Consider the following 57,671-nt stretch of genomic DNA (forward strand, 5'->3'; position numbering starts at 1 on the left):
TTCCCGAAAAAATAATTTCCCTAACTGTTATAAACAACTGATTATCATGGGTGCTTTTTTATGAGCGGAATTACTGAAATAGCTCGAGTTGTTGCGGAGCAGTTTCGGAAGCCATAATTTGTGCACCCCACACATTTACCATTCCTCCGTACTGCTTATCTGTTATTCGTAAGATAGATATTTGGCCTTTGTCGGGAAGGAAGTTCAATACTCTTTTTTCATGTACATCTGCGCTTTCACGGCTGGCGCAATGGCGGGTATACACACTCCATTGCATCATGGTAAAGCCATCTTTTATTAGGTCTTTACGAAAGCGCGTAGCTAATTTTCGCTGTTTTTTTGTGCCTACCGGTAAATCAAAAAATACAAAGAGCCACATAATTTTATAGGCGTTTAGTCGGGTGTGTTGCATGATTGTAAGGATGTAACCTTTTCCAAAGTTCAAAACTTTGGAAAAGGTATCAGAAATTGGGATAGGAGATTTTCTTTTCTTCACCATTAAAGCAGCGCGCCATCGAGGCGGTGGTAATGGATAAGGCAACCATTAGTGGACGCTTAAGTTTTCCAATTTGTACATCGCAGCTGAGCGTTTTTAGCAGCTGGGCTTTTGTTTGTTTTTCGAGAATCAATTCCTGTGTGCCCGACCGCCATAACCCATACACTACATCATCTACATAAGGGCGGTAGGGCTCCATGATATCATCGGCCAGGCAGTAGGCATTATAACGGTTGTGATGGTGGATGCCCAAGGTGGGAAGTAATCCGGAGCCAACCAAAGCGCGTGCTACAGCGGATCGCAATACGATGTAGCCGTAATTTAAGAAGGCATTAGGAGCATCGCCATAACGATCGCGAATAAAATCAGATCCAAACAAACGGCTCCAATATTCCCGGGCAGCTATACCCTCGCGCATGGTGCTATCGTTGCTTTTAACTGAACTTGCCAGGGAGGCCAGAGGACCGCTATCAATGCCCTTTGATTTTAGTAAGGAGGCCTGGTTTCTTATTTTGGCAATAACGGTTTGTTGCCATAGTTGTTTTTTAAGTGGTAGCGTACTATTGATCTGATTACGGAAAAGTTCGTTCTGCAGGTGGTGGCTATCGAGGTTGAGAAGCATAGCTGATGGTAGGTGTTTTTCGTCGCAACATACAACCGCTACATTATGGGCATTAAGTTGTTGAAGGGCAGGCATAGTTATCGTTATCTGCGGATGCTCTAAAATAACCATTCCAATATCTTCGATGGGCACCGTGCGTGTAGTCTCCTTATCAGTAAGGTTAACCACAAGCTGATTGTGTTGTATCGACAGGTAGGCAGGGTTGGAAAAGAATAGGGTTCGTTTGAGCATGATAGAAAGTTTTTGGTCCTACCTCCTTATGCGATCCATGTATCTGATAGGTTGCTTTGTTTTGATAAAATACTGAAAAACAGCGATAAAAGGTAGATGGAGGGTGTTCAACCTTTTCCAAAGTTTTAAACTTTAGAAAAGATGAAAAGCCGTGCTCGTTAATAATCGAATGAAAAGTCCATGGGGTGTTGATGCATATATCTGAAATTATTAATGTCATCAAACAGTTCAATTACCAGTGCGCAGTTGATGGCGGTATTATGCTGTTTTAATATGGCATTGTATGATGAGTATTTCCATTGGCCGGGAGCATTTGTAAAACCATGGATTACCGGATTAAAATGAATGTAGTTAATAAGTTTCTTCAAGTATAATTCAGAGTCGACTCGTTTTCTTTTAAAGTTTTTCTGAAAAAGGCTGCCTGTGCGTTTATAAACTTTATTGTACGATTGGGTGTAGGCACTAAACATATTCGAAAATGATTTCGATAAACCTTGGGCTTGTTTATGATCACCGGTTGAAATCAATAAATGGAAATGATTTGGCATTAGACAATAGGCGAGGGTACTGACTTGGGGGTGAATGTGTTGTTTGTATTTCTGCATGAAAAAATAGAAGTTTCGCTCTTCTTTAAAGAGTATTTCGGAGCCATTGGCACGGTTGTATATGTGGTAAAAACGATGGGCTTCAAAAGGTATCATGGCATTTTTTACTGTCTTAGTTGCCGATACCTTTTCCAAAGTTCTGAACTTTGGAAAAGGTAAAAATGAGTTGCTATAGGTTAGTATTTGTTAGGTAATTACCTCAGTATATCACTTTTGCTGTGGGGGTTAGGTGGGTATCCTGCATCAATCGCTGTATGAGGCGATGGTGGCGTATCCGGGTTCATGTTAATCCATATTTGGTTTAAAAATGGAGTTGTATACGCTTGGTATAGAGCCGTGTCCAAATGAAAACCTTTTCCAAAGTTAAAAAAACTTTGGAAAAGGTGGAAGAGGTTATTTTAGACGTTCTAGTTTGCCAAGAGGGGACAATTTTACCTTAATAGGATTTGCTTCCTCCCAGGCTTTGAAACTTTGTATTCGCCATTCTTCATCATTATTTGCAATGGTTGATGCCAAATGATGTCTAAAAGTGTAGTCCATTGATGAAATTTTTTGAACGCGGTACAGGTTTTTACTTAGAAAGCTATAGGTGTCTCTGTTTGAATGGAATTCATCATCACTCAGGCCCAGAAGAAATATATCATTTGTTTCTATGGTTGTGACAATTTTAGCGCCATCCTCGGGTAACATGTAGTTTGGCATATTTTGCCGTTTACGCTCAACAACTGTCCAGAATTGCACTGCTTCTTCCTTGAGATTACCTTTGGTATCTTTATAAAGCAATACATGGTGATTGTTCCGGGGATTTACGTGTTGATTTAAATGGCCTTTTAAGTGGTTAGTATTTCCGAGAATTTCGCGAATTCTAACTTTTTTTATGGGTACGTTGTCTCCACCTTTTTTATTGGGTAGCAACAATTGCCACTGACCGTTACTGACAAATGCATCTTTTGGTATTGAATATCCTTTGGGATTATCGGTATTGATACCGTGTTTTGCTTTTAAAAAGTTCTCGATGATATTCTTAATGGTAGTATCTGCAATTTTAGCAACATGTTTGTTGTTTTTTAATTCGGTAACTTTTGTCCTGCGATGGAAAGCTTTTTCTTTATTAGGGCTTTGTCTCAAACCAAATATATTTTCCTTGTGTAACTGCCCTCGTACGCTAAAGCCTTTCTTATTTTTAGTGAGTGTTTTATTATTTTGCTTTATTGAAACAAGTATGCCAGCAGCTTTTTCTTGCCCATCTTTATTAAAACCTACCCATGGCTCTGGGAATTTTTCAGTACTGTTTTCCTTGCCTCGTTGTTTATCCTTACGTTTCGCATTTTCTGTACTTAAGCGTTGTAGATAGCTTTGTTCTGTTAAGGCGATGGTAATGGCATCGATTGCATGATGACGGTGATCATCACGATTTTTCTTCGGATCGAATTTTATTTCACCCGTATACTTATCTACCCAAATAGATCCTTCTATCAGTTTTTGGCCTTTCTCTATTTTGGGTAATTCTTTTTCAATGGGATGCAATTCATCTGGTTTTGATTCAATGCTTAAAGTAGCATAGTATTTTCCGGGTTGCTTCTCTGTTTTGTGTTTGTATTGAGGATCGCAATCGGCTACCATAAAGCCAGATTCATCTACAGTGGCAGAGATACACACTTCATTGTTGTGTGCTTGAGGTCGCGGATTGATTGCTTTAATAAACTCTATGTTGTCAGGCGAAACATCAACAATTAACCAGTACTTTCCGTCGGGCAAATTGGTTTGGCAATTGTAAATGTAGCAACTGAACTGGCAGTTGTGAACAGTACCAAACAACATTAGCTGGTTACGCTTGGCTTTGGGTAGTTTGTTCTTTTCGGGTGCTTTAAAATATGTGTTTGTTATCTCAAACTTAGCCCAATAGGTTCCGTCTTCTATCTCCGGTGTTTTATAATTACCTGAAGTGTCGTTTTTAAACACCCCTTTCTCCACTTTGCCTCGCAGCACAATGTTTTGCTCATTGCTTTCTGGTTTATCGGTAAATTGTGGCATTAGCTTGAGCGAACTGTTTACCTGTAGCTTTGCCCAATAATGTCCGTCTTTAATATTCAGGTCTTTAAAATCAATTTTGAAAGATTTCGAGTCAAATTTGTTTTTAGTTACGTAGCCTGATAGAAGTAATTCGTCATCGTTTGTATGAGGCCGGTCATTGAATTTTTTATGTATGGCAACAGTTTCTCCTGCCTCGTTGGTAACTGCTAAATAAGGAACTGGTTTATCATCGTCTAACTCGAACGTGTGATTGCCGATGTTTTGTGTGGGTTGTAATATGGAATTTAATCCCCAAAGATGACGGAGTTCAGCTGTTAACTGACCTGGCATTACACGCACATCATGACAAATATGAGATAATAGCTCCACTGCTTTTTTTGCGATGTAGCGGCTGTCGTTTAATTGACGTTCAATAAAGGTTTCTTTCTCAAATTTCTTTTTCGATGTGAAACGTTTGGCCTTAGGGTATGGTAAAGTTCGAAATGCCCTAGCGGCAATTTCATCCCAGCTATTGGCTCCCCATATTTTTGGGTCCGGATTCTCCGTGTAATATTCATAAGGCGTTTTTTCTCCTTTATCATTATTAAAATGTGCTTCGCAAAGTGTTTTATTTCCAAAACTATCCTCCAGCGAAATGCTGTATGGAATGATGTGTTCAATTTGAATGGTGTTTGCTCTGCCCAGAAGGTCATTCATGGAGATAGTTTTGCCGGTATATGGACAACTGCATTTACCGCTTCTGTCTACAATCTCTTTATACATTAGGTATTTCTGAATGTTGTTTCTGGAAGGTCGTAATCCATATTCGGCTAAACGCTCACGGGCTTCGTTGTTTTTAGCTTCGTTGGTGGATATGTTCTTTGTGATTTTTTCACGTTGTGATTTGTTATTTCTTAAATCCCTGCCCATTTCAATTTTAATCTGAGCAAATTCAAAATCTTCACCAAGTTCTTTCCTGTATTTTACTAAAAGTGCATTTACCAGGCGTCGCGTCTCGTGCAGAGCTTGTTGAACTATAGGATTACGAAGGTTTTCAAGCTCCGGTACCCATAAAACCAGTTCATCCTTAACTTCAACCTCCTGGCTGTGATGATAGAGGTGGAAAAAGTGCGGGTCGTCTTTTACGAAACCATAGTGATTATCAGGGTTTGATAAGTAATCTTTTATTTTTGCAATGGCTTCACCTTCCTTGTTTTCTTCCTTGAGGATATTTAGAATGTCTCTTTTAAGTTCTTGTTCCGATTCTTCAAAATGGGCATAACGTTGTCCAAAGGCATTTTTTACGCCACCCAAAATTACGGCGCGATCAAACTGCAAGCCCATATTCAGAAAATGTTGAATGTTTCTAATGGCTTTTAAGGAGATATTGCTGTACCCATCTTTAAGCTTTATTTTTTTTATTATATCAAGACTTTTGGCGCAGTTATAGTCTTTCTTAAGCTTTTGGTAAAGTTTATCGTTATCCTCGTAGAAATAGAAACAATGCCAAATATCAAGCATATGTTTCTCCCAAACCTCAGCTTTAAAGAGTGGTTTTAAGAATTTAAAAGTGGTGTTCCCAGCTACTTTAAAATCATCTTCGTAGTTGAATTTTTCGTAGGTGAGTTTTAGGAGTTTCGGTATTTCGGAAAAATTGAAGTTTTTATCTTTCTTATTTATTAGTTGCAGTACCTGGTGTCTCTGCTCATCTGTTAGAGCCTGTTTTTTTCCGTAACGGATATTGTTTATAAATTGATAGGCGCGGAATAATTCAAATTCAGGGTGAGAAAGCGGGCAAGGCTTTTTGCTTCGCTTGATTTGCTTACCATTCTTGTCATGCACAAAATTACCTTCATTATTAATAACTGGTAGTTGATCTTCTAATCGGCAATTGGCTAGGAAACTTTTTTGCGAACGTAAAGGTCGTTGCCAGAAAAGCACACTTTCATTACTTTTAAACTGAAGTGTTTTTTCTCCGTCTTCCAAAGTAACTTCTTGTATGTTACCTGCCAGAAACGTTTTTAAGGGAATGTATGACTTGGTAGTTACCTTGGTTATATGCCCATCCTTCTCTGGACCGATAACGACACTGTCAGAACCATAAATTTCTTTAAGGTGTTTTAATTTGTTTTGGTTTCGCTTGCTAGATGGTGAACCTTTTAATTCCCTGGTTCTTTTAAATTCAGCATTACGTTTATCCAACTGGAGGTGTCCGGCTTGTTGGTTCCAGATGGCTTCAAATTCTGCAATATACATATCGCGTGTCGTGTATCTGCCTCTGGCTCGTATGCATTGTCCGTTGTCATCAGTTATCGACTTATATGGTGTGCCTTCTTGTGGGATTAAAGAATGTAGGTAATCACCTAGGCTGGATTTTTTGGCTTTTTCCTTTGTTGCATTAACCGGTAGGATGTTTTCATCAGGCTTGCCTTTTTCAAATAATGTTTTTGGATCATCACTTCCTTTTCTTGAACTCAGAAAGCCTCTTCGTTGAATAATGTGATAGAAGATCCTTCCTAGCTCGTGCAAGCTAATTGGTTCGGTAAGCGCTTTGCTACGAAGTTTATATGGATTGAGTCTTATCCATTCCTTAAATTCATCAGTATCAGGAAATTTTTTACTCTCTGATTTTAATTTACGATCCCAATTCTTCCAGGTGTTTAATTCCTCATGGCTCAACGGGCACATACCTTGATCAATTAGAACTTGTAGGAGTTTTATTTTACGAAGGCGTTTGCGATAAAAATGGCGGCGCTTCTGACGGTTTTCAGTTCGTGTAGCATTGTTGGATTTTTCGCTTTCACCTTTACCAATGTCGCTTACAGCGGCAGGGAAGATTCTAACACCACAATCATCAATTTGATTGTAATGTCTGACGCGATGTTTTCCTTTACTATTTTCGAATGTTGCGTCAATGATTGCCCAGCCAATGCTGTTGGTGCCTAGGTCAAGTCCTAATATCTTGCTCATAAGTTAGGGAATTATTCTGTTTCAGGGTTTATTTCTGCTTTTCATATATATGTTTTTAAAATTAGTTAAAATTTATCGTTGAGCAAATTATGTATTTGTAGTTTATAGGCTTACAGTAAGCTTTTTAATAAAGGGAGAGAGATTCTTCTATGTCACAATAAAAAGATGTGATAAATTTTGTATGTTAATTAACTATTCCTATATTTGAAACTAAGAATTTTAAAAATGCTTATTAGATTCTTATCACAATAAGGCTATATGCCGAAGGAAATTGATCCTATACTCCCGCCTCGGTGGGAGTTTCGTTTTTTGATATATCTAACTTTTCCAAAGTTTTAAACTTTGGAAAAGTTATCGCCAAGTTGTATGCCTTACCTATTCAATTCTGCCTCTGTGTTTAAGCAGTAGGTGTACGGTGGAACTTTTCAAACTGGCTACTAGTCGCCGGGTCAATGCGATGCCGTGTTTATAAAACAATTCATTCCCTTTATTTTTTATATAGCCACACATTAAGCGTTCTTACTATGGCTAAAACCTGCTACCATTGCGGCAGTCCCTCACAATCGTGGGTGCGGCACGACGATAGAGACTTTTGTTGCGAAGGCTGTGTGATGGTGTACGATATCCTGAAGGCCAATGATATGGGTACTTATTACGATATAGCTCAGGCACCCGGTATACGCGATAACAAAGCCAGTGCAGAGTACTACGACTACCTTGATCAGGAGGATATAAAACGTTCGGTGTTGGATTTCTATGATGGATCGCTGGCCCGTATTAAGCTTTATATACCGGCTATTCATTGCAGTTCCTGTATTTGGCTCATTGAGAATCTACATCGTTTACATAAGGGCGTTATCGCGTCATCGGTTAATTTTAACCGGCGCGAGGCGGCCATCACCTTTAATGAGACAGAACTGAAGCTGAGTGAGCTAATGGCTTTGCTGGCCTCCATCAATTACAAACCGCATATTAAGACTGAGGCGCAGAAGAAGAGTGTGGCCCGCAGCAAGCGCTTGGTGATTAAGTTGGGGGTAGCCGGTTTTATCTTTGGTAATGTCATGCTGCTGAGCTTTCCCGATTATTTGTCGGCCGATATTGCCCTTAATCCGGGTATCATCGCCTGGTTTAAGTGGATTAGTGTAATGTTGTCGGTGCCTTCCATGTTGTATTCGGGTAATGAATATTTTATTACGGCATGGAAAAATATAAGGCGGGGCATTGTATCCATTGACATGCCCATTGCGTTGGGCATCATCGCCATATTTACACGCAGTGTTTTCGAGATCATCACCAATAGTGGTTCGGGCTACCTTGATTCACTTACGGGACTGATCTTTTTCCTTCTGATCGGTAAGTGGTATCAGGCCAAGACGTATGAGGCCTTGAGCTTCGACAACGACTATAGTGCTTATTTTCCGCTGGGCATCACACGCATTGATGATAAGAGTGAATCCATTGTACCCATTGCCGATTTGGAGCCTGGTGATGTGATACAGGTGCGCAATGGGGAGATAATACCGGCCGATGCGCGATTGCTTTCGTCCGGGGCAGCCATCGACTACAGTTTCATCACTGGTGAGTCGGTGCCGGTGCGTAAAGAAAAGGAAGAGTTGATATATGCAGGAGGTCGTGTTATTGGTAACGCCCTGATGCTGGCCGTGGAGAAAAAGGTGGAGACCGGCTATCTGGCTGAACTGTGGAAGGAGCGTAGTGAAGCCGGCGAGAAGGAATCCATGATATCGCATACCCTCAATGTGGTAAGTAAGTATTTTACCTTGGCCATCCTCATTATTAGCACGCTAACGGGGCTTTACTGGGCCTGGCACGATGGCAGTAAGGCCGTACTGGCTTTTACGGCTGTGCTTATCATTGCCTGTCCTTGTGCATTGGCGCTTTCAGTGCCTTTTGCCTTTGGGCATGCGGGGCGCATTATGGGCAAAAATCATCTTTACCTGAAGCTAAGCTCCCTTATTGAACAGCTAACAAGGGTGGATACCATTGTGTTTGATAAGACGGGTACTTTGACCGATCCCGAGCATTTCGATGTGCTTTTTGAGGGGGATAAAACCGATCGTTATACCCGATCGCTCATTAAATCATTGGCACATCAGTCGCGTCACCCCTTGAGTCGTGCCCTGTACAGGCACTTGGAAGCTGATGATATTTTTGAGGTTTTTGACTTTGCGGAAGCAGAGGGTGATGGTGTTGAGGGGCATATCATGAACCGGCATGTCAAACTGGGTTCAGCAACTTATGTGGGAGCCGCTGAGGCTGACGATAAGCGTTCGGCACGCGTGTATGTGCGCATCGACGATGAACTGCCCGGTTATTACACTATCAAAAATTATTATCGTCCTGACTGGCAAAATATGTTAGCCAGCGTGCAGCAGCATAGCGATGTGCATATACTGTCGGGCGATAACGATGCGGAGATGATGGCTTTGAGCGAGATTGTCCGGTCCAGGGAGAATATCCGTTTCTTCCAGAGTCCGAAAGATAAGCAGGATTATGTGGCTGCATTAAAAAAGAATGGTAGGGTGGTGATGATGCTGGGGGATGGATTGAACGATGTGGGTGCCCTAAAAGAAGCTCAGGTAGGTATTGCTGTGGCCGATGATGTACATCAGTTTTCGCCATCCAGCGACGCGATAATTAGTGCTGATGCCTTAAAGGATTTGCCGCGTTTTATAAACTTCTCCAAAGCAGCCTTAAAGATTGTATACGCTTCTATTGTTATTTCCTTCCTTTATAATGTGGTGGGTTTGTCCTTTGCCGTTACAGGTCATTTAAGTCCGCTCTTTGCAGCTGTTCTTATGCCGCTCAGCAGTGTGTCGGTAGTGGTGTTTACCAGCGTAAGTGTTATGCTGGCCGGCAGGCGACGAAGACTCTAAGGTTTTCAAGAGTGTTAAAGGGAGATATCAGTCCTATATTAATAGTGTATGATCAAAATCTATTTATTAGGCAGATGATGATAAGAAATGCGCAACGAATACAAGTATTGACTAAAAAAACTAAAAAGTGTTAAACAATCATATTGCGCTGATTGTCTATAAGGCGACCGAACAAGGTAGAATCAAAATAACAAATAAGATCTTAAAATCTTAAATTGTTATTACATTTGTTCGTAAAGCATCTGTGGACATGGAGATAATCATATTACTTGTTGTAGCCAGCTTGTGTGTGGCCCTTATTTTTTTAGGCCTGTTTGTGTGGGCTGTTAAGTCGGGGCAGTACGATGATGATTACGCACCATCGGTTCGCATATTATTTGACCGGCAGGACGAGAAAAAAAAGACAGATAATAAAATTCACAATAACAGTAAGGTGGATGAGCAGACCAAGGCCTGACTAATGCTTTGCTGATGATTGTAAAATGTAGAACAGATGAAGCAAGAGACCTTCTACTACGACAACAGGATTGTCAAATATTTTATGTATGCCACCGTCACGTGGGGATTAATAGGCATGGCTGCCGGGGTGTTAGCCGCCCTGCAGATGGCCATGCCAATTTTTAACTTCGAGCTGGAGTACACCACATTTGGTAGGTTACGTCCGATACACACCAATGCCGCTATTTTTGCCTTTGTAGGTAATGGTATTTTTACGGCCGTTTATCATTCCATGCAGCGCCTGCTGAAAACACGAATGTACAGTGATTTACTCAGTTACGTACATTTCTGGCTGTGGCAACTTATAATAGTGTTAGGTGCCCTTAGCCTCGCCCTGGGCTTTACCACCGGTAAGGAATATGCAGAGCTGGAATGGCCCATTGATATACTTATTGCCGTGGTATGGCTCATGTTTGGATGGAACATGTTTGGCACCATTATCAAAAGGAGGGTGAAGCACTTGTATGTGGCCATTTGGTTTTACCTTGCTACTTTCATCACGGTTACATTATTGCATGTTGTTAATTCGGTGGAGCTGCCCGTTACTTTTATGAAGAGTTACTCGTGGTATGCCGGTGTGCAGGATGCTTTGGTGCAGTGGTGGTATGGCCACAATGCCGTGGCCTTCTTCCTCACCACGCCCTATTTGGGGCTTATGTACTACTACATCCCCAAGGCCTCCAACCGTCCGGTGTATTCCTACAGATTATCCATTGTTCACTTTTGGTCTTTCCTTTTTATCTATATCTGGGCAGGGCCTCATCACCTTCTGTATACGGCATTGCCCGAATGGGCGCAGTCGCTGGGTACGGTATTCTCGCTGATGCTGTTGGCACCCTCATGGGGGGGTATGCTCAACGGTCTCTTAACATTGAGAGGGGCCTGGGACAAGGTGCGCGAAAGTGCTACGCTGAAATTTTTGGTGGTGGCGGTTACGGCCTATGGAATGGCAACCTTTGAAGGACCCATGTTATCGCTTAAAAATGTGAATGCCATCAGTCACTTCACCGACTGGACCGTGGCTCATGTGCATGTGGGCACCTTGGGTTGGAATGGCTTCCTTACATTTGGAATGCTTTACTGGCTGGTACCCCAATTATTCAAAACCAAGCTTTACTCCGAGAAGCTGGCCAACGCACATTTCTGGATCGGAACGCTGGGTATTCTTTTCTATGCCATACCCATGTACTGGGCAGGCCTTACGCAGAGTCTGATGTGGAAAGAATTTACCGAGGAGGGCTTATTGGCATATCCTAACTTTTTGGAAACGGTAACTCAAATACGTCCCATGTATTATATGCGTGCCTTTGGTGGATTAATTTATCTGTTGGGTGCAGTGCTGATGGGTTTTAATCTTTGGAAGACAGCGGCGGGTGGCAAAATGGCAGCCAACGAAGAAGCAACGGCTGTTGTTGAAGATATTACCAAAGGGAGTAAAGGTGAGAAACCCCATGGATGGCTGGAGCGTAAACCGGTGCAATTCATTATAATTTCGCTTATTACAGTACTCATCGGTACCTTTGTAGAGCTGATACCAACCTTCTTGATTAAAACCAATGTGCCTACCATTAGTAGTGTTAAGCCCTACACACCTTTAGAGCTGGAGGGACGCGATATTTATGTGCGCGAGGGTTGCTATAATTGTCACTCGCAGATGGTAAGGCCATTCCGGTCTGAGACCGAGCGTTACGGAGAATACTCCAAAGCTGGCGAGTTTGTTTATGATCATCCTTTCCAGTGGGGTTCCAAACGAACAGGTCCCGATCTGGCGCGCGAAGGGGTGATGACGGGTAAGATCTATAAGCCTGATGCCTGGCATTATAATCATATGCTGGATCCGCAAAAGCTGAATGAAAATTCCATTATGCCTAAATATCCCTGGCTGATTGATGATGATATAGACCTTTCGGTACTGCCTGCCAAGATACGCGCCATGCAAACGCTGGGGGTACCTTATCCCGAAGGTTATGATGAAGAGGCTGTAGAGGCCTATTATCAGCAGGCTGATAAGATAGTGAACGGATTACAGGCTGCTGGCATCGAAACAACCCGTGATAAGGAAATCATTGCCTTAATTGCCTACCTGCAGCGCCTGGGTACCGACATATATAAAACGGCACCCGTAGAGAATGAACAATAATAGTATCTCTTATCCTGTTTTGGCGGGATATGGGGCGATTAAAAAACGATAGCGATGAAACTGGTAAGACATTATTTGGAGTCCATAGCGGGGGTGGAGATCTATCCCATCATCTCCTTCTTTATCTTCTTCACCTTTTTTATAGTGGTGACAGTGATGGTCATTCGTATGAAAAAGGAGTACATTGATGAGGTGGCCAATTATGCAACTGATAAGGCAGATGAGCTTCCGCCCTTAATTGATAATCATGAGGTATAACCCACAGACTTTCTTTTATGGATATAAATAAAAAACAGCAGGATACACCTGAAATAGATCCCTTAACCAACGATAAATTTGTGCCGCATCATGAGTTCGACGGGATTCGTGAGCTAGCCAATAATCCGCCTTGGTGGCTCACCTTCATTTTTATATTTTCAATATTGTTTGGTTATGTTTATCTGGCCAAGTACCATTTTTATGGGGATGGCGATTTGCAGATTGAAGAATACGAGAAGGAGATGCTGGCTGCCAATCCAGTTGAAGAAGAAGCTAGTGAAGGAGGCATCACAATTGCTATGGAGGACATTGACTTTACGGTGCCCCTGGCCGATGCTGCCGGACTGGATAAAGGAGCCAAGATTTATAAGACTAACTGCGCCGTGTGCCACCTGGCTGAGGGGCAAGGACTTGTAGGGCCTAATCTCACCGATGAGTACTGGATACATGGGGGCAGCTTTGAGGATATTGTACGAATTATTAACAACGGAGTGGTGGAAAAAGGTATGATAGCATGGAAAGGCCAGTTGTCAGATAAGCAGATTCATCAGGTAGCCAGTTACTTAACCACCTTGGTCGGCACTAATCCGCCCAACCCTAAGGATCCGGAAGGGGAGAAGTACATCCCCGAATGATAAATCGAAAAAGCGGTGAACTGAAAAACTGGTTAAAGGATAAACCTGCAAAAAAATGATGTATGTATACTTATGGTTTTGAGAAATTGGAGGTTTGGCAATTGGCACGGAGACTTGTTAAAGATATTTATGTCACTACGCATTCTTTTCCGGAGAGCGAAAGATATGGTTTAACAAATCAGTTGAGGCGAGCTTCTGTTTCTATCTCTTCAAATATTGCCGAAGGTAATAGCCGTTCATCATCGAAAGACAGAGCCAGATTCATCGAGATAAGTTATTCAAGTCTCACGGAAGTACTTAATCAGCTAATATTAGCAAATGATCTATCTTTTATCGCCGAACAGGAGATTCTTGATTATCGACGTAAAATTGACGAACTGGCTAATAAGATAAATTCGTTCCACAAATCAATAGTTGCTATTTAATCAGTTCATCGATTCTCCAGCTTACCAATTCATCAGTTTATCAATTAACCAATTTCTCAACTCTCCAACCCAAAATAAAATGACGAACCACCCAGATAAAGACTTTCGCGATCGCATTGTCACTATGAACCAGGAGGGGCGGCGCAATTGGGTGTACGCCAATCAGCCCAAGGGTAAGTACTATACGGCGCGTACGATTGTGGGGCTCGTATTGCTGGTTTTTCTGTTTGCTGCACCGCATATACGCGTGGCCAATGGTGAGCCTTTACTGCTCTTTAACATCCTGGAGCGTAAGTTTGTACTCTTCGGTGTGGTCTTCTGGCCGCAGGATTTTCACCTCTTTGTCATAGGGCTTATCACCATCATTATCTCCATCGTTACCTTTACGGTGGTGTATGGGCGTATCTGGTGCGGGTGGACCTGTCCGCAGACTGTTTTTATGGAGATCGTATTCCGGCGTATCGAATATTGGATAGAGGGTAGTGGTGATCAGCAACGCATACGTGCCAAAGGAGAAGATACTTTCGATCGGGTATGGCGCTCTTTCTTAAAGCATTTTATTTTTATTATTATATCGTGGGCCATAACACATACCATGCTGGCCTATATTGTAGGAGCCGATACAGTGCATGACTACATTATTGGTTCGCCCGGCGAAAACCTGAGTGTATTCATTGCCATCATGGTTTTTACGGGGGCTTTTTACTTCGTCTTCGCTTACTTTCGCGAGCAGGTATGTTCTTTGGTATGTCCTTACGGGCGTTTGCAGGGCGCTTTGCTGGATAACAACACCCTGATGGTAACCTACGATTTTAAACGCGGCGAGCAAAGGGCACCCATGCGTAAAGGTGAGGATCGACAGGCATCCGGAAAAGGTGATTGCGTAAACTGTCATAAGTGTGTGGCAGTGTGTCCTGCGGGTATTGATATACGCAATGGTATTCAGTTGGAGTGCATTAACTGCACCGCCTGCATGGATGCCTGTGACAGTACTATGCGGCGTTATCAACTGCCCGAGGGACTCATTCGTATCACCTCGCAGAATAATATTACCAATGGTACTTCCTTTAAATGGACGCCCCGTATTATCGCGTATACAAGCCTTACAGTGGCACTTATAGGGGTGCTGGTTGTGCTTTTTACCCTGCGTTCCAGCTACGAAACCACTATACTTCGCGTGCAGGGTTCCTTGTACCAGAAGCTCGATGAGGGGCATTATTCCAATATCTATAATTATAAGATTGTGAATAAAACTGATAACGAAGGAGACCTGAGTATTCGACTGATTTCACCCAAGGGTAGTGTAGAGTTGGCAGGCAACAATATGCAGGTTAAGAAACAGGAGAAAATACAGGGAGCCTTCCTGATTAAATTGCATGAAGAAGAACTGGAGGGTAGCAGTACCGGGGTGGTACTGGGGGTATACAATGGTAATGAGTTGATCGAAACCATTCATACCACCTTTGTGGGGCCCAATAGAATCAATAATAAGCGTAATTAAAAAGAACAGACCATGAAATTTAACTGGGGACATGGAATTGTAGTCGTTATTGTGGCTGGAGTGCTGGGGTTACTTAGCCTGATGTTTATCACGACACGCCAGCGCATTGATATGGTAACAGACGACTACTACCCGAAGGAGTTGAAATATGAAGATCAGATAAGCAAGATAAAAAATTACAAGGCCTTGGCGAAAAAGGTGACAGTAGAGCAGAAGGGTGGCGTGCTGATCACCTTTCCTGATAATATCGCCGATGCAGATGATATCAAAGGGAGTGTGCATTTATACCGTCCATCGGATAAGAGCCTGGACATTGAAATGCCTGTGAAGCTCAACGAGGCTTATCGCATGCTTTTGCCGCTTGAAGCCTTTAAAAAGGGTAAGTACGAAGTAATTATAGAATGGCAGGCCAATGGGCAGCCTTATCTCACCAGGCAAGTCTTATATATCGATTAAGCATTATGTACATATTGGAAGGTTTTATTTTCGGATTTTTGGGAAGCCTGCATTGTGTAGGTATGTGTGGCCCTTTAGCCCTGGCCTTGCCTTTGCCTGTCAACACGGCTCTGCGAAAGGTTGTAGGAGCGCTACTTTATAATGTTGGCCGTGCTTTCACCTACGGCCTTTTGGGACTTATCTTCGGCATTTTAGGGGCCGGACTTAAGCTTTCCGGTATTCAACAGTGGGTATCTATCGCCTGTGGTGTGATCATGATCCTGTCGGTGATATTGCCGGGGGTGATTAAGATGCCCAAATCAGGAAATAAGCTGTCGTCAACCATCTATACCAAGCTTAAAAACAAAATTGGCGCCTCCCTCAATCGCAAACGCTTAAGCAACCTGCTGGTAATTGGTGTATTAAATGGATTTCTACCCTGCGGACTGGTTTATGTGGCCATATCACGAGCCCTTACCTCGGCTTCGATAAGCGATAGTATATTATTTATGGTGGCCTTTGGGCTGGGTACACTGCCGCTGATGTTTGCCGTGGCGTATTTTGCCAATATTATCAAAAGTCGCTTTTTACACCGATTGCGGCGTACCATACCCGTTTTTATCATCCTGCTGGGCATCTTATTCATCCTGCGTGGCATGAATCTGGGTATTCCAAATATTAGCCCGGCTTTTAGTGATAAAACACAGGAAGTTGAGTGTTGTCACTAATCCAATATGTGGTTTTTGATATCTTTTTTTACCTAATATTGCTTTCTGCTTTAACAAATCACTTACCTTTGTTGCGATTTGGTTCATAAGGCACCTACCGGTGTTATATGATGAAAATGGGAATGCCGTGACCTGTCAGTAGACAGGAATTCGGCAACAGTTTCCGCTGCTGTGATTTCCGATGGGTAATAGTAAACCATCAACTGCAATCAACAAGGCCACTGTCAAAAAAAATGATGGGAAGGCGATTGCAGGGAATAAGTCAGAAGACCTGCCAAAGATTATTCAATTGTTCGTGCCATTCGGAATAAATGCAGGACGATACTACCTTGGTGTATTGCCGCTTCTTTTCCTTTTGTCAGAGCAGTGTTAACAAGCTGAATGTGTGAGATGAGGTGTCAACTGTTACTATGGTTTTTTGTTTGGTCGTTGCCGTTACTGGCCGATGACGAAGTGCGCGATTCGGTTAAAGTACAAGAGGTGGAAATTACAGCTTCGCGTTTAAAACATTTTGCCGTAACCGACAAAGTTGAGCAAGTGGATATCCTTGCTATTCAGCGATATGCTGCGCAAGATATCGGTGCGCTCTTGCAAAAAACTTCCTTAATTAATATTCAATCCAATGGTGGCGCTGGTGCTTTAACAACAGCTAGTATTCGCGGGGCAGCATCTAACCAAACATTGGTAACCTGGAATGGATTACCCTTGAATTCGCTTACGACAGGTGCCAGCGATTTATCAACGATATCGGCTGGCGGTTTTAACGATGTAAGGCTTACCTATGGCGCAGCAGGTTCACTTTATGGGAGTGGCACCATGGGGGGTGTTATTGAGCTTTCGAATCAGCCACGTTGGCAAGAAGGCCTAAAAATATCGGTTTCCAACGAGTTGGGAAGTTATTTAGACCATTCCTATGCTAGGGAGATGAATTCAAGTACCACCAGTAAGGGCGATTTTAAATGGTTATCTAGTTACAAAGGAAATCTTCGGGTACAAGCATCCAATCGTACATTATCCTATGCGGGGCAAGTCTTTTATCAGGATGCAAAGAACAACTTTAATTACATTGATGACTTCGATCATGGCCAACCTACAGAAACTTCACAGCATAACAGGAGTGAGGTGTTTGGTACGCTGCATAGCTTGTATTGGCAAGCCGGTAAAAACCTATTTGATTTTGGTGCCTGGTACCAGGTCAAAGAAAAAGAGTTACCAGGATTGATGGGTGTTGGGGCTCCCATTAGTCATCAAACTCAAAAAGATTCAACCCTTAAACTATATGTAGGTTGGAAAAGGTTAATACGTAATTTCCGACTAGAGGGCAAGGCTGCATATATTTACGATTTTATCCGTTATACCGATAAGGATAATGCCGATAGTGAGTCTTTCAAAATTTTCTCAGAAATAGCTGCCAAGTCTTGGTTTGCCGATCTAAGTACACGTTGGTATGTCAATGATAATTTGAGTGTTGATGTAAATGGTCGCTATAGTTATTTAAAGGCCATCACTGCTAATTATGCCAGCAATATTGTGGAACATGAAGGACGGCTGAATGCCGCAATCAAGTATTCGCCCGAGATTGGTGTCTTTATTGCGACCGTTGGTAAAGACTGGTGTAGCTCAGAATCTGATGAGGTTAAACAGCCAATTTATGAAAATGGAGAAATAGCAGAATATGAAATAATTGAGAACAGTCTACCCAATCCACCCCTCATGTTTTCACTAAGTGGTAAAATTATAATTTCTCCGCAATGGCTGGCTGCTCGAGGAAAGGTGGCAACCCATTTTCGTCGCCCTACCTTTAATGATCGTTATTGGAAGCCGGGGGGTAATCTGTCACTGAAACCGGAAGAAGGCTTTAATTATGAGGTGGGATTTGAAATGTTTGAGCAGAAGACCAACTGGGGTAGTATTGGTGCGGATTTAGCCTTTTATCGGGCAAGCAACAATGAATCAATCGCCTGGAAACCGAGCAGCAATGGTCTGTGGATGCCGATTAATACAAACGCTATCATTTCACAAGGTTTTGATGTCAGCGCAAGCCATCGTTTGCAGATCGGAAATCACCAAGTAAGGAATAGGATCATATACGGATACAACGACGCCTATGATAATAACTCAGAAAGTGCTGGCTATAAAGAAACGCTTGGTTATCGACCCAAGCACACTTTTAAGTTTATTTCTGATTTTATTGCTTCTCAATGGAATGTGGGTGCCATGTTGTATTCTCGTTCCCAATGTAATACGTGGGAAGGACGAGAAGTAGAAGCCTACGCGCTGGTTGATGTAAACACCGCTTATACCATAGACCGAGCCGTAATTGATATTGGGTTAATGGCTCGCGTCGAAAATATTTTCGATACGTCTTATCAATTGGTATGGGCTTACCCAATGCCGGGCAGGGCATATTATTTGACTGTAAATTTTATTTTCTAAATTTTATACATGATGAAAAAGGTTTTGAGACTTTTACCATTTTTCCTGATGGCAGTAATGTTTTTTTCTGCCTGTTCAGATGATGATGATGTAGTGACTCCGAAAGTAAGCAGTATTTATGTGCTTAACGAAGGAAATGACAATGGTTCCATCTCAATCATTGATGAGAACAATGAAGTAACCAACAACTATTTTGAAGAGGTGAATGGATTGCCCCTAGGGAAAATGCCGCAGTCAATGGCTGCCAATGATACGCATGTTTTCATCGTTGTAACTACCCAATCAGGGGCAGGATATGTGGAAGTTCTAGATAAGGAAACATTTAAACATGTTGCCCTTATAGAAGGCTTCTCTTATCCTCGTGAAATTGTTTTGATGGATGGAAAGGCTTATGTATCAAACGGAACAGGTGCTGATGGGAATTATGCCCGAAAAGCTAATGAAATCTATCCGATTAACCTGATGACTTTTGAAAAAGGTGAAAAGATTAACGTTGGTGCAGGACCAGAAAAAATGGTTGTTGTTAAAGGGAAATTGTATGTGGCCAACAGCGGAGGTTGGTCAAACGATGATAATACAGTAACCGTTGTAGATACATCCAATGATCAAGTCATCGAAACCCTAACAGTGAAGTCGTGCCCCAAGGATATGGTGGTGGATGCAAATGGTGATATTTGGGTTTATTGTGGTGGAGTACCTAATTATGCAAACTGGCCAGATGTAAGCTATACCAATGCGGGTGTTTCTAAAATTAATGTTGTATCCAGTGAAGTCACCTCATGGGATCTTGCTGCATCAAATGGTGCCGTTAAAACCATTGCCGCAAGTAAAAATGGAACAACTATCTACTATGTTTCCGATGCCCTCTATGCCATGGACATTACTGATACCGAGTTGCCAAGTGTTAAATTTATTGATGAAACATATTATGGCATTGACGTTCACCCCATAACGGATGACCTATGGCTGTGTAAAGAAGTTGATGCGACAACTCCCGGAACGGTGTTTGTCTATTCCAATTCAGGCGAAAAGAAAAATGAGTATGTAGTGGGGGCAATGCCTAACTCAACTTTATTTGCGTATTAAAACATTGATCTCACTCACGATGATTAGTGTGTAAGCAATTTTTCAAAGGTCGGCATTAGCCGGCCTTTTTCAATGCTGTTAATTTGTAAGTCTATGATTATAATACTGATATAGGGGAGAGGGCAAGTCTTCTTTGCCCTAAGTCTAAAAATCTAAGTGTCTATTGAATAATATTTAAAAAAGGAATAATATCTTTGGTAGCTTTAATTACACGTTAATATTTTGTAAGGCATAAAATAAATTAGATATATGAAGAATTTAATTGCAGCTGCAGGGCTGGCTCTTGGTTTGGGGCTAACAGGTTGTGGCGATGTGAATATTTACAAGCTGGAAGAGCATCAGGGTGCTTTTATTGTTAATGAAGGCAATGAAAAAAGTTCGATAAGCTATTATAATTACGAGCGCGAGGAGTGTAGCAATAATATTTATCAGGAGCGTAACAACGGTGCCGACATTGGCGCTGGTGCTACTCAGATTGCCATACGTCGAAATGCTGATTTCCCAGAAGGACTGGCTTTTGTGACCCTGCCGGCTGACAATAGTATTGCTAAAATTGATCTGAACGGTTATTTAAATGCTGGTAGTATTACTGATTTTACCGCGCCGCGAGATATTCTGGTAGTCAACGAATCACAAATGTTCGTGGCACACAATGCAGCAAGTGTAAGTCTTTACGACTACACCAACAATACGGTGGAGGGTACTTTTGACGTAGCTGCTCATCCGCAGAAGCTCATCTCAGCGGGTAAGTACCTATATGTTGCCTGTTCTGGCGACGAAACCGGTGCCAAAGTGGTAGTTATCGACATGAGTAATGCCATGGTCGTGTCTACCATTGACCTGAATTATAACAACCCCATTGATATGGTGGTGGACATCGATCGTAACGTGTGGGTGTATTGCTCAGGCGATGAGCAGGCGCTGGTTAAGTTGGAGCGTACCCTTATTAATGAGGAACCTTATGTAGCTCACGAAGCGCATGACTTTATGTTGGGTGTGAAGAAGAATGAGCTGGATAATCCTTTGACCATTTCGCGGGATGGACGCACGCTTTATTATGTATATGATTACCTTGTCTCCAAGTCAGTTTACATTGAAGCTGGTGAGGACATGACGCCCGAGAACTCAGCTGTAGTGGGTGATTACAGCGCTGAGGCTTTTAACGGCATTGACTGGGATTCGCGTACCGGACGCATTATGGCACTTACTGCTGATGGTCACTTGGTTATCTTAAAAAAGCAGGATGAAGGCTGGAATAACCAAGAGGAATATCCTGTGGGAGATCAACCGCGCATGAGTGCCTTTAATTTTTAATGGATAACTTATCAATTGTCGGGTGACAAGGGTAAATAATTGTTAATTTCATCCTCCTTCACTACGGGGTACTCCTCTTTTGAAAGGAAGAGAGTGTTATAAACCCTTCCCCTCCTGAATTTTAGGAGGGGTGCCGATAGGCGGGGAGGTTTTAAAAAAATGATCTAGCCTTTGTGTTTTTCTACAAATGATTTGTGGCAGACGATATAGCGCTCATGGGCTCCAATGCCTATGGATTCACCTTTCTTATTGAGCATGGCCACATCAAAAAATAGCTTTTTATCTTCCAGAAATTTAAGGTGAGCGCGACAAATAAGTGTCTCCCCGGCTTGTGCCGGATGTAAGTGCCGTACATTCATTTCAGTGCTTACCGTATCGTAACCAATGGGCAAGCTTGGATGAATAAGCTCAACGCAGCACTGCTCCATATACACAATTATGGCAGCCGTGGAAATAAAAGGCACCTGACCTGTTTTTAACGACGTGGCCAAATCACTCTTTTGTACTATAATATCTTTCTCTATCTGGCTACCTACGGATAAGTTATAATTAACAGGATGCCCTCCTTTATGTTTCTTGTCGCAGTCTGATTTCATGGCTTTTGGGTCTTTGCATTCAATTTACTTCATTTTTTAAAGTAAATAAAGGGGTGCTTTCAAAAAAAAGCGAACCCTCGTATCGAAGGTTCGCCAGCGTATCTTGTGGATTTTTTTTATTTAAAATTCAGAGGTGAAGTGAAACTTAATATTTTTAAAATTACTCTCCGCCATTTGCAGCATGTAGGCAGAATCGGCCATAAACACATCGCGTCCAAACTTATCCTTCGCCATGTATTGCAGCTTACGCTTCTTAAAATCATTCAGCTGCTCTTTGTCATCACTCTCCAGCCAACATGCTTTGTACAGATTAATGGGCTCGTAGCGACATTTGGCACCGTATTCGTGAAGCAAGCGGTATTCAATCACTTCAAACTGTAGTGCACCCACCGTTCCAATCACCTTGCGTCCGTTGAACTGACTGACAAAAAGCTGAGCCACACCTTCATCCATCAGTTGGTCGATGCCTTTTGCCAACTGTTTTGATTTCATGGGGTCGGCATTCTCAATGTATCGGAAGAGCTCAGGTGAGAAGCTGGGCAGTCCCTTATAATGAAGTTTCTCGCCGGAAGTGAGTGTATCGCCAATCTTGAAGTTACCACTGTCGGGAATACCCACAATATCACCCGGATAGGCTTCTTCAATAATGGATTTCTTCTCGGCCATAAAGGCGGTAGGGCTCGAGAATTTCATGTTCTTACCCTGTCGTACATGCAGATAGTTGGTGTTACGCATGAATTTTCCCGAGCATACTTTAAGGAAGGCCAAGCGGTTACGGTGGTTAGGATCCATGTTGGCATGTATCTTAAACACAAAACCGGTCATCTTTTCTTCACGCGACGCAACCATGCGCTCCTCGGCCTGTGAGGGCTGTGGTGAAGGGGCTATCTCCAGAAAACAGTGCAGTAGTTCGCGTACACCAAAGTTATTCAGGGCGCTACCAAAAAATACGGGTGCCACCTGGGCATTGAGGTAGGTTTCAGATTCAAATTCGGGATACACGCCGTTAACCAGCTCCAGCTCCTCACGAATTAAAGCGGCTGAGTCATCTCCAATTTGAGCCTCCAGAGCCGAATCGTTAAGGTCTTTTATGGCAATGCCTTCTTCCAGTACCTGCTTATTGGGCTCAAACAAGTAAAGACTCTCATCAAATAAGTTATACACACCTTTAAAGTCAGGGCCATTGCCGATGGGCCAGCTTAGGGGGCGCACCTTAATTTTTAACTCTTCCTCAACCTCGTCCAGCAGGTCGTAAGGATCTTTACTGGGACGATCCATTTTATTGATAAACACAATTACCGGTGTATTACGCATGCGACACACCTCCATTAGTTTACGTGTTTGGGCCTCAACACCTTTAGCCGCATCTACCACAATAATTACGCTGTCAACCGCCGTTAGTGTGCGAAAGGTATCTTCGGCAAAATCCTGGTGACCCGGCGTATCCAGGATGTTCACTTTGTAACCATTGTATTCAAAACCCATTACGGAGGTAGCCACCGAGATACCGCGCTGTTTTTCAATTTCCATAAAATCGGAGGTGGCTGTTTTCTTTATCTTGTTGGATTTGACGGCACCTGCCACGTGAATAGCGCCACCAAATAGCAGCAACTTCTCTGTTAAAGTAGTCTTACCGGCATCGGGGTGACTGATGATGGCAAAGGTACGTCGTCTGTTTACTTCTTCAATAAAACCCATTTGCTATATTTTTGCGAGCTGCAAAGTTAAACATTCGAGGCAAAAACGTGTTTACCCAATAAAAATTTGTGTAATTAAAATTAAAGGTCTTTTTTGCGTTAGTTTGATCGTTATTTTTATTTTTTACTTCCGGATCAATGTCGGAAAGCGACAGAATTATAAACACTTATAAGAAGAATACAGTATGGGATGGACGAATTATCATGGACATTGTGAATATTGCGACGGACAAGGCAAGATAGAGGACTATATTACCACGGCCATCGATCTAAAGATGCACGCCCTTGGCATATCGTCACACGCCCCGCTGCCCTTCCCAACGGATTGGAATATGCCGGGGTACCGCCTATCTTCTTACCTCAAAGAGGTAGATTACCTGCGGGAAAAGTACAGCGAAGAGATTACCGTTTATAAGTCGCTCGAGGTTGATTATATTCCCGGGTTAGCATCGCCCTCATCTAAAATGGTGCAGGACGCCAAACTCGATTACACAGTGGGATCGGTGCATTTTGTCGGTCAGCTGCACAATGGTGATTACTGGTCGGTGGATGCGCCGGTAAACGAATTTGAGCAGGGACTGGAGGAGACTTTTGTGGGCGATATTAAGGCGGCTGTCTGTCGTTATTATGCCTTACAGCGTGAGATGCTGCAGGAAGGAACGCCTGATATAATTGGCCATATGGATAAGGTGAAGATGCACAATAAGGCGCTGCATCTGTTTGATGAGCAAGCAGCCTGGTATATTGATGAAGTGCACAAAACGCTGGAGCTGGCCAAAGAGAAAAATGTTATTGTGGAGATTAATACTAAGGCCTATTACCGCGATGGTCAATTGTTTCCGGGTCCTGAACATTTTGCTGCCATTAAGGCGATGGATATTCCGATTACTATTAACAGTGATGCCCATCGAGCCAATAAGTTGGATAACGCTTTTGCTGATGTTGCCACTCTGCTGCTTGAGGCCGGTTTCACGCATTTGCGCGAACTTATCGACGGTCAGTGGTGCGATGTAGCTTTTAGTACCGAGGGTATTGAAATGCCCGTAAGCATACAGTAGGCTGAAACTGTATGCTTGAATAAAAGGGCTTTTATAAGTCATCAGATGGCTTAATAATGAATAAATTCATTTGGTCATCCGATGACTTGTGTTTATGATCTACTTGTGAGTGTTTGATGCTCAAACTCTTGAAATTCCTTTTCAAGCTGCTCCAGGAGATCTTTTTTTTCTGTTTCATCCAGGAAAGAATATCCAATGGTGTTAAATACTATTTCCTTTACTTGAGTATATTTTATATCTGGCACATAGCTTACCAGCATCATGTATTGATTAATTAGATTGGTGCGCAGCACGCCCTCATCGTCCGTGGCGATGCATACAGGTATTCCGTGTTTAAGGTATTCTCCCACCGGATGGTTATGAGCTGTTGTTTCAAGGATCACCGCATTACTTTCCAGATTAATTTCTATGGCACAGTTGTTTTCCTTCATAAAATCCAGGATGCCAAGGTAGTCGTTCTCTGACTTGAGATCTACACCATGACCGATTCTGGAGGCGCGTGCTGTTTTCAAGGCATCATTAATATGATAGGTAAGGTCCTCTGCCTGAGTATCGCCCTTGCCCAATACTAATTCGCCGGCATGAAGCGCAATTTTTACATTAGGATATTTATCGCTTAGGTAGCGAAACATGGCCATGTGTGTTTTGTAATTACGCAGTGCATTAATATTGTCTTCCGGTGCCACAAAGTTAACGCCTACCAGCTGATCGCTAAGTGCGGCTGCCTCAAAGGCCAGGATAAGATGACCAAAAATCTTGGCCTGATTGGAAGAAACGCGCACGCCATAGGTTTGAAATTTAAGTGCCACCCCATGTTTATCCGTGCGACCGTGGTAGCTGTCAATTGAATCGGCATAGGCCTGTGCCCATTTATCCATGTCTTTATTAATAAAATACTGGTAGTAATCATCGAGCTTCAGGTGTAAAGCGCGTGTGTCGTCAATCCAGGCCTGCTTGTCGGCAAATTGTGCCACACTGTCTTGAATATTGGGCACACGTATCATGCTCTCGATATAGGCAATGTTATCCTTTGCCGCTCGTTTGCATATGGCCGACAGTAGCAGGGCTTCGTTGCCCACAAAGGCCGCTTTAAACTTAGAGAAGGTGCTGAAAAACTGTTCCCGACCGTCCTTATTGTGTGCCTTATGATTGCGCACTGACCAGTTGTCGATAATGGAATCTTTATAGTTGGGATTTTGCTGCAGGAGGGCATTAATTAGCAATGCATCATTATCATGGGCAGCCTCCTTTTTATTGGCATATAGCTGATAATCGTGGGGGTTGATGTAACAGCTGTCGCGCAGGGCAAGTAATATGTACTCCTCGGCATAGGGGGTGCCACTGGCATGGTGATGTATGTCACCACCCTTGGGCATTAGCGTAAAAAATGACTGAAGGGCGTCTGCATCAGTTTTGATGTTTTCAAAGTGCTTGTTGAGATCGTTTTCAAACTGCTTTTTATTTCCAAAGGAGCATGATGTAAGCAATAAAACAATGAGGGTAGAGGATAGGATTCTCATAAAATTAAATTTACTTTTTTGCGTCAATTGTTACACATTTAACATTATGGTGTAAATATAGTTAACTTTATTTGTTTGGGATAGTAACACCCAAGTGAAGTAAATGTTTACGAAGGCTGCTTGGCTAGGCTCTCGCAATAATAAAGCTTTTAATAAGTTGAAGTCTTGAATAGGTGAATTGTGAAATTCGTAGAAAAGAAGAAGAGGATTTCTATGATGGTTTATCGCTACTCGTAATGCGGAACTGATGCGCTTATTAAAGGTTTAGATATGAGGAGTAACAAGTAGTAAGTTCTGAAAGATCCGTTTAATTAAGTATATAGGGAACGGTTCTTTATACGCACCTTACAAAAGAGAACCGTTCCCAAGAACTTATTGTATTTATAGGCCTTAGTATTCCCTGCTTAGTATTGCCAATTAAAATGCTTTTTGCTATAAATATTCTAAATTTGTTTTTTTTATAAAAATTGGCATTCGTGAAACATTTAGAATTAGAAGAAGTATTAATTAAGTTGGCTAAAGATAATGAGGCCTCATTGGAGGAACTCTTTAACTATTATTATCCCAGATTATATAGTTTCTCAAAATCCTTTCTAAAGTTTGACGAGGGTATTGATGACATCTTACAAGAAGTTTTCGTGAAAATATGGCAAAAAAGGAAGAGCATCAATTCTGCAAATACTTTTAATTCGTACATCTTTACCATTACGCGAAACTTGCTCTTGAATGAATTGAGGACGCGTCTTAATAATGAAAACTTAAAAGAGGAAGTTAAAAGACTGTCCCTTGCATCGGAATATTCTTCTGTTGACCAAATTGAGTACAGCGAATTAAGGAAAAAAACAAATCAATTAATTGAAGAACTACCAGAGCGGCAAAAAGAAATATTTGTTTTAAGTCGTACCGAAGGTTTAACACATAAAGAGATTGCAGAAAAATTAGGGATAACAACCAAAACTGTTGAATATCACATATCCCTTGCTATTAGATATATAAAAGAAAATCTTAAAAGCTACGGGGTGGTGGCAATGCTTTATTTTTATCTTTTTTTCTAATTTTTTCAATTTCTCACTAGGGATAGACTTTTTTGCTGTGTATTAAGTACAGACGAGCATAAAGTATGAAAAGTTTATTCAAGAAATATTATCATTCAACACTACGACCCGATGAATTTTCTGAACTGTCAGAATTACTAACTGATAAACAGAAAGAGTTGTCCATTTCAGGTTTAATGAAAGGTTTCTGGGACAATGAAATGAATGATGTAGATGTACCACCTCGAAAAAATCCATTACTTTTTAATAGAATTAAGGAAGCCATATGGATAGAGCGGAATAAAATTGCGCAAAGAAAAATACGAATTTATAGTTGGACTGTAAGTGTAGCTGCTGTTGTGGTTGTAGCTTTATTTATTAGTAACATTATCTTCTATCAGCAGGTTGATCCCCACAAATATGCTTCACAGCTGCAAATACTATCGACACCTTTTGGAGCCAAAACAAATGTTGATTTACCCGATGGCTCACGAGTCTGGCTTAATTCTGGTTCAACCATCACTTATCCAGTGAAGTTTGGCAAAAGCAGATCATTATCTTTGTCAGGGGAAGCCTTCTTTGACGTAAAAAAAAGTAATAGCCCTTTTATTGTTTCTACCCCAGATGGAGATGTGGTTGTTAAAGGAACATCATTTAACGTGAAAGCATACCCTGAAGACGGGATTTATGAAACTACCCTTATTGAGGGAGCCGTAGACTTCAAACCTAAAGATGAAACAGGCGTGTTATCACTAAAGCCTGGCGATCAGCTTAGGAAAACACAGGAAGGGTTTTCTATTAGGGAAGTTGATGTCAAATTGTCAACATGCTGGATGGAAGGCAAATTAATCTTTAATCGTGAACCATTTCCAACTTTAATCACAAAACTGGAGCGATGGTATAATGTGAAAATAGAATATGCGGATTCTGAACTGGATAAATTATGGTATTCAGGTGTCATTGAAATGGAGAGTATCAGTGAAGTTATGAATATGATTAGTTTATCGGCGCCAGTTACTTATAACTTCGATAAGGAAGAAAGAATTTATACACTAAAATATAAAAAGGATGCAACAAAATAATTTGCAGTACAATTTTCTATTCATGAAATGAAACACATCAACTGTAACAAAAAGAAGTGAGAACTGGAACTTCTCACTTCTTTACTCGGTTGATAAATAATCGTATTACTTATCATTTAACACTTCAAAATTATGAAAAAAATCCGATGTACGCATGGGTTGAGTCCGTGTGTCGCAAAAATGCTTAGAATTATGAAGCTCTCAGTATTGCTCATGTTACTATTCATTACAAGTGCTCTTGCTTCTGAAATCTATTCGCAAAGCACCAGCTTATCAATTAAGGTGAATAATATGAGCCTTGAAGATTTTCTGAACAAAATTGAGGAACAGAGTGAGTTTAGCTTCTTTTATAGTGGAATTATTAATGTTGAACAAAAAGTAAGTGGAGAGTATCGTGCTAAAAAAATCACTGAGATATTAGATGATGTCACAAGTGATTTAGGATTAAGGTATAAGATAATTGACAAACAGGTTATACTTTTTCCATTAAAAAGTGAGTCTGAAGCGGAAGTTCAACAAAATCAACTCATTAGAAAAGTTACAGGAAGAGTTGAGGATATTTATGGAGATCCAATACCAGGTGTTAATATTTATGAAGCAGGTAATCCGCAAAATGGAGTAATTAGTGGTATTGATGGGTCATATTCGATAGACATATCTTCTGAACTGGCAGTTGTAAGCTTTTCATTTATTGGGTTTGTAACACAAGAAATCGAAGTTGCAGGACGTAATCAGATAAATATTACCCTTGTTGAAGAAAGCATTGGATTGGATGAAGTGGTTGCTATAGGCTATGGCTATCAAAAGAAAGTTAACCTCTCGGGAGCAGTTGGTCAGCTGGATGCCAAACAAATTGAAAAGAATTTGGGAGCCAATACCAGCCAGGTGCTTCAAGGAATGATACCCAATGTTAATGTAACCTTTAGCAATGGAGGAATTAATGAGAAAGGTAATATTAATGTTCGCGGTGTCGGTTCAATAAACGGAAGTCAGCCTTTAGTTTTAATAGATGGTGTTGAGGGTGACATGAACATGATTAACCCGAAGGATATTCAATCCATTTCTGTTTTAAAGGACGCAGCATCAGCATCAATATATGGTGCGCGTGCAGCATTTGGCGTGGTATTAATTACCACAAAAACAGGTAAGCCAGGGGATGTGAAAGTTAACTATAACGCTAACTTTGGATGGAGTTCGCCTACGATCAGAACGGATAATTTTATAACCGATGGTTTGGAGTGGGCACGGCTAAGTGATAAACTTAGTTTGTTAGAAAACACAAGTACATACCTTGGATATGGAGAAGACGATTATGCCTATTTGGAAGCCAGGAAACAGGATCCGACACTTCCTTCTGTACTGATAAAGAATGTAGATGGTGTTGAGAAATACATACACTACGGAAATACCGATTGGTGGAGCTATATTTATAGTGATTCGCAACCGTCACAGGAACACACCTTTAGTATTTCAGGAGGAGCAGACAGAGTAAAGTATTATCTTTCAGGTAGGTATTATAATAGAAAAGGAATATATCGTATTAATCCAGATGTCCTAGAGTCGTATACATTAAGGTCAAAAGTAAGTGTAGACTTATCAGATGCGATAACGATTAGCAATGCAACCAATATTCATCTAAGTGAATATGATAGTCCGGCAACTAATACACGCAACATAAGTGGCAGTTCAAACCATGAAGACTGGCGAAAATACACTTTTCATGCATCACCTTTATTTAATCCAACAAATCCGGATGGTTCAATAATTATACAAGGAGCATATACCCCGAATCGTGATATTGCAGATGGAACATTTGCTGATTTGATTTATGGAAAGAGTAGGTCGCTTGAAAAGGATTATGATGTAACTAATACAACTTCGTTAAGTATAGATATTACTAAAGGCTTAACAATAAACAGTGATTATTCTTTTAGGAAAGGAAGTCCATCGAGCTGGGTAAGACTAATATCCACACCTCATACCAATCAACCTGGAGGTGAGGGAGTGACATTATATAAAGAAAACAAGCAGATCTATAAAGAATGGCAGTGGGAAAGAATGTATCAGGCTTTCAACGCCTATGCAAACTATGAGTTAAAAGCATCTGATAAGCATAGTTTCTCAGGAGTTATTGGCTTTAACCAAGAATGGCGTACCTGGAAAAGGAATATTGCAAGTAGGAATGGAAACTTGTCAGAAGATCTCAATTCTTTTAATCTTGCTACGGGTGAGAATATTACCCTTGAATCAGATGCTAACGAATGGGCTATTCGAGCTGCTTTTTATCGACTTAATTATAGTTTCGAGGATAAGTACCTGATTGAATTTAATGGGCGATTTGATCTTTCTTCTAAATTTCCGAAAAATGATCGATTGGGAGTTTTTCCATCCGCTTCGGCAGCTTGGAGGATTAGTGAAGAAAACTTCTTTGAAGGAGCAAAAAGTTACATTGATAATCTAAAGCTAAGAGCTTCTTATGGTACACTGGGAAATCAAAATGTAGGTCCCTATGATTATATTTCAACCATGGGTGTTAACCAGGGTAATTATATTTCCAATGGTGTTAAACAGAATTACTTGACAACCCCGAATCCAATATCTTCAAATTTCACATGGGAAACTTCTGAAACAATTGATTTTGGTGTTGATATTACAGCCCTAAATAATCGTTTTTCCGTGACGTATGACTGGTACCAACGCAATACTTACGATATGCTGACGCAGGGAAAGAAATTGCCATCAGTATTTGGAGCTAAAGAGCCGGATGAAAACGCTGCCGATTTGCGCACACGAGGATTTGAGTTATCACTCAACTGGAATAGTCGTTTTGCAGTTGGTAGCAGTGACTTAAATTACAGCATAGGACTGGTGTTAGCAGATTACACAACTGTTATTACAAAGTTTGATAATCCTAATGGCGATATTGAACAATTTTATGTAGGTCAGGAGGTTGGTGAAGTATGGGGTTATACTTTTGATGGCTTCTTTCAAAGCGATGATGAGTATCTGACTCACGCAGATCAGTTACGTGTTAACCGACGAATTCACGAGAATTACCTTATTAATCATCCGGTAGCAGGCGATATTAAATTTGCCGACCTTAATAGCGATGGTATCATTAGCGCAGGGGAGCGCACACTTAATGATCATGGTGATTTAAAGAGAATTGGTAATACAACTCCACGTTATACCTATGGAATTAACCTTGGAGCTGATTATGTTGGATTTGATTTCCAGGCTTTCTTTCAGGGCGTTTGGAGTCAGGATTGGTGGCCGGGGAAAGATAATGGTTACTTTTTCGGGCCTTTTTCACGTCAATATCAAAACTTCTACCCTGAAAGCATCGAGGCGAACTCATGGACCCCTGATAATAGAGATGCCTATTTCCCAAGGTTAGCTGTCTATTCTACGATAAACCAAGGGCTTGAAGGTTCACAACTTGGAGTTCCCTCCGATAGATACTTGCAGGATGTTGGATATATCCGCTTAAAAAACATAACCCTTGGATATACACTTCCAAAAAGTTGGACAAGTAAAGTAAAGCTTGAGAAAGTACGCATTTATTCTTCCGGCTCTAATCTACTAACTTTTTCCAAGTTATTTAAAAACAACCCTGATCGCACTGTTGATCCGGAGCAATTAGGCAATGGCAATGCTTATCCATTTAGTAAAACAATCGTTTTTGGTATTGACATTAACTTTTAAAACGTAGGAACATGAAAAGAGTAATATATATGTTAATAGTGGCAGTAGGGTTTATTTCTTGTAACGATAATTTCTTAGATCGTTACCCTATTGCTGAAATCGCTCCAGAAAATTCATTTAAGACGGAGCAAGATTTAAAGCTTTATACCAATAGCTTTTATAATGATTTACCATCTATTAATGATATCGTAAAAAGTGATAATATATCTGATAATGTATTATACAATGGGGTTCCGGGCGAACAGTCAGGACTTAGAATTGTACCTTCAGAAGCTGGCAGTGGTGGATGGAGTTGGAGCGACTTGCGAAAAATTAATACCTTTTTTAAGTATTATGAGCAGTGCGATAGTGAAGTAGCAAAAAGAGAATATAGTGGCGTAGCATATTTTTTCAGGGCCTGGTTTTACTTCGAAAAAGTAAAACGTTTTGGTGATGTGCCATGGTATACAGAAGTAGTAGGTAGTGGTGATACGGAACTGCTGACTAAGCCAAGAGATTCAAGAGTGCTCGTAATTGATAATATCATTGCTGATCTCGATGCTGCTATTGAAAATTTAAATGATGATAAAGCATCCGATAAAGTCACTAAGTGGGCAGCTTTGGCATTAAAGTCACGCGTGTGTCTTTTCGAGGGTACTTTTAGGAAATATCATTCTGATTTGAACTTGCCGGATTCAGACAAGCTGTTAGAACTTAGCTGGCAGGCTGCGCAAGAAGTTATTGATAAGAGTCCCTATTCATTGTATGAAACCGGTAATCCGCATCTCGACTACAGAGATTTATTTGCATCAAACGACCTCAAAGAAACCGAAGTCATTCTGGGAAGACGATACAGTAGTGATTTAGATGTAATCCATAGTATCAATTATTATTTCACTTCCGCTACTCAGCAGGATGTTGGTTTGAGTAAAACACTCATAAATAGTTACCTGATGAGTAATGGAAGTGCCTTTACAGATCAGGCTGGTTATGAGTTAATAGAGTTTGTTAATGAAACCAAGAACAGGGACAGGCGCTTAGAGCAAACCATCCGAACGCCAGGCTATATGCGTATTGGAGGAGATATGGAGTTATTACCCGATTTCTCTGCATCGATGACTGGTTACCAGGTCGTTAAATTTGTTTCCGATGAGCGTCAGGATGGAAACCAGTCGAGTTACCAGGATGTACCTATCATTCGTTTTGCAGAAGTGTTGCTGAACTATGCAGAAGCGCGAGCTGAGTTAGGGATAATTGATCAGGCTGATGTAGATAAATCTATTCGTTTGATACGAAATCGTGTTGGCATGCCAAACCTTGATGTTGCAAATGCTAATAGTAATCCTGACTCCTATCTTGCTAATCAATATCCAAATGTAATAGGAGATAATAAAGGCATTGTGCTTGAGGTGAGAAGAGAACGTCGCATAGAGTTAGCCATGGAAGGATTCCGCTATAATGACCTAATGAGATGGAAGGCTGGTAAAATATTGGAAGAATATATTGTAGGTATGTATTTCCCTTCATTGGGAGAGTTTGACCTGGATGGAGATGGTACCATGGATGTACTGCTTTACGAAGGTGATGAGCCTCCATCAACAGCTACTCAAAAGATAAAATTAGGCGATGTGTTTACACTTACAAATGGTGATGGTGGTAACCTGGTTGCCTTCACAGATCGTGAAAAAAGCTTTGATGAGTCAAGAGATTATCTCTATCCTATACCGTCGGGTGATATTTTATTAAATCCGGCTTTAGAACAAAATCGAAATTGGAAATAATCAATTATGCTAAATCTCAACCATGAATCGATCACTGACAAAATTCTGTTTCCTAGCTTTATCATCACTTGCAATGATGTTAAGCATAATCCTTTGTAATAGTTGTTCAAAGGCGGATAGTGGGGTACAAATAAAACCTCAGGCAGAATTTAGTTACCTGAATACTAAACTGCTGGTTGGTGAACCTGTACAATTTGCTAACGAATCTTTAAACACTAATGAGTCAACAACTTTTTATTGGGAGTTTGGCGATGGAAATACTTCTTTAGAAGAGACTCCAACTCATGTTTATGATGAATTAGGAAAGTACATGGTATCTTTGACCGTTACTAACAATGGCATTGAGCCTGTTCGCAAATCCCTTGAGATAATGGTGTGCTTATCAAACACTATTCCGGGCAGAACGGGGTTGAGGTCGCGTCTAAATAATCTGGATAGTAAAATTATGGTTTGCGCACATCGCGCAAACCATTACACTACACCGGAGAATTCGATTGCTGCCCTTGAAGCCTCCATCAGTGAAGGCATTGCTTTTGCCGAAATTGACATCAAGCAAAGTAAGGATGGAAAACTGGTGTTGATGCACGATAATACCATCGATCGTACGACAAGTGGAAGTGGAGGTGTGAATGAATACACCTTTGATGAGTTAAAACAGTTTAATCTGGAACATAATGGCAATCTTACATCACAACAAATTCCTTCTTTTGCTGAGATTTTAGAAGCAGCAAGAGGGAAAATCTATCTTGATTTAGATGTGAAGATTGAAAATTTCATCAAGGTATACAACGAGGTTAAACTTTATGGTATGGTCGATCAGGTAATGTTTACTGTCGATAATATTTCTACGGCCAAAAGTCTTGTCGATAATGATGAGCGAGTGATAGTGATGCCAATTATTAATAACCAGCAGGATATTCAAAAGTATAATATGGCAGGATTGAACCTGGCCGTGTTGCATTATACATCCAGTTCTTTTAATAACGAGCTTATTACTGTTGCTCACAATAAAAACCTTCAGGTTTTCAGGTTAGTATATGTGAATTCAAACACAACACCAGAGTCTGATTCTTACAGGCAGATGGATAAGTTTGTTGAGTTAAAAGGTAACATCGTACAAACGGATTACCCGGTTGAAGTAAAGGCGTTTTTACAAAGTAACAATGTGAATTAAAAAAGACAAGTAATGAAAAATCATATTATTAATATAATCATATTGGCTTCATTTTTTGCACTCTTTTCGTGCGAAGATGATGAAGTAATTGACACCAAACCTGTTGCTGCATTTAAAATGAGCGAACAAGTTGTTGTTGAGGGAGAAGCAGTGATATTTACCGATTTATCATTTGATGAAAATGGTTCTGTCGAGACGTGGAACTGGAATTTTGGTGATGGTCAAACGTCAACTGAACAATCTCCTGTTTATACATACCAAGCCATAGGTGAATATACAGTCACATTAACTGTTATTGATAATACCGGGCAAAGCAATTTTAATGAGTGCTCCAAGGTTGTAACAATGATGGAGGAGTCAACAGCAACTAAAAATCCAGAAATTGTTTGGGCGTATGCTGTACCATACAAAACGAATCAATCATCATTAGCTGTGGCCAACGACGGAACAGTTTATTTCGGGACTGATGGAAAATCGAGTGACCCTACAAGAGGCGATTACAATATTTTTGCTGTTCAGAATGGGAGCTTGAAATGGGGGCATTTAAGCGATGAAGTAGTGCGTTCTTCACCTTCAATTGCTGATGATGGTTCAATTTATATCGGTGATTATAATGGCGATTTATTTGCTTTTAATCCGGATGGAAGTCAGAAATGGAAAGCGACCTATAAGCGCTTTAAATATGCTTCTCCAGCCATTGGTGCCGATGGTACTATATACATTGGAGGAGGCGATAAGGATAATTATTTCAGGGCAATTAGCCCAATCGATGGTAATTTGAAATGGGAATTTGAAGCGGTTGGTAAAGTACGCTCCACACCAGCAATCGATAGCGACGGTATAATCTATTTCTCTGATTACAATACGCTGTATGCGCTAAATGAAGATGGAACTGAGAAGTGGAGAACTGTATATGGTGATTACACAGCTTGTGCAACGGTTTTAATTGAGAGTGCTAAAACCATTTATGTAGCCGATAAAACGGATCATTTAGTGGCATTTAACATGGAAGATGGAACCATTAAATGGAAAAATAATTATTCGGCCACTGATAAAACGGAGAATGGTGGTCCTGCAGTTGCATCGGATGGTACTGTTTATCTTGGTGGTGAGGATGGCAAAATGATAGCCTATAATCCTGAAGACGGCACGCCTAAATGGGAGTTTGAAGCCAAAGGAAAAATTAAAGCTGTGCCGGCCATTGATAATTATGGTAATCTTTATTTTGGTGATGAGGCCGGTTTCTTTTATGTAATTGATGATGAAGGTAACACCAAATGGAAGGCCACACAACTAGATGGAGCTATAAGTACTTCGGCTGCCATCGGTAAGGATGGAACCATTTATGTATTAACAGCAAATTCTGATAGCAAAGGTACACTGTATGCTTTAAGAACGAAAGCTACAGGATTAGCTGAAGAAGGCTGGCCAATGCGTTCAAAAAATGCAGCCCATTCAGGTCGATAAAAAAAACTTCATATTATATAACTAAGTTACCGGGTCTATTTCATTTTAGACCCGGTAGTTTTAAACACCATAAAACTTTCTATTATGATCAGAATTAGATTGATTTTCCTGACAATTATTTTGTTTTCATTTCAATTTCTGTCAGGTTCAAATATAGTATCCGGTTCATCAGAGTGCCATCTACGCGTTAAAAAAATATTGTCCGATCTATATAATCCAACTGACTTATGTGTACTTGTAGTTGCTCATCGCGGTGATTGGCGCAATGCGCCGGAGAACTCAATTCAGGCGATAAAGAACTGTATTGAAATGGGCGTTGATATAGTAGAGATTGATGTGCGAATGACCAAGGATTCTGTGTTGGTATTAATGCATGATAATACTATTGATCGCACAACAACTGGCACAGGCAAAATATCGGATATGACATTGACTGAGCTAAAATCTGTACAATTACTAAACGGATGTGATAGAGCAACCAAACATAGAATTCCAACTTTGGAAGAAGCAATGCAAGTTGCCAAAGGAAACATCATGGTCAATCTAGATAAGTGTTCTAACTATATGGATAAGGCTTTTGAGGTGATTGACAAAACACACACTATAGAACAAGTTATTTTCAAAGGCAGTAAATCTATTGATCAGGTGAAGGAGAAGTATGGAAGTATACTGGAAGAGATCATTTATATGCCAGTTATTAAAGAGAGTACATCTCATTTAAGAGGATTTGTTGATGATTTTATTTTTGAATTAGGACCTGTGGCTTTTGAAGTAATTTATAAGAGCGATGACTCACCTATGTTTGATGTAATACAAACCATTAAAAAGCAGGAATGTCGCATTTGGGTGAATACGCTCTGGGAGTCGCTCTGTGGTGAACATACGGACGACCTGGCTGTGGATGACCCTGATGCAGCATGGGGCTGGGTGATTGACAATGGGGCAAATATCATCCAAACTGACCGTCCTGAGTTGCTTTTGAAATACTTGCGCAAAAAAGGATTACACGATTAAATTCAGTTAAAAGTTTACTTCGTTAGATTTGGTAGTGTTAGCTGCGGGTTACTCCTAAAAAGCATCCAGTTAGAGGAGTTGCGGACTATGCTATTAATAAAGCTATAATAATGATTAGGAAAATATTCAATTTTTATACCATCTCTCCATCAATACCTAGTTTGAAAAATTCAAAATTAGTAAAGGGGATGTATGATCAATATCGTTGGTCAGTATTTTTATCTGCCACCATTGCGTATAGCCTCTTTTATGTGTGCCGATTGAGTTTGAGTGTGATTAAAAAACCAATTGTAGATGCAGGCTTTTTAAATGAGTCGCAGTTAGGCATGGTAGGTTCAGCATTATTTTTTACTTATGCAGTTGGTAAATTAACGAACGGATTTCTGGCTGACAGGAGTAATATTAAACGCTTTATGGCAACCGGTTTGTTTTTAACTGCTCTCATAAATTTGGCCTTAGGGCTAACTACATTATTTGCCGCTTTTATTTTTTTGTGGGGCTTAAATGGCTGGTTCCAATCTATGGGGGCAGCTCCTAGTGTTGTTGCTCTATCCAGATGGTTTAGTAATCGGGAACGAGGCACTTATTATGGTATATGGAGTGCTAGTCATAGTATTGGAAAAGCAATGACTTTTATCGGAATTGCCTTTATTGTAAGTATGTTTGGTTGGCGATGGGGCTTTTACAGTGCCGGTATTTCGGGTTTAATTGGTGCTGCTATTGTTTACTTTTTTCTGCATGATACCCCAGAAAGTAAGGGACTACCTCCTATTGCTGATTACAAAAATGATTATGCAGAGGTTTCAACAAAAGATAAGACGTTAGCAGAAGTTCAGAAGCAAGTTTTGAAAAACCCATTCATTTGGATTTTGGCCGGTTCTAGTGCGATGATGTACATCAGTCGTTATGCCATTGAGAGCTGGGGAATTTTTTATCTCGAAGCACAAAAGGGTTATTCAAATATGGAAGCCAGTTCCATTATTTCTGTCAGTGCGATTAGCGGTATTGCTGGGACTGTTATTGCCGGCTTTATTTCTGATAAACTGTTTAAAAGCAGTAGAAATGTTCCAGCGCTAATCGCCGGTTTGCTTAATGTATTTTCAATGTCACTTTTCCTGTTTTATCCCAATGGGAGTGTATGGATAGATAGCCTGAGTATGATTTTATCAGGGTTTGCTTTTGGAATACTGATTACCTTTATTGGAGGCCTGATGGCTGTTGATATTGCATCAAAGAAAGCTTCTGGTGCAGCTTTAGGTCTTATAGGAATTGCCAGCTATATTGGTGCGGGAATGCAGGATTTGGTGAGTGGTATTTTAATCGCCAATGGAAAATCTACTATTGAAAATGTTTCATCTTACGACTTTACCATCGCTAAATGGTTCTGGCTAGGGGCCGCAGTTATATCGGTATTTATGGCTTTAATGGTGTGGAATGCCAAGCACGAGGATTAACAGATTTTCAATTGCCCATATTTGATAGGATGATTAGCCAAAATTCTGTTTAAATTAGAAAATATAATGCAAATGATATTGGTTTTTTTAAACTAAAATGATAAAAATGTCTCCTTATTCTTATTAATCTAAAGCTTAATAAGAATAAGGAGTAACGGGTAAGTTAAAATGTTTCACCTAATCTGAATATCAACCTAAGGGTGAAGAGTAGGTGAAACAAATGTAGAAAAAAGCTGAAAAAATAAAAATGAATGAAAAACAAAACCCCTTTGTGGTAAAGGGGTTTGAAGTGTTTTGAAAAACTCTGAAATCTTTCTGGTGGAGCTGGAGGGGATCGAACCCTCGTCCAGACAAGGAAGCTATATGCTTTCTACATGTTTAGCTTTGACTTAATTTTCGAGTAACAGCTGGATCAAAGCCACCGACTGTTACCTTATCCTCTTAAGGTTTCGGAAAAAGCCCGAGGCTTACTTCTTCCTAGTTTCGATTTTCCAGCATCTCTGATTCGAACCGCCTCAAAACGTTAGCATTCGAGAGATGTCTTGTTCTGGCATCTAATGCCTGAATAAAGCTTATCTACTATACTTCGATTAAGCTGCAAGAGCGTAATTATTTTCGCCAATTAAAAAGTTTGAGATCCGGGATTAACGAGCCGGTACCACAACGCTCGACATGCTTACACACCACTTTGCCAAGCTGTCAATTCCACGTCAGCCCCATGAAGTAATGCACAGCAAAAGTAATAAATATTGTTGGACTTGGGAATACTTTCATGAAATCGTTTAAAAATAGCCGAACAATTGCTTGTTCGGCTTATGAAGGAGGAAGGGGTACTGATGATTAATGATTACTTGTTAGCCAGGTTGAAGTGTCAAGCATCCAGTCTTCTACTCTCAGTGGGTTTTCAACAAACTGCTCGTCATTCAATACGGATGGCCATGTTTCCAGGTTCAGCATCCATGCTTCAATGCTTAGGTGTTCTTCTGCGTTCGTGCTTGTCTGGTCAACCTGGTTAAGCAGTGCCCACTCGCTGGTGTTCAACATCCAGCTTTCGATGGTCATATGTGGCTCTTCGTAACTATCAGTAAGGGGCAGTGTGCTGTAGGCGTTCAGGTCGAGCATCCACTCCTCAATGTTCATTTGTTCAGTGGCAAAATCATTATCGGCGTAAAGGCTATTGGTATTTAATATGTTCCATTCACTTGCATCCAGCATCCAGCTTTCAATGCTTAAGGCTGCTTCTTCCATCTCGTTCGCCGGAAGCAGGGTATAGGTATTCAGGTCAGTCATCCATTCCTCCACTATGATGGCTTCTTCAGCATAGCTGGTGGTGTTCGCAGGTGCACTTACAGTAAAGGGTTCTGTCATCCATGGTTCAACGCTTAATGGTGCTTCTGCAACGTCGCTCATCATCTCCTTTAGATTGATGGCATATGTTTCGGTGATGGTGCTTGTAGCCAGTGGCTTATTTAATCGGCTGGTGGCTTTGTGTGTAAAGTCTTCACTAATTGTAAAGGGGAGATTGCTATGGTAAACGGCAAAAAATATGCTGAGTGTAAAAATACTGGCGGCAATTCCGAAAAACAAGTAGTTAATAAGGGTTTGTCTGTGGCTGTGGTCAACTGTCGTTTTCATCTTTCTATCCTCCATTGTTTGATTTGTCAATGAAGGATCAGAATTTGTGCCACTATTCACAAGTAGCTGGTAATGTGGATCTTGCGACTATGGGGTTAATCGATAGACGGTTTTTGTTGAACGGTATTGCAACAACTCTATGTTCGGATACGAACAAAAGAAAACCCTGCCGGGTTAGGGCAGGGTAGTATTAATATTTTTGATATAAAAACCCGGATAATTAGGCTTTTTTATCCAATACGCTCATTACTTCAAGCACGTGTTTACGACTTGTTTCCAGCAAGGCTTTCTCATCGTCGTTTAGATCCAGTTCAATTACTCTTTCCACACCATTTTTACCCAATACAACAGGAACGCCCAGGTAGCAGTCATCGATACCGTATTCGCCTTCCAGCTTTATGCACACAGGGAATACACGTTTTTGGTCTTTTACAATAGCCTCTACCATTTGTGCAGCAGCCGATCCTGGAGCATACCAGGCTGAGGTGCCCATTAGCTTCACCAGCTCACCGCCACCAAACTTAGTACGCTCAATAATAGCATCCAGTTTTTTGGCATCAATGAGTTCAGTAACCGGAATACCGCCTACCGTAGTATATCGTGGAAGGGGAACCATCGTATCGCCATGGCCACCCATCAATACGGCCTGGATATCCTTCGGAGAAACATTTAGTTCCTCAGCAAGGAAAGCGCGGTAGCGGGCAGTGTCAAGAATACCGGCCATACCCATTACTTTAGTACGTGGGAATTTAGAGCTGATATGCGCCTGATAGGTCATTACATCCAATGGGTTAGACACAATAATGATGATGGCTTCGGGCGAGTGCTTAACAACTTGCTCGGTTACTGACTTTACAATACCTGCGTTGGTTGAAATAAGGTCATCACGCGTCATTCCGGGTTTACGTGGTAAGCCCGATGTGATGACAACCACATCAGAGCCGGCGGTTTTTTCATAATCGTTGGTTGAACCGCTTGTGCGTGTGTCATACAAGTTAATGGGTGCCTTTTGCCAAATGTCAAGGGCTTTACCTTCGGCAACACCTTCTTTAATATCAACCAGTACCACTTCGTTAGCAATCTCTCTATAGGCGAGTACATCAGCACAGGTTGCACCTACATTACCTGCTCCAACCACTGTTACTTTCATAATAATCGGTATTAATTAGTGTGTTATTTGTTTAAAACTTTGATAGTGTGTTATTTATAGAATATTGAATCTGTTCGTTAACAGGTCTCTTTTTTCACTAAGACAAATATAAAACTTTATTTACACGCTCCTTAAGATTTTACCTGTTTAACGTTTGTTAGCATAAAAATATCCCGGGCTATCACTTGTCTAGTGAGGCGAATGCGTGTTTTTTTATTTAATGAAAAAAATCTGTAATGTAATGGAATAACCATCAATTTTACTGTTTAACTGACTTTGTATTTTGTTTGATGCAGAGCCAATATTTTCTATTAGCTTTGTAAGAAAAATTAAGCGTTTACGATTCATCGCATTTTCAAAGCCAATATTATGCATACTATAAATTTGAAGGGAAAGTTGGTGGACTTGGACAGTCCCTGGACAATGGGTATACTCAATATAACACCAGATTCATTTTTTGATGGGGGTAAATATCAGTTGCAGAAGGATATTGAAGCGCGATGTGCGCAGATACTAAGCGAAGGCGGCGACATAATTGATGTAGGAGCCTATTCCTCTCGTCCGGGTGCTGTGCATGTCAGTGAGGAGGAAGAATTGCATCGTTTGCGCCAGGCACTCACCTGGATACGAAAGGCGCATCCTACAGCCGTGCTATCCGTCGACACTTTTCGGGCTTCGGTAAGTGAAGTGTTGGTGCGCGAGTTTGAGGTGGATATAATAAACGATATATCCGGGGGAATGATGGATGAGCAGATGTTTGAGGTAATTGGTCGTTTGGGCGTACCCTATATTCTTATGCATATGCAGGGGACGCCGCAAAATATGCAGATGAATCCTCAATATAAGGATCTGATGGGTGATATCAGCCTGTATTTTGCTCAGCAGATTAACAAAGCCAGGGCCAAAGGAGTGAAGGATATTATTTTGGATCCGGGATTTGGTTTCGGAAAAACCCTTGAGCAGAATTATGAACTTTTGCGCGAAATGAAGCAATTCGATTTATTTGGTTTGCCCATGCTTGTAGGTGTTTCTCGTAAGTCGATGATATACAAATTGCTTGATGTGCTGCCACAAGAGGCATTGAATGGAACCACAGCTTTAAATACCGTGGCTTTATTGAACGGCGCCAATATTTTAAGGGTGCATGATGTAAAAGAAGCCGCAGAATGTATTAAATTAGTGCGTCAACTTAATAAAGCCTGATTACTGCATGACTTTTCTGGATATCCGTTTTATTGATTTAGTCGATATTGTATTGGTGGCGTATCTGATGTTCCGCATCTATAAGCTCATTAAAGGCACTGTGGCCCTGTATATTATGTTGGGGATTTTTGCCTTTATCGTGTTCTGGATCTTGATTAAGACCTTTGGCATGGAGCTCTCATCTACCATTCTCGATAATATTGTAAATGTAGGTGTGCTGGCTTTTATCGTTGTTTTTCAGCAGGAAATACGTCGCTTTCTACTCTTGCTGGGCTCGCGTTATAATGTGTCCACCCGTTTTTCCATGGACAAAGTATTCATGTCGAAGGAAAAGGGAATGATGTCGATTTATAACAAACCGGTGGTGCGTGCATGTAGTTCACTGGCCAAATCCAAAACCGGCGCCCTAATTGTGATCACCAAGAATTCGGAGTTACTCGATTATGTGCAGACAGGGGAGTTGATTAACGGTGTGATATCCTCCCGCTTACTGGAGAATATATTTTTTAACAACAGTCCCTTGCACGATGGTGCGGTAATTATTACAGGCAATAAAATTAAAGCGGCCGGATGCATTTTGCCCGTGTCGCAAAATACTGAATTACCCAAACGTGTTGGACTAAGGCATCGTGCTGCTATGGGTATTACTGAATCAACTGATGCGCAGGCTATTGTGGTATCCGAAGAGACGGGGCGGATCTCCTTCTTTAGTAAGGGACAAATGGAGATGGGCGTGAGTGATGAAGAGTTGCAGGAGTTGTTAAATAAGTCCTGATAATAATTGTTAAATAAAAAAACAGAGTTATACATTATGCCGCAAGGACGATTAAACAAAAAGGTAGTCATTAGTGGATCTACCGGATTTATAGGGACTGCCCTCAGTACTTTTTTGGAGAGCAATGGCTATGAAGTGGTCCGTTTAAGGCGTCATCATTTTAACACTCAAAATGGGCAGCTTGCCAATTTGTTAAGCGGTAGTTCTGTGGTTATTAATCTGGCAGGTGCCCCCATTGCAGCCCGAAAGTGGACGGCCCGCTATAAGAAAGAAATTCGTGACAGTCGGATTCAAACAACTAAAATGCTGGTAGAAACCATGCGTGCCATGCCTTTGAAGCCTGAGTTGTTTATTTCTACGTCAGCCGTTGGTATCTATGATCGTTATGAGGTTCACGATGAGTTTTCTACTAATTATGCGGGCAATTTTCTGGGTACTGTTTGTAAACAGTGGGAAGCTGCGGCCTGTCAGGTGCAGCGATGGAAAGATGTGCGCTTATGTGTAGTGCGACTGGGTGTTGTGCTAGGCAATGAGGGCGGGGCATTTCCGCGAATGCTGGCTCCTTTTAAGTGGGGCATGGGTGCTCCCTTGGGCGAAGGCTATCAGGTTTTCCCTTTTATTCATCTTAATGACTTGCTGAGTGCCTTTTGGTATCTGATCTGTCGTGTTGATTCCCGTGGAATCTTTAACATGGTGGCTCCGCAGATGATTTCTAATCTGGAGATTACCAAGGTGCTCCAGCAGCGTATTCATAGATCGCTGCTGCCAGCGGTACCGGCTAGTGTGCTTAAAGTACTGATGGGCGAGGGGGCATCGATGCTACTGGAAGGCCAGAAGGTTGTACCGCGCCGCCTCCAGGACACCGGTTTTCATTTTCAGTTTCCTACTTTTGATGATGTACTTGATGATTTGTTGTATTAGCCAAAATCGATTAAGTTAAAAAAGGATGGTAGTTGGCTCAATGCAAAGCAAGCTGTGAATAGGCTTACTATTATTCATCTTTTCAGGTTTCTAGTTGATTTTACAGATGCCAGTAAATGCCATGAAAGTGAGCGTAGGCACCCGCCAACACAAAAAAATGAAAGATGGCATGGTTGTAGGGTATCTGTTTGATTTGATAGAGTATAGCACCCACTGTGTAAAACAGGCCACCCACACCCAGCCATAGTAAGGCGCCACCCGGCAGCTGTTCACTAAGTGGTTTAATGGCAATAACCACAACCCAGCCAAGTAATACGTAGCTAATGGTGGAGACCAGCTTAAAACGGCCGGTAAAAAATAGTTTAAGTATGACACCTGCAATGGCCAGTAACCACACACCTCCCAGTAGCAGGTAAGCCCAGTTAGTACCCACCCCAATGCTGAGAAATGGCACATAAGAGCCGGCGATCATCAAGTAAATGGCACAGTGATCGAAAACCTTGAGCCTATGTCTTCGCACCATATCTTTTTCGGCATGATACAAGGTGGAGGCGCCGAACAAGGATATTATGCATATCCCGTAAACCAGGTATGCAATGAATGTCTCTAAATCCTTGGCTTTGAATAGTAAAAAAAAGAGCGCCACCACGCCCAGTAAGAAACCAGCCAGGTGACTGCTTATGTTGAGTCGTTCTTCAGACGGAGTATATGTGTTTATTTGCACGTTTATTCTTTTGGGCTAAAGTTAGGGTATTCTGCCTTTTTATACTATTCATACTTGAATGAACTTAATGGCTTATCCACACTCATCGGATGACTGAAGGAGCCGTATAGCGTATGCTCATCCGATGAGTTTTATTATTGGCTTGTAAGCTGATAAACATAAGATGCCAGGGGCGGAATAGTACACACTACGGTTGCAGTGCCTGCTTTTACCTGCAGGGTGTTACTGCTTCCGTACAGAACGTCTTCAAGATGGTAGTGGCCATCTGTCAGCTCCCATGCAGTGATGATTTCGGCAGGTAGCTGATAAGTAAAGCTCTGGTTCTTATTGTCTGAGAAGTTGGACAAGATGATCAGCTTTTCATTGTCGCACCAGCGCACAAAGCTGTAGGTTTTATCATCGTAGTCCTCTGTAACGGAACGGTTCCATAAATGTGTGTCGGCATAATTACCCATTAGTGCTGTGCTTTGCTTTGAAAAGCTTAGTAGTCGCTGATAGAAATCGCGTAGTTTTTTTTCTTCGGTAGTTAGCTGGCCTCCGTCAAAGGCTCCCTCATTCATCCAGCGTTGATGATGTGGAACACCAATATAGTCAAAAATACTGGTGCGGCTGGGGCTGCCAAAGCCCGCGTTCTCGGCGCCCGGTTCGCCTACTTCCTGTCCAAAATAGATCATGGTAGGAGCTGTGCTGATGGTAGTGGATACCACCATGGCCGGCATTCCTTTTTTAGCATCGCCTGCAAATTCCGGACTTGCAATACGCTGTTCATCGTGGTTTTCCAGAAAGTGCAACATGTGGTGTTCTATATCCTTTAAACCTTCTTGTATGGCCGGCAGGTTATCGGTTAAGCCGTGACCCTGCATGATGTGTTTCAGCGTATCGTATAGTTCTACCTTATCATACAGGTAATCCATTTTACCCATATGGATGTAATCGCGATACAGAGCCGGGTTATACACTTCGGCCAGCAGGAAGGCATCCTCATTAGCCATTTTGATGGATGAATTCATAAAGCTCCAGAACTCAACAGGCACCATTTCAGCCATGTCAAAGCGAAAACCATCCACCCCAAGTTGGGTCCAGTATAGTGCAATATCACGAAATTTGAGCCATGAATCGGGTAAGGTTTTGTTTTGCCAGAAGGCATAGTGGGCAGTATAGTCCTTTTGCGCGTATTCTTCAGGTAAGGCAGGGAAATCTTTCGTTCCATCAGGGCGTACTCCATAGTTGATTTTAACTGTTTCATACCAATCATGAAAACCTGGTTGTGCCAGTCTGGATCCATTTCCTGTCCACTTCGCCGGATTTTCATCAAATCGCCCATCAGCCAATGGGTGGTTTTCTCCACCAAGTGCCTGGTAGCCATTGTCCGGGTTGGGCACTTTAAATGACTCACCGGGTATGTAGTAAAAGTTGTTATTGACCGCATAGACCACTGAAGTGTCATCCTGAGCACCAAAATCCAATACGCCATCCGGGTTATTTCTGCCTTCGTAGTGTCGGGCCACATGATTGGGAACAATATCAATAAGCACTTTCATGCCATGTTGATGGGTACGGTCGATTAAGGCTTTGAACTCTTGCAGGCGATTTGCCGGATTATCGGCCAGGTCGGGATTAACATTATAATAGTCCTTAACGGCATAGGGCGACCCAGCCCGACCTTTTACCACATCAGGGTCGTCATTGGAAATGCCATAAGCCGTATAGTCTCTTATCACGGCATGGTGGGGTACGCCCGTGTACCATATGTGCGTAATCCCAAGCTTTTTTAGTTCAGAGAGGGCCTCGTTATTGAAATCACTGAATTTGCCAACCCCATTTTCTTCTATGGTGCCCCAAGGCTTATTGGTAGTATTAGTATTGCCAAAAAGGCGTGTGAATAACTGATAAACAACTGTTTTGCCATTTGTTGTGTCCTGTTCTTTCTTTGGTGGTTTGGATTGGCAGGCCATCAATATCAGGCACAGGAAGGCAATTGTTATCTTCGGGTGTATCATTGTATGTGAATTTAGTTTGCGTTAATTATAATGGCATGGGCAAGTTACAAAACACCTGGCTGTTGAGAATCTTTTTTTTGGCAACGGCGTAGGTTATTGTGCTGAGTTTTTGTGCATGAAAATTAGTTAAATCCAATATAATTAGGTTCTTGGGATGTTTGTTGTTGGATTTTTGGCATTGCGCTCATCGCATAAATAAGGTTGAATTTGTTCCCTTTAATATTGTGCAAACGTTTTCGGTTGTAACTGTTTTTAGGGCTTGCACAATCAAATAGTGTGGCATTGGCCGAATTATTTTATCTTAGCGCCTTCAAATAATAAAATAAAGACAATGAGTAAGGTAGTTATTAAGAGTTTTGAGGAATTGGAAAAGTTAATTGGAAGTGACCTTGGTATTTCTGATTACCATGAATTTACTCAAGAACAAATTAACTTATTTGCCGATGCTACTTTGGATCATCAGTGGATTCATACCGATGTGGAAAAGGCAAAGACGGAGTCGCCATTTGGCAATACTATTGCACACGGCTATTTAACTCTCTCTATTTTGCCCCACCTGTGGAATCAGATTGTGGATGTGCAAAACCTTAAGATGCAGGTGAATTACGGTATCGAAAAGCTGAAATTTAATGCTCCTGTTTTGGTAAATAGCAAAGTGCGCCTGCATGCCAAGGTGAATAATGCTGTTAACTTAAGGGGTGTAACGCGCGCCAATATTGGGATAAAGCTAGAGATTGAAGGAAGCAAAAAGCCGGCTTACGAAGGCGAGATTGTTTTTCTATACCACTTCGATGCGTAGGTGCGTATATAATTTTAAGATATGGAAGAGGCTGTTACAGGCCTCTTTTTTTTGATCTGATTGGAAAAAAAAAGAGGACAGCCATGCTGCCCTCCGGGAATGCCATTACTTAAACTCTGCGGTCTAGAAATTGCATTCGTGTACTTCAAAGTAGGCTTGTGAGTGTAGGCAGGCAGGGCAGTTCTTAGGTGCCTTAGTGCCTTCGTGAATAAAGCCACAGTTACGACACATCCAGGTTACCTTACCGTCCTTTTCAAATACCTTACCTTCTTCCAGGTTTTTATACAGCTTGCGGTAGCGGGCTTCATGGTGTGCTTCTACCTTAGCAATCATTTTAAAGGCAACAGCCACTTCTTTAAAACCTTCTTCTTCCGCTATTCGGGCAAATTCAGGATACAATTCAGCCCACTCTTCGTTTTCGCCATCGGCAGCTGCCTGTAGGTTGGCCTTGGTGTCGCTAATAATACCGGCCGGGTAGGTGGCAGTTATTTCTACCATGCCTCCTTCTAAAAATTTAAAAAATCTTTTGGCATGTTCACGCTCCTGCTCAGCTGTCTCCATAAAAATCGCCGCAATCTGCTCCAGACCTTCTTTTTTTGCCTGCTTGGCAAAATAGGTGTAGCGGTTTCTTGCTTGCGACTCACCGGCAAAGGCTTTCAATAGGTTTTGTTCTGTTTGGGTTCCTTTTAAGCTCATGTTGTTCTCTTTATCTATTTGTAATTTTATCCTTACAAACAAATATAAGCTTTCATCATATTATTGCTTCTTATTTACTATTAATAATGTATAATTTAGGTCGTTTCTAAATATTATTCCGTATTTACAATGCTTCAAACATCTCTTTTGGAGAGCCACAGGTAGGGCAAAGCCAGTCATCTGGTAGATCTTCAAATGGAGTCCCTGGTTTTATGCCGTTCTCGGGGTCACCTTTCTGAGGATCATAAATATAACCGCAAGCCATACATTTATACTTTTTATGTTTGGATTCAGACTTGTCTTTTGGAGGCTTAATTTTTGCAGGATCAATATAGGTGGGGGCATTTTTAGGTGCCAGCCCTTTCTTCACCTCATGATAATAGGCGTAGGTGAGAGGCTGTTCGTTCGGTTCAAGTAGGTCATTGTCTTCAATGGAAGCGATAAATAAAATATGAGAGCCCACATCTACTTGTTGATTTACCTTACAGTCGAACCAGGCAATACAGTCTTCTGTGATAATGGGCGCCCCCGTGCTTGCTGTTTTATATTTTACCGATGCAAACTTGTCAATATCTTTACCGCTATTGTAGCCAAATAAGCCCAGTGTTTCCGGTTTGGCCTCTTGTTTCAGTATAGAAATTGAGAAAATACCGCTTTGCTGAATCATGGCGCAGCTGTGGTTGTTTTTACTACAGCTAATGGCAATTTGCGGAGGATTGGCCGTTACCTGAAAAGCTGTATTGGCCACATAGGCATTTCGCTGATGAGCGTTCTGGGTAGCTACGATATACAGTCCGTAACTGAGTTTGAAAAAAGCTTCGTAATTCATATTTAGACTTTTAGTGTGTGTCGAATTCAATTTAGTAATAAGAAGGAGGGAATAAAAGTATCGAATAGTAAAATAAGGAGTGCGGGGGTGTATAATATGCAATTTAGAAACGGTTTAAATACCTGAGCGACTTATTTATTATGCGATTTGGCCGACTGGCGGTTTTGCTCAAATCTTTGCATATTTGTATTGGAGGCATCTGTCTCAATGATTTTACAACGTAGGCGACTACTTGGCTTGTAATAATACCGCAGGATATGGCTGTTGAAAATATACCCGAAATTTATACTGATAATTACACGGAGTACAAAGACCTTTTTATCTATGATTTTAGGGTGGCGCATAATGTGGTTAAGAGCAAGGTTAATCTGAGCATGAATATGTTTAGCTTCTTACAGGAGGGGAGTAAGTATGTACATATTGCCGATGCTACAGTTGCTGTGAATACCCATCAATCTTTGCTAATTCCCAAAGGTAACTGCCTGTGGACTGAGTTGCTGAATCAGGACGCGGTTTATTATTGCAAGCTTTTGTTTTTTTCCGGGCAGCGACTTGTTCGTTTTCTCAATAATCAGCAGGTTGAGCAGCAGGCTGGTTTGGAAGCCGATTCTTATTTTATAATCGAAAACGATGCCTACATGGCATTGTTTTTAAAATCGCTATCGATATTCAAACACCCGCTTACCCAAGTGCATAAGCAATTGCTTTCGGCGAAGTTTGAGGAGTTGCTGCTGTATTTGATTGCTAAATATGGCGAACGATTTATTCGCTATTTATTTTCCATGGTATCCAGCGAACAATCGCCTTTTAAAACCATTGTGGAGCAGCATATGTATTCAAACCTTAAGCTGGAAGAAATTGCCTTTTTGTGCAATATGAGTTTGTCCACCTTTAAGCGTCATTTTTTAATGGAATATAATGAGCCGCCGGGAAGGTGGTTGCAGGATAAACGACTCACAAAGGCGAAAGAGGTTTTGCAGCAAGGAGCCGTCAAAGCTTCGGATATTTATGAAGATTATGGTTACAGTAACCTTTCTAACTTTAGCAGTGCTTTCAAAAATAAATTTGGAATTAGTCCAACTGATATCGCTTAAGGAATTAATAATTGGCTTATTCTTATCAACATCCTGATAGATAGCAGTCTGTGACGTCGATTTTAGTGAGTTTGATACTGAAAAGGCAATAGTTTTTAGTATTTGAGCTAATTTCATAAGTTATTGAACGAAAAGGATAAGCGCCGCCTTGTTCACTTGCCATACTTTTGTCAACGAAATCAATAAGTAATTTCTGAAATGAATATCAGGCTTATTGGTGAGGCAAAGAAATAACATTAATACAAAAAGAGAATGGCAAAGTTTATTGTACCGAAGGAGATTTTTCATGGATTGGGAAGTCTTGAAAATTTAAAAGGATTAAAAGGAAAAAAGGCAGTGATTGTAATTGGCGGTAATTCAGTTAAAGCCAATGGATCTTTAGAAAGAACAGTTAATTACCTGAATGAAGCAGGTATCGATTCTGCTGTTTTTTCGGGAGTCGAGGCCGATCCATCGATTGATACAGTGAAAAGAGGAGCTGCATTTTTTGCACAGGAGCAACCCGATGTGATTGTGGGTTTGGGAGGCTGCTCAGCCATTGATGTTGCTAAAGCTATGTGGGTATATTACGAGTATCCCGACTCAACGTTAGAAGCCTTAGCTGCTCCATTTGCTGTAAAAGCTTTACGCAATAAGGCCTATTTTGTAGCCATACCTTCAACCAGTGGTACGGGAACCGAAATAACCGGACTTTCGGTAATTACGGATAAGGAAAAAGGTACTAAGTACCCCATCGTATCTCACGAGCTTACACCGGATGTAGCCATTGTTGATGGAGAGCTTTGTGCCAGCATGCCTGCACACGTTACGGCCAATACAGGTCTGGATGCTTTAAGTCACGGTGTAGAAGCCTATGTATCTAATATCGCTGACCGCTACAACGACGCCCTGGCCAAAGAGGCTGTTGATTTGGTGTTTAAGAATTTGCCGGTAACATATACCGATCCTGAGAATATGGAGGCGCGTCAGGCTATGCACGATGCATCGTCCATGGCAGGTATGGCTTTTACAAATGTATGGTTGGGTATTGTGCACGCTATGTCGCACCAGCTAGGTGGCACTTTTGGTATTCCACACGGATGTGCCAACGCAATTCTAATGCCTAATGTGACACGTTTTAATGCGAAGGTAACCGATAAATACAACGATTTGGCCGGCTTGTTTGGAAAGACTACTGCGGAAGAGTTTGCCATTGAAATTGAAAAGCTAAGGGCAAGTGTTGGCGTAGTGGATTCCATTAAGGCCTGCGGGATTAGTCAGGAAGAGTGGGATGCTAAGCTGGATACCCTAACGGCAAACGCCTTGAAAGATCCTTGTACGCTTTTTAATCCCCGTAAACCTGAATTCGACGAGATTAAGGCGATTTATCAGGCATGTTATGAGGGTGTAGCAGTGAATTGCTAATCGTAGAAATATGTCATTAAGGCCTTGGGTAATTATGCCCGGGCCTTTTTTGCATTTTAACAGCCGGTGCATTGTTTTATCTTCTCGATTTTGGCTTAGTGAAGAAGTCGGAATGGCTTGTTTAGAATTTATATAAATTATTGTGCGATAATCAATGTCATTAATTCAGGATTATTCAAACGCTATTTTTACCTTTGGAAATTCAACAATAGTGCCGACTCAGTTAGTGTTTGCGGCCTATTGATCTCGTAGACTGTAATTTAGTTATTAATATTGTAATGAACAGAATTGTTGAAAAGGAGTATTTCTCAGAGAATGTTGTTCGTCTGGAAATTGAAGCTCCGCGAATTGCAAAAGCTCGTCGTGCAGGGCATTTTGTAATAGTTAAAGTAGGGGAGCGTGGCGAGCGTATTCCGCTGACTATTGCTGCAGCTGATGCAAAGCGGGGCACCATTACGCTGGTGATACAACGAGTGGGGGTGTCATCACGACGTATTACCGATTTGAATGTGGGTGATGAGCTCACGGATTTGGTGGGTCCGCTGGGTGAAGCAACCCACATTGAGAAGGTAGGAACTGTACTTGCTTGTGGAGGCGGTGTTGGAGTGGCTCCATTACTGCCCATTGTAGAGGCCCTGAAAAAAGCCGGTAATAAAGTGATTACAATATTGGCAGCGCGAAGCAAAGACCTGATTATTCTTGAAGACCAGATAGCGCAATACTCTGATGAGGTAATAGTGATGACTGATGATGGTTCTTATGGTACTAAAGGCCTTGTAACCGATGGTATGAAGGCCGTGATGAATCGTGAGAAAGTGGATCAGGCCGTGATTATTGGTCCTGCTATTATGATGAAATTTGCTGCCTTAACCACCAAGGAGTATAATGTTCCTACCGTTGCCAGTTTAAATACCATTATGGTGGATGGTACCGGTATGTGTGGTGCCTGCCGCATAACTGTGGGTGGCAAAACAAAGTTTGTGTGTATTGACGGGCCGGAGTTTGATGCCCATCAGGTGGATTTTGATGAGATGCTACTTCGCCTGAACGGCTATAAAGACATTGAAAAAGGTGCCGATCAAAAATACCTAAATTCGAAAGAGGAATAATTATGGCCGTTAGCAAAGCATATTTAAAAGAAGAAAGAGAGCAGGAATGGCGCGTGGAGGTGCGTAAGCTGCTTAAAAATAAAGAGCGCACAGCACTTCCTCGTGTTAAGATGGGAGAGGTAGAGGCCCGTGAGCGCATATGCTCAAATATTGAGGTTAACAAAGGGTTGAGTGCCGACGAGGCGGTGAATGAAGCGCGTCGCTGTCTCGATTGTCCCGATCCTACTTGCATTAGTGGTTGCCCGGTAGAAATTAATATTCCTAAGTTTATTAAGCGCATTGAGCAGGGCGATTTTTTAAAGGCTGCCAGGGTTTTGAAGGAGACCAGTACCTTGCCTGCAGTTTGTGGTCGTGTGTGTCCGCAGGAGAAGCAATGCGAAGCAAAGTGTTTCTACCAGTTGAAGCTTAAGAATGAGCCGGTAGCCATTGGTTATCTCGAGCGTTTTGCCGCTGACTATGAGCGCGAATCAGGACAGATATCAGTGCCCGAAGTGGCACCGGCCAATGGTATTAAAATAGCGGTGATTGGCAGTGGCCCGGCCGGGCTTACTTTCGCCGGCGACATGGCCAAGCAAGGCTATGATGTTACCGTTTTTGAGGCGCTTCATGAGATTGGAGGTGTTTTAAAATATGGAATACCTGAGTTTCGACTGCCCAACAGCATTGTGGATGTTGAGATTGACAACTTGAAGCGCATGGGCGTGAAGTTCGAAAATAATTTTATTGTGGGACGCACCGCAAGTATCGAAGATCTCAAAGAAGAAGGTTTTGCCGGCTTCTTTACTGGCAGTGGTGCTGGTTTGCCACGTTTCATGAATATACCGGGCGAGAATTACATAGGCATTCTAAGCTCCAATGAATACCTTACGCGGGTAAACCTGATGGATGCAGCCAATCCCGATACTGATACACCCGTAATTAGTGGGAAGCAGGTGGCAGTAATCGGCGGTGGTAACACAGCCATGGACTCAGTGCGAACAGCGCGTCGCTTGGGTGCCGAACGTGCCATGATTATCTATCGTCGTTCCATGGAGGAGATGCCTGCACGTGTGGAAGAGATAAAACATGCGCAGGAAGAGGGAATTGAATTTCTGACCCTGACCAACCCGGTGGCTTATTTTGCCGATGAGAAGGGCCGTGTGAATAAAGTGCGTGTGCAGAAGATGGAGCTGGGAGAGCCCGATGCTTCCGGACGACGTCGTCCGATGCCGGTGGAAGGTTCGGAGTATGATATTGATGTGGATACCGTTGTGGTAAGTGTGGGGGTTTCACCCAATCCACTTATTCCAAGTTCGTTGCCACAGTTAGAAACCACGCGCTGGGGAACCATTGTGGTGGATGAGGATAAGTTACAGACTTCCATACCGGAAATGTTTGCCGGCGGCGATATCGTAAGGGGCGGTGCTACCGTTATTTTGGCCATGGGTGATGGACGAAATGCCGCAGCAGCCATGCATAAGTATTTACAGGATAAACGAAACGCTTAAATCCATGAGTAATTTGCAAACAACATATTTAGGAATTCCCATCAAAAATCCAATTGTGGTGGGTAGCTCTGGTTTATCATCGACCATTGACGGTATAAAGGCACTGGCGAAGGCCGGGGTGGCCGCCATAGTGCTCAAGTCTGTTTTTGAAGAGGAAATTAAGGCGGAAGCGGAACAAACAATAGGACAGCAATTGGGGCAGGACGATAATAACCTGGAGTTCTACGATTACTATGATTATCAGGTTAAAAACGAGGTACTGGATCGTTATGTGTCGCTCATTCGCGAGGCCAAGGCAGCCGTTGATATACCCATTATTGCCAGTATTAACTGCTCAAGTTACAGTGAATGGGTATCCTTTGCCCATAAGATTGAAGAGGCGGGAGCCGATGGTATTGAGCTTAATATCTTTAAGCTTCCCTTTGGTGTGAAGGATGAGGCCGCTGCCATTGAAAAAATATATTTCGATATTGTGGATAAAGTAAAGACGAGCCTGCGCATACCCTTCGGTATAAAACTGGCACCTTACTTTACCAACCTGGGAAATGTTATTCATCGCCTGTCGCACAGCGGCGCGCAGGGTTTGGTGCTTTTTAATCGTTTCACCTCAGTTGATTACGATATTGAGAATGATCAGGTGGTGGTAGGCAAAGTATACTCCAATGCCGATGAGTATGTGAATTCATTGCGTTGGATATCCATTGCTGCACCAAATGCAGGTTGTGACCTGATTGCCTCAACAGGCATACATGATTATCGCACGCTTGTAAAGATGTTAATGGCAGGTGCTTCATCGGTTGAGCTGGTGTCGGCTATTTATAAAGAAGGAGCTGAGGTAGTGGGTGCCATGCTGAGCGAGTTGGAGCAGTGGATGAGCCGTCGAGGTTTCCAGTCCATTGCCGATTTTAAAGGGCGCCTGAGTCAGGGAGAGGCCTCCAATCCCGAGGTGTTTGAGCGCGTTCAGTTTATGCGTTACTTCTCAGGGCATAAACAATAGCAATAGCAGAAAGAAAAGATAGGGAGAAGGCAGGGGTGAATTTGTTTCAACTTCTGCCTTCTCCCTATCAACTAATTCCCTTATTTACTGCTTTGTTTCTTACTTTTTTATTTCTATCTTTGCGCCCTGATTATTTAAACCTTCTAAAATTAAGAAGATATGTTAAATCGTTATGAAACCGTTTTCATTTTAACTCCCGTTTTGTCTGATGTTCAGATGAAGGAAGCGGTCGACAAATTCAAAGGTTTGATTGTTGAGGCCGGAGGTAAAATGGTAAATGAAGAAAATTGGGGACTTCGTAAGCTTGCTTACCCAATTCAAAAGAAGTCAACAGGATTTTACCAGTTGTTCGAATTCGAAGCTAATGGTGATTTTATTGCCAAGTTCGAAACTGCGTTCCGTCGCGACGAGCGCGTGTTACGCTTCTTGTCATTCAGATTAGACAAGTACGCAATGGCGTATGCAGAGAAAAGAAGATCAACTAAAAAAGAAAAAAAGGAGAACTAGACCATGGCACAGAATCAATCAGAAATCAGGTATTTGACTCCTCCGTCAGTAGAAATTAAAAAGAAGAAGTACTGTCGTTTCAAAAAGAACAAGATCAAGTATATCGATTACAAAGATCCTGAGTTCTTAAAGAAATTCCTGAACGAGCAGGGTAAGATTTTACCTCGTCGTCTCACCGGTACATCTTTAAAGTATCAGCGCAAAGTTGCGCAAGCAGTGAAGCGTGCACGTCACTTGGCCTTGTTGCCATACGTAACCGATTTGATGAAATAAGAAAAAGGAGGATTTACGATGGAAATTATTTTAAGAGAAGATATTCAGAATCTTGGCCATAAGAACGACATTGTGACGGTAAAGAATGGTTACGGACGTAATTATTTGATTCCACAAGGCCTTGCTGTGTTGGCAACGCCGTCGGCTAAGAAAGTACACGCAGAAAACCTGCGTCAGAGAGCTCATAAAGAAGAGAAAATCAAAAATGAAGCACTCGAAGTAGCTAAAACACTGGAAGGTAAGTCATTTACTATTGGTGCAAAAGCTTCGTCAACGGGTAAGATTTTCGGTTCTGTAAATACCATTCAAATTGCAGAGGCATTAACTAAAGAAGGTTTCAGCGTTGAGCGTAAGAGCATTTCGATGAAAGACGATGCCAAAGAATTGGGTACTTACACGGCTACTGTTAAGCTACACCGTGAAGTTAAGGTTGACATCTCAATTGAGGTGGTTGCCGAATAACAATTTTATTAATCTCGGATAGATTAAAAAGCATTTTTCAAACAGACATAAACCACCATGGGGACATGGTGGTTTTTTTGTGTCTTTTGGTTAAGGTAAAAAAATAAGCGGATGACTAAATGCCAGGAGCATCGAGTCATCCGCTTATTCAGTGCAGTTTTGTAGTATATTATTTTACTGCAATAGTCTCAATTTCTACCATTACGCCCAGGGGTAACTCCTTAACAGCAAAGGCGGCACGCGCCGGCGGGTTTTCTTTATAGCGAGCACCATATACTTCGTTCATGGCGGCAAAATTGGCCATGTCGCTCAGTAGGCAGGTAGATTTTACCACATCTGCAAAAGAGTAGCCGGCCTCTTCAAGAATTGCAGCAATATTTTTCATCACCTGTTCGGTCTGCTCTTTTATACCGCCTTCTACTACCTTGCCTGTGGCGGGATCAACCGGCACCTGGCCCGATATATAAAGGGTTCCGTTGGCCTCAATAGCCTGGCTGTAGGGGCCAATAGCTCCCGGTGCCTTGCTTGTTGAAATCACTTTTTTCATATTTGCTATTTTATCGGTTGTGTTTGTCTGTGGATTAATAGAAGTTGGCGTTGTCGCGCGGGTGGTTGCGTTTTTCGTACTTTAGGTCTTGCAGCATGCTTGAATTTACACGTATGGTAAAGAAATAAGACTTATAACGCCCCACGGGTACCAGGTTAAAGCTCATGCTCCAGCAGTGAAGATCGCGGCTTATACCAACGTTAGTGTGCGC

General features: G+C 41.6%; 48 protein-coding genes, 1 other RNA gene and 1 riboswitch (1 of these 50 running past the window's edge). Of the genes, 33 read left to right on the plus strand and 16 right to left on the minus strand.

Going from position 1 to position 57,671, the window contains the following annotated elements; genetic code table 11:
- Window positions 1-70 precede the first annotated feature (70 nt).
- The 4 genes from cas2 to cas9 form a co-directional block, all read right to left on the minus strand.
- Window positions 71-499 (minus strand): CRISPR-associated endonuclease Cas2, encoded by a 429-nt coding sequence (cas2, locus tag ACRD7A_RS04455; RefSeq protein ID WP_430809926.1) that lies wholly within the window; start codon window positions 497-499, stop codon window positions 71-73.
- On the minus strand, window positions 462-1,349 hold the full coding sequence (gene cas1 / locus ACRD7A_RS04460) for a type II CRISPR-associated endonuclease Cas1 (RefSeq protein ID WP_430809927.1): 888 nt from the start codon (window positions 1,347-1,349) through the stop codon (window positions 462-464). The genes cas2 and cas1 overlap by 38 nt, the downstream gene beginning before the upstream one ends.
- Window positions 1,350-1,507: 158 nt before the next feature.
- The gene (locus ACRD7A_RS04465) at window positions 1,508-2,089 is read right to left on the minus strand and encodes a transposase (RefSeq protein WP_430809928.1); all 582 of its coding nucleotides are present in this window, start codon (window positions 2,087-2,089) and stop codon (window positions 1,508-1,510) included.
- A 258-nt stretch (window positions 2,090-2,347) separates the two neighbouring features.
- Complete coding sequence (cas9, locus tag ACRD7A_RS04470; protein ID WP_430809929.1) at window positions 2,348-6,937, minus strand: type II CRISPR RNA-guided endonuclease Cas9; 4,590 nt, start codon at window positions 6,935-6,937, stop codon at window positions 2,348-2,350.
- 524 nt (window positions 6,938-7,461) lie between these two features.
- On the opposite strand from cas9, the gene ACRD7A_RS04475 reads away from it, so the two are divergent.
- From ACRD7A_RS04475 to ACRD7A_RS04530, 12 genes are all read left to right on the plus strand, one after another.
- Window positions 7,462-9,831: a heavy metal translocating P-type ATPase gene (locus tag ACRD7A_RS04475; protein WP_430809930.1), complete on the plus strand. Its 2,370-nt coding sequence runs from the start codon at window positions 7,462-7,464 to the stop codon at window positions 9,829-9,831.
- A 250-nt stretch (window positions 9,832-10,081) separates the two neighbouring features.
- Window positions 10,082-10,288 carry a cbb3-type cytochrome oxidase assembly protein CcoS gene (gene ccoS, locus ACRD7A_RS04480; protein WP_430809931.1) on the plus strand — a complete coding sequence of 69 codons (207 nt, stop codon included), beginning with the start codon at window positions 10,082-10,084 and terminating at the stop codon, window positions 10,286-10,288.
- A gap of 36 nt (window positions 10,289-10,324) precedes the next feature.
- The gene (ccoN, locus tag ACRD7A_RS04485) at window positions 10,325-12,469 is read left to right on the plus strand and encodes a cytochrome-c oxidase, cbb3-type subunit I (protein WP_430809932.1); all 2,145 of its coding nucleotides are present in this window, start codon (window positions 10,325-10,327) and stop codon (window positions 12,467-12,469) included.
- A gap of 54 nt (window positions 12,470-12,523) precedes the next feature.
- A complete protein-coding gene (locus ACRD7A_RS04490; protein ID WP_430809933.1) occupies window positions 12,524-12,727 on the plus strand; it encodes a hypothetical protein in 204 nt (67 codons plus the stop codon).
- 17 nt (window positions 12,728-12,744) lie between these two features.
- Entirely contained in the window at window positions 12,745-13,362 is a 618-nt protein-coding gene (locus ACRD7A_RS04495; RefSeq protein WP_430809934.1) for a c-type cytochrome, read from the plus strand.
- 62 nt (window positions 13,363-13,424) lie between these two features.
- A complete protein-coding gene (locus ACRD7A_RS04500; protein ID WP_430809935.1) occupies window positions 13,425-13,787 on the plus strand; it encodes a four helix bundle protein in 363 nt (120 codons plus the stop codon).
- Window positions 13,788-13,866: 79 nt separating this feature from the next.
- Window positions 13,867-15,288: a cytochrome c oxidase accessory protein CcoG gene (ccoG, locus tag ACRD7A_RS04505; RefSeq protein ID WP_430809936.1), complete on the plus strand. Its 1,422-nt coding sequence runs from the start codon at window positions 13,867-13,869 to the stop codon at window positions 15,286-15,288.
- Between the two features lie 12 nt (window positions 15,289-15,300).
- Complete coding sequence (locus ACRD7A_RS04510; protein WP_430809937.1) at window positions 15,301-15,744, plus strand: FixH family protein; 444 nt, start codon at window positions 15,301-15,303, stop codon at window positions 15,742-15,744.
- Between the two features lie 5 nt (window positions 15,745-15,749).
- The gene (locus ACRD7A_RS04515) at window positions 15,750-16,451 is read left to right on the plus strand and encodes a sulfite exporter TauE/SafE family protein (protein ID WP_430809938.1); all 702 of its coding nucleotides are present in this window, start codon (window positions 15,750-15,752) and stop codon (window positions 16,449-16,451) included.
- Window positions 16,452-16,513: 62 nt separating this feature from the next.
- A riboswitch (cobalamin riboswitch) is annotated at window positions 16,514-16,744 on the plus strand.
- Window positions 16,745-16,841: 97 nt separating this feature from the next.
- Entirely contained in the window at window positions 16,842-18,887 is a 2,046-nt protein-coding gene (locus ACRD7A_RS04520; protein ID WP_430809939.1) for a TonB-dependent receptor plug domain-containing protein, read from the plus strand.
- 9 nt (window positions 18,888-18,896) lie between these two features.
- Complete coding sequence (locus ACRD7A_RS04525) at window positions 18,897-19,973, plus strand: YncE family protein (RefSeq protein WP_430809940.1); 1,077 nt, start codon at window positions 18,897-18,899, stop codon at window positions 19,971-19,973.
- A gap of 249 nt (window positions 19,974-20,222) precedes the next feature.
- Window positions 20,223-21,287: a YncE family protein gene (locus ACRD7A_RS04530; protein WP_430809941.1), complete on the plus strand. Its 1,065-nt coding sequence runs from the start codon at window positions 20,223-20,225 to the stop codon at window positions 21,285-21,287.
- Window positions 21,288-21,451: 164 nt separating this feature from the next.
- Here the strand turns inward: ACRD7A_RS04530 and ACRD7A_RS04535 are convergent, their stop codons facing one another.
- On the minus strand, window positions 21,452-21,883 hold the full coding sequence (locus ACRD7A_RS04535) for a thioesterase family protein (RefSeq protein WP_430809942.1): 432 nt from the start codon (window positions 21,881-21,883) through the stop codon (window positions 21,452-21,454).
- A gap of 120 nt (window positions 21,884-22,003) precedes the next feature.
- Window positions 22,004-23,581, minus strand: a complete 1,578-nt coding sequence (locus ACRD7A_RS04540; protein ID WP_430809943.1) for a peptide chain release factor 3 — start codon at window positions 23,579-23,581, stop codon at window positions 22,004-22,006.
- A 184-nt stretch (window positions 23,582-23,765) separates the two neighbouring features.
- Between ACRD7A_RS04540 and ACRD7A_RS04545 the strand changes: the two genes are divergently transcribed.
- On the plus strand, window positions 23,766-24,638 hold the full coding sequence (locus ACRD7A_RS04545) for a histidinol-phosphatase (protein ID WP_430809944.1): 873 nt from the start codon (window positions 23,766-23,768) through the stop codon (window positions 24,636-24,638).
- 92 nt (window positions 24,639-24,730) lie between these two features.
- On the opposite strand, the gene ACRD7A_RS04550 is transcribed toward ACRD7A_RS04545, so the two are convergent.
- Complete coding sequence (locus ACRD7A_RS04550; RefSeq protein ID WP_430809945.1) at window positions 24,731-26,158, minus strand: hypothetical protein; 1,428 nt, start codon at window positions 26,156-26,158, stop codon at window positions 24,731-24,733.
- Window positions 26,159-26,634: 476 nt separating this feature from the next.
- Between ACRD7A_RS04550 and ACRD7A_RS04555 the strand changes: the two genes are divergently transcribed.
- The 8 genes from ACRD7A_RS04555 (at window position 26,635) to ACRD7A_RS04590 (ending at window position 38,848) form a co-directional block, all read left to right on the plus strand.
- The gene (locus tag ACRD7A_RS04555; RefSeq protein WP_430809946.1) at window positions 26,635-27,213 is read left to right on the plus strand and encodes an RNA polymerase sigma factor; all 579 of its coding nucleotides are present in this window, start codon (window positions 26,635-26,637) and stop codon (window positions 27,211-27,213) included.
- A 65-nt stretch (window positions 27,214-27,278) separates the two neighbouring features.
- The gene (locus ACRD7A_RS04560) at window positions 27,279-28,274 is read left to right on the plus strand and encodes a FecR family protein (RefSeq protein WP_430809947.1); all 996 of its coding nucleotides are present in this window, start codon (window positions 27,279-27,281) and stop codon (window positions 28,272-28,274) included.
- A gap of 192 nt (window positions 28,275-28,466) precedes the next feature.
- Window positions 28,467-31,979: a SusC/RagA family TonB-linked outer membrane protein gene (locus ACRD7A_RS04565; RefSeq protein WP_430809948.1), complete on the plus strand. Its 3,513-nt coding sequence runs from the start codon at window positions 28,467-28,469 to the stop codon at window positions 31,977-31,979.
- Window positions 31,980-31,990: 11 nt separating this feature from the next.
- Window positions 31,991-33,739, plus strand: a complete 1,749-nt coding sequence (locus ACRD7A_RS04570) for a RagB/SusD family nutrient uptake outer membrane protein (RefSeq protein WP_430809949.1) — start codon at window positions 31,991-31,993, stop codon at window positions 33,737-33,739.
- A gap of 22 nt (window positions 33,740-33,761) precedes the next feature.
- Window positions 33,762-34,913 carry a glycerophosphodiester phosphodiesterase family protein gene (locus ACRD7A_RS04575; protein WP_430809950.1) on the plus strand — a complete coding sequence of 384 codons (1,152 nt, stop codon included), beginning with the start codon at window positions 33,762-33,764 and terminating at the stop codon, window positions 34,911-34,913.
- 12 nt (window positions 34,914-34,925) lie between these two features.
- Complete coding sequence (locus tag ACRD7A_RS04580) at window positions 34,926-36,380, plus strand: outer membrane protein assembly factor BamB family protein (protein ID WP_430809951.1); 1,455 nt, start codon at window positions 34,926-34,928, stop codon at window positions 36,378-36,380.
- Window positions 36,381-36,464: 84 nt separating this feature from the next.
- The gene (locus tag ACRD7A_RS04585) at window positions 36,465-37,394 is read left to right on the plus strand and encodes a glycerophosphodiester phosphodiesterase family protein (RefSeq protein ID WP_430809952.1); all 930 of its coding nucleotides are present in this window, start codon (window positions 36,465-36,467) and stop codon (window positions 37,392-37,394) included.
- 110 nt (window positions 37,395-37,504) lie between these two features.
- On the plus strand, window positions 37,505-38,848 hold the full coding sequence (locus tag ACRD7A_RS04590; protein WP_430809953.1) for an MFS transporter: 1,344 nt from the start codon (window positions 37,505-37,507) through the stop codon (window positions 38,846-38,848).
- A 316-nt stretch (window positions 38,849-39,164) separates the two neighbouring features.
- On the opposite strand, the gene ssrA is transcribed toward ACRD7A_RS04590, so the two are convergent.
- The 3 genes from ssrA to mdh all read right to left on the minus strand — a co-directional run bounded on the left by ssrA (window position 39,165) and on the right by mdh (window position 41,633).
- Window positions 39,165-39,566, minus strand: a transfer-messenger RNA (tmRNA) gene (gene ssrA / locus ACRD7A_RS04595).
- A 122-nt stretch (window positions 39,567-39,688) separates the two neighbouring features.
- On the minus strand, window positions 39,689-40,483 hold the full coding sequence (locus ACRD7A_RS04600; protein WP_430809954.1) for a hypothetical protein: 795 nt from the start codon (window positions 40,481-40,483) through the stop codon (window positions 39,689-39,691).
- Window positions 40,484-40,703: 220 nt separating this feature from the next.
- Entirely contained in the window at window positions 40,704-41,633 is a 930-nt protein-coding gene (mdh, locus tag ACRD7A_RS04605) for a malate dehydrogenase (protein ID WP_430809955.1), read from the minus strand.
- A 369-nt stretch (window positions 41,634-42,002) separates the two neighbouring features.
- Here mdh and folP point away from each other — a divergent pair, with 369 nt between their 5' ends.
- From folP to ACRD7A_RS04620, 3 genes are read left to right on the plus strand one after another with little or no spacing between them, the layout of a single operon-like run.
- A complete protein-coding gene (gene folP, locus ACRD7A_RS04610; RefSeq protein WP_430809956.1) occupies window positions 42,003-42,836 on the plus strand; it encodes a dihydropteroate synthase in 834 nt (277 codons plus the stop codon).
- A gap of 7 nt (window positions 42,837-42,843) precedes the next feature.
- Complete coding sequence (cdaA, locus tag ACRD7A_RS04615) at window positions 42,844-43,611, plus strand: diadenylate cyclase CdaA (RefSeq protein WP_430809957.1); 768 nt, start codon at window positions 42,844-42,846, stop codon at window positions 43,609-43,611.
- 36 nt (window positions 43,612-43,647) lie between these two features.
- Window positions 43,648-44,532: a TIGR01777 family oxidoreductase gene (locus ACRD7A_RS04620; RefSeq protein ID WP_430809958.1), complete on the plus strand. Its 885-nt coding sequence runs from the start codon at window positions 43,648-43,650 to the stop codon at window positions 44,530-44,532.
- Window positions 44,533-44,632: 100 nt separating this feature from the next.
- Here the strand turns inward: ACRD7A_RS04620 and trhA are convergent, their stop codons facing one another.
- Together trhA and ACRD7A_RS04630 are read right to left on the minus strand one after the other, a co-directional pair.
- Window positions 44,633-45,256, minus strand: coding sequence for a PAQR family membrane homeostasis protein TrhA (trhA, locus tag ACRD7A_RS04625; protein WP_430809959.1), 624 nt, complete (start codon window positions 45,254-45,256; stop codon window positions 44,633-44,635).
- 134 nt (window positions 45,257-45,390) lie between these two features.
- Window positions 45,391-47,256 carry an alpha-amylase family glycosyl hydrolase gene (locus ACRD7A_RS04630; protein WP_430809960.1) on the minus strand — a complete coding sequence of 622 codons (1,866 nt, stop codon included), beginning with the start codon at window positions 47,254-47,256 and terminating at the stop codon, window positions 45,391-45,393.
- 331 nt (window positions 47,257-47,587) lie between these two features.
- On the opposite strand from ACRD7A_RS04630, the gene ACRD7A_RS04635 reads away from it, so the two are divergent.
- A complete protein-coding gene (locus tag ACRD7A_RS04635) occupies window positions 47,588-48,055 on the plus strand; it encodes a MaoC family dehydratase (protein ID WP_430809961.1) in 468 nt (155 codons plus the stop codon).
- 123 nt (window positions 48,056-48,178) lie between these two features.
- Here the strand turns inward: ACRD7A_RS04635 and rbr are convergent, their stop codons facing one another.
- Window positions 48,179-48,751, minus strand: a complete 573-nt coding sequence (gene rbr / locus ACRD7A_RS04640) for a rubrerythrin (protein WP_430809962.1) — start codon at window positions 48,749-48,751, stop codon at window positions 48,179-48,181.
- A gap of 124 nt (window positions 48,752-48,875) precedes the next feature.
- Window positions 48,876-49,580 (minus strand): rubredoxin, encoded by a 705-nt coding sequence (rd, locus tag ACRD7A_RS04645; protein WP_430809963.1) that lies wholly within the window; start codon window positions 49,578-49,580, stop codon window positions 48,876-48,878.
- A gap of 257 nt (window positions 49,581-49,837) precedes the next feature.
- Here rd and ACRD7A_RS04650 point away from each other — a divergent pair, with 257 nt between their 5' ends.
- From ACRD7A_RS04650 to rplI, 8 genes are all read left to right on the plus strand, one after another.
- Window positions 49,838-50,674, plus strand: a complete 837-nt coding sequence (locus ACRD7A_RS04650; protein ID WP_430809964.1) for a helix-turn-helix transcriptional regulator — start codon at window positions 49,838-49,840, stop codon at window positions 50,672-50,674.
- A 252-nt stretch (window positions 50,675-50,926) separates the two neighbouring features.
- Window positions 50,927-52,078 carry an iron-containing alcohol dehydrogenase gene (locus ACRD7A_RS04655; protein WP_430809965.1) on the plus strand — a complete coding sequence of 384 codons (1,152 nt, stop codon included), beginning with the start codon at window positions 50,927-50,929 and terminating at the stop codon, window positions 52,076-52,078.
- 278 nt (window positions 52,079-52,356) lie between these two features.
- The gene (locus ACRD7A_RS04660; protein WP_430809966.1) at window positions 52,357-53,187 is read left to right on the plus strand and encodes a sulfide/dihydroorotate dehydrogenase-like FAD/NAD-binding protein; all 831 of its coding nucleotides are present in this window, start codon (window positions 52,357-52,359) and stop codon (window positions 53,185-53,187) included.
- Between the two features lie 2 nt (window positions 53,188-53,189).
- On the plus strand, window positions 53,190-54,674 hold the full coding sequence (gltA, locus tag ACRD7A_RS04665) for an NADPH-dependent glutamate synthase (protein WP_430809967.1): 1,485 nt from the start codon (window positions 53,190-53,192) through the stop codon (window positions 54,672-54,674).
- A 4-nt stretch (window positions 54,675-54,678) separates the two neighbouring features.
- Window positions 54,679-55,671, plus strand: coding sequence for a dihydroorotate dehydrogenase-like protein (locus ACRD7A_RS04670; protein WP_430809968.1), 993 nt, complete (start codon window positions 54,679-54,681; stop codon window positions 55,669-55,671).
- A 159-nt stretch (window positions 55,672-55,830) separates the two neighbouring features.
- Window positions 55,831-56,178, plus strand: a complete 348-nt coding sequence (rpsF, locus tag ACRD7A_RS04675) for a 30S ribosomal protein S6 (RefSeq protein ID WP_430809969.1) — start codon at window positions 55,831-55,833, stop codon at window positions 56,176-56,178.
- A gap of 3 nt (window positions 56,179-56,181) precedes the next feature.
- Entirely contained in the window at window positions 56,182-56,451 is a 270-nt protein-coding gene (gene rpsR / locus ACRD7A_RS04680) for a 30S ribosomal protein S18 (RefSeq protein ID WP_212188816.1), read from the plus strand.
- Window positions 56,452-56,469: 18 nt separating this feature from the next.
- Window positions 56,470-56,913: a 50S ribosomal protein L9 gene (gene rplI, locus ACRD7A_RS04685; protein ID WP_430809970.1), complete on the plus strand. Its 444-nt coding sequence runs from the start codon at window positions 56,470-56,472 to the stop codon at window positions 56,911-56,913.
- 169 nt (window positions 56,914-57,082) lie between these two features.
- On the opposite strand, the gene ACRD7A_RS04690 is transcribed toward rplI, so the two are convergent.
- Both ACRD7A_RS04690 and ACRD7A_RS04695 read right to left on the minus strand, forming a co-directional pair.
- A complete protein-coding gene (locus ACRD7A_RS04690; RefSeq protein ID WP_430809971.1) occupies window positions 57,083-57,460 on the minus strand; it encodes a RidA family protein in 378 nt (125 codons plus the stop codon).
- A gap of 34 nt (window positions 57,461-57,494) precedes the next feature.
- A protein-coding gene (locus ACRD7A_RS04695; RefSeq protein WP_430809972.1) for a putative LPS assembly protein LptD crosses the window boundary here: on the minus strand, window positions 57,495-57,671 show its 3' portion. 2,541 nt of this gene lie beyond the right edge of the window; 177 of the gene's 2,718 nt are visible here — the last part of the coding sequence; the start codon falls outside the window, past its right edge — the gene reads right to left on this strand; the stop codon is at window positions 57,495-57,497.

It is taken from the genome of Carboxylicivirga longa (assembly GCF_050589825.1).
Lineage (GTDB): Bacteria > Bacteroidota > Bacteroidia > Bacteroidales > Marinilabiliaceae > Carboxylicivirga > Carboxylicivirga longa.

Bases quoted from the DNA above. Each gene is read 5' to 3' on its own strand.
- cas2 (WP_430809926.1), bottom strand. From the start codon at position 499: ATGGTGAAGAAAAGAAAATCTCCTATCCCAATTTCTGATACCTTTTCC.
- cas1 (WP_430809927.1), bottom strand. From the start codon at position 1,349: ATGCTCAAACGAACCCTATTCTTTTCCAACCCTGCCTACCTGTCGATA.
- cas9 (WP_430809929.1), bottom strand. From the start codon at position 6,937: ATGAGCAAGATATTAGGACTTGACCTAGGCACCAACAGCATTGGCTGG.
- ACRD7A_RS04475 (WP_430809930.1), top strand. From the start codon at position 7,462: ATGGCTAAAACCTGCTACCATTGCGGCAGTCCCTCACAATCGTGGGTG.
- ccoS (WP_430809931.1), top strand. From the start codon at position 10,082: ATGGAGATAATCATATTACTTGTTGTAGCCAGCTTGTGTGTGGCCCTT.
- ccoN (WP_430809932.1), top strand. From the start codon at position 10,325: ATGAAGCAAGAGACCTTCTACTACGACAACAGGATTGTCAAATATTTT.
- ACRD7A_RS04490 (WP_430809933.1), top strand. From the start codon at position 12,524: ATGAAACTGGTAAGACATTATTTGGAGTCCATAGCGGGGGTGGAGATC.
- ACRD7A_RS04495 (WP_430809934.1), top strand. From the start codon at position 12,745: ATGGATATAAATAAAAAACAGCAGGATACACCTGAAATAGATCCCTTA.
- ACRD7A_RS04500 (WP_430809935.1), top strand. From the start codon at position 13,425: ATGTATACTTATGGTTTTGAGAAATTGGAGGTTTGGCAATTGGCACGG.
- ccoG (WP_430809936.1), top strand. From the start codon at position 13,867: ATGACGAACCACCCAGATAAAGACTTTCGCGATCGCATTGTCACTATG.
- ACRD7A_RS04510 (WP_430809937.1), top strand. From the start codon at position 15,301: ATGAAATTTAACTGGGGACATGGAATTGTAGTCGTTATTGTGGCTGGA.
- ACRD7A_RS04515 (WP_430809938.1), top strand. From the start codon at position 15,750: ATGTACATATTGGAAGGTTTTATTTTCGGATTTTTGGGAAGCCTGCAT.
- ACRD7A_RS04520 (WP_430809939.1), top strand. From the start codon at position 16,842: ATGAGGTGTCAACTGTTACTATGGTTTTTTGTTTGGTCGTTGCCGTTA.
- ACRD7A_RS04525 (WP_430809940.1), top strand. From the start codon at position 18,897: ATGATGAAAAAGGTTTTGAGACTTTTACCATTTTTCCTGATGGCAGTA.
- ACRD7A_RS04530 (WP_430809941.1), top strand. From the start codon at position 20,223: ATGAAGAATTTAATTGCAGCTGCAGGGCTGGCTCTTGGTTTGGGGCTA.
- ACRD7A_RS04535 (WP_430809942.1), bottom strand. From the start codon at position 21,883: ATGAAATCAGACTGCGACAAGAAACATAAAGGAGGGCATCCTGTTAAT.
- ACRD7A_RS04540 (WP_430809943.1), bottom strand. From the start codon at position 23,581: ATGGGTTTTATTGAAGAAGTAAACAGACGACGTACCTTTGCCATCATC.
- ACRD7A_RS04545 (WP_430809944.1), top strand. From the start codon at position 23,766: ATGGGATGGACGAATTATCATGGACATTGTGAATATTGCGACGGACAA.
- ACRD7A_RS04550 (WP_430809945.1), bottom strand. From the start codon at position 26,158: ATGAGAATCCTATCCTCTACCCTCATTGTTTTATTGCTTACATCATGC.
- ACRD7A_RS04560 (WP_430809947.1), top strand. From the start codon at position 27,279: ATGAAAAGTTTATTCAAGAAATATTATCATTCAACACTACGACCCGAT.
- ACRD7A_RS04565 (WP_430809948.1), top strand. From the start codon at position 28,467: ATGAAGCTCTCAGTATTGCTCATGTTACTATTCATTACAAGTGCTCTT.
- ACRD7A_RS04570 (WP_430809949.1), top strand. From the start codon at position 31,991: ATGAAAAGAGTAATATATATGTTAATAGTGGCAGTAGGGTTTATTTCT.
- ACRD7A_RS04575 (WP_430809950.1), top strand. From the start codon at position 33,762: ATGAATCGATCACTGACAAAATTCTGTTTCCTAGCTTTATCATCACTT.
- ACRD7A_RS04580 (WP_430809951.1), top strand. From the start codon at position 34,926: ATGAAAAATCATATTATTAATATAATCATATTGGCTTCATTTTTTGCA.
- ACRD7A_RS04585 (WP_430809952.1), top strand. From the start codon at position 36,465: ATGATCAGAATTAGATTGATTTTCCTGACAATTATTTTGTTTTCATTT.
- ACRD7A_RS04590 (WP_430809953.1), top strand. From the start codon at position 37,505: ATGATTAGGAAAATATTCAATTTTTATACCATCTCTCCATCAATACCT.
- ACRD7A_RS04600 (WP_430809954.1), bottom strand. From the start codon at position 40,483: ATGAAAACGACAGTTGACCACAGCCACAGACAAACCCTTATTAACTAC.
- mdh (WP_430809955.1), bottom strand. From the start codon at position 41,633: ATGAAAGTAACAGTGGTTGGAGCAGGTAATGTAGGTGCAACCTGTGCT.
- folP (WP_430809956.1), top strand. From the start codon at position 42,003: ATGCATACTATAAATTTGAAGGGAAAGTTGGTGGACTTGGACAGTCCC.
- cdaA (WP_430809957.1), top strand. From the start codon at position 42,844: ATGACTTTTCTGGATATCCGTTTTATTGATTTAGTCGATATTGTATTG.
- ACRD7A_RS04620 (WP_430809958.1), top strand. From the start codon at position 43,648: ATGCCGCAAGGACGATTAAACAAAAAGGTAGTCATTAGTGGATCTACC.
- ACRD7A_RS04630 (WP_430809960.1), bottom strand. From the start codon at position 47,256: ATGATACACCCGAAGATAACAATTGCCTTCCTGTGCCTGATATTGATG.
- ACRD7A_RS04635 (WP_430809961.1), top strand. From the start codon at position 47,588: ATGAGTAAGGTAGTTATTAAGAGTTTTGAGGAATTGGAAAAGTTAATT.
- rbr (WP_430809962.1), bottom strand. From the start codon at position 48,751: ATGAGCTTAAAAGGAACCCAAACAGAACAAAACCTATTGAAAGCCTTT.
- rd (WP_430809963.1), bottom strand. From the start codon at position 49,580: ATGAATTACGAAGCTTTTTTCAAACTCAGTTACGGACTGTATATCGTA.
- ACRD7A_RS04650 (WP_430809964.1), top strand. From the start codon at position 49,838: ATGGCTGTTGAAAATATACCCGAAATTTATACTGATAATTACACGGAG.
- ACRD7A_RS04655 (WP_430809965.1), top strand. From the start codon at position 50,927: ATGGCAAAGTTTATTGTACCGAAGGAGATTTTTCATGGATTGGGAAGT.
- ACRD7A_RS04660 (WP_430809966.1), top strand. From the start codon at position 52,357: ATGAACAGAATTGTTGAAAAGGAGTATTTCTCAGAGAATGTTGTTCGT.
- gltA (WP_430809967.1), top strand. From the start codon at position 53,190: ATGGCCGTTAGCAAAGCATATTTAAAAGAAGAAAGAGAGCAGGAATGG.
- ACRD7A_RS04670 (WP_430809968.1), top strand. From the start codon at position 54,679: ATGAGTAATTTGCAAACAACATATTTAGGAATTCCCATCAAAAATCCA.
- rpsF (WP_430809969.1), top strand. From the start codon at position 55,831: ATGTTAAATCGTTATGAAACCGTTTTCATTTTAACTCCCGTTTTGTCT.
- rpsR (WP_212188816.1), top strand. From the start codon at position 56,182: ATGGCACAGAATCAATCAGAAATCAGGTATTTGACTCCTCCGTCAGTA.
- rplI (WP_430809970.1), top strand. From the start codon at position 56,470: ATGGAAATTATTTTAAGAGAAGATATTCAGAATCTTGGCCATAAGAAC.
- ACRD7A_RS04690 (WP_430809971.1), bottom strand. From the start codon at position 57,460: ATGAAAAAAGTGATTTCAACAAGCAAGGCACCGGGAGCTATTGGCCCC.